Origin of the sequence: Streptomyces sp. NBC_01352 (assembly GCF_036237295.1) — a bacterium.
Lineage (GTDB): Bacteria > Actinomycetota > Actinomycetes > Streptomycetales > Streptomycetaceae > Streptomyces > Streptomyces plumbiresistens.
The window spans coordinates 3018421-3076091 of record NZ_CP108354.1 but is presented as its reverse complement, the minus strand read 5'-3'; the positions used below and the strand labels follow the sequence as shown (position 1 = coordinate 3076091).

46 protein-coding genes and 1 pseudogene (2 of these 47 only partly in view) are annotated in these 57671 nt (G+C 70.0%); 30 read left to right on the top strand and 17 right to left on the bottom strand.

Going from position 1 to position 57671, the window contains the following annotated elements:
* Window positions 1-58 carry the beginning of an acetylxylan esterase gene (locus OG252_RS14480; protein ID WP_329336459.1) on the bottom strand. The gene continues 941 nt to the left of window position 1, outside the view, so 58 of the gene's 999 nt are visible here — the first part of the coding sequence; it begins with the start codon at window positions 56-58; its stop codon lies off the left edge, out of view.
* A gap of 267 nt (window positions 59-325) precedes the next feature.
* On the opposite strand from OG252_RS14480, the gene OG252_RS14475 reads away from it, so the two are divergent.
* The 6 genes from OG252_RS14475 to OG252_RS14450 are packed head-to-tail and all read left to right on the top strand — an operon-like array spanning window position 326 to window position 7003.
* Window positions 326-1321, top strand: a complete 996-nt coding sequence (locus OG252_RS14475) for an ABC transporter permease (protein ID WP_329336457.1) — start codon at window positions 326-328, stop codon at window positions 1319-1321.
* On the top strand, window positions 1315-2196 hold the full coding sequence (locus tag OG252_RS14470) for a carbohydrate ABC transporter permease (RefSeq protein ID WP_329336455.1): 882 nt from the start codon (window positions 1315-1317) through the stop codon (window positions 2194-2196). The genes OG252_RS14475 and OG252_RS14470 overlap by 7 nt, the downstream gene beginning before the upstream one ends.
* Window positions 2197-2233: 37 nt before the next feature.
* Entirely contained in the window at window positions 2234-3889 is a 1656-nt protein-coding gene (locus OG252_RS14465; RefSeq protein WP_329336453.1) for an ABC transporter substrate-binding protein, read from the top strand.
* Complete coding sequence (locus OG252_RS14460) at window positions 3886-4308, top strand: hypothetical protein (RefSeq protein ID WP_329336451.1); 423 nt, start codon at window positions 3886-3888, stop codon at window positions 4306-4308. The genes OG252_RS14465 and OG252_RS14460 overlap by 4 nt, the downstream gene beginning before the upstream one ends.
* A complete protein-coding gene (locus OG252_RS14455) occupies window positions 4305-4988 on the top strand; it encodes a hypothetical protein (RefSeq protein WP_329336449.1) in 684 nt (227 codons plus the stop codon). The genes OG252_RS14460 and OG252_RS14455 overlap by 4 nt, the downstream gene beginning before the upstream one ends.
* Window positions 4985-7003: a beta-galactosidase gene (locus OG252_RS14450; protein ID WP_329336447.1), complete on the top strand. Its 2019-nt coding sequence runs from the start codon at window positions 4985-4987 to the stop codon at window positions 7001-7003. Before OG252_RS14455 ends, OG252_RS14450 begins: the two co-directional genes overlap by 4 nt.
* A 31-nt stretch (window positions 7004-7034) precedes the next feature.
* Here the strand turns inward: OG252_RS14450 and OG252_RS14445 are convergent, their stop codons facing one another.
* Both OG252_RS14445 and OG252_RS14440 read right to left on the bottom strand, forming a co-directional pair.
* Window positions 7035-9008 (bottom strand): alpha-glucuronidase, encoded by a 1974-nt coding sequence (locus OG252_RS14445; RefSeq protein WP_329336445.1) that lies wholly within the window; start codon window positions 9006-9008, stop codon window positions 7035-7037.
* A gap of 242 nt (window positions 9009-9250) precedes the next feature.
* Window positions 9251-9403: a toxin-antitoxin system HicB family antitoxin gene (locus OG252_RS14440; protein ID WP_266432574.1), complete on the bottom strand. Its 153-nt coding sequence runs from the start codon at window positions 9401-9403 to the stop codon at window positions 9251-9253.
* Between the two features lie 29 nt (window positions 9404-9432).
* Between OG252_RS14440 and OG252_RS14435 the strand changes: the two genes are divergently transcribed.
* Window positions 9433-10725 carry an RNA-guided endonuclease InsQ/TnpB family protein gene (locus OG252_RS14435; RefSeq protein WP_329336443.1) on the top strand — a complete coding sequence of 431 codons (1293 nt, stop codon included), beginning with the start codon at window positions 9433-9435 and terminating at the stop codon, window positions 10723-10725.
* 35 nt (window positions 10726-10760) lie between these two features.
* Here OG252_RS14435 and OG252_RS14430 read toward each other — a convergent pair.
* A pseudogene (locus tag OG252_RS14430) lies at window positions 10761-11391 on the bottom strand (discoidin domain-containing protein); the annotation flags it as partial.
* Between the two features lie 427 nt (window positions 11392-11818).
* On the opposite strand from OG252_RS14430, the gene ngcE reads away from it, so the two are divergent.
* The 9 genes from ngcE to OG252_RS14385 all read left to right on the top strand — a co-directional run bounded on the left by ngcE (window position 11819) and on the right by OG252_RS14385 (window position 23974).
* Window positions 11819-13273 (top strand): N-acetylglucosamine/diacetylchitobiose ABC transporter substrate-binding protein, encoded by a 1455-nt coding sequence (gene ngcE / locus OG252_RS14425; protein WP_329336441.1) that lies wholly within the window; start codon window positions 11819-11821, stop codon window positions 13271-13273.
* Window positions 13274-13289: 16 nt separating this feature from the next.
* Window positions 13290-14216 carry a carbohydrate ABC transporter permease gene (locus tag OG252_RS14420; protein WP_266432569.1) on the top strand — a complete coding sequence of 309 codons (927 nt, stop codon included), beginning with the start codon at window positions 13290-13292 and terminating at the stop codon, window positions 14214-14216.
* Between the two features lie 4 nt (window positions 14217-14220).
* Complete coding sequence (locus OG252_RS14415) at window positions 14221-15141, top strand: carbohydrate ABC transporter permease (protein WP_329336439.1); 921 nt, start codon at window positions 14221-14223, stop codon at window positions 15139-15141.
* Window positions 15142-15325: 184 nt separating this feature from the next.
* The gene (locus OG252_RS14410; protein ID WP_329336437.1) at window positions 15326-16525 is read left to right on the top strand and encodes an ROK family transcriptional regulator; all 1200 of its coding nucleotides are present in this window, start codon (window positions 15326-15328) and stop codon (window positions 16523-16525) included.
* 133 nt (window positions 16526-16658) lie between these two features.
* A complete protein-coding gene (locus tag OG252_RS14405; protein WP_266448010.1) occupies window positions 16659-17741 on the top strand; it encodes a sugar ABC transporter substrate-binding protein in 1083 nt (360 codons plus the stop codon).
* A 276-nt stretch (window positions 17742-18017) separates the two neighbouring features.
* The gene (locus tag OG252_RS14400; protein WP_266432564.1) at window positions 18018-18809 is read left to right on the top strand and encodes an ATP-binding cassette domain-containing protein; all 792 of its coding nucleotides are present in this window, start codon (window positions 18018-18020) and stop codon (window positions 18807-18809) included.
* On the top strand, window positions 18806-20125 hold the full coding sequence (locus OG252_RS14395) for a sugar ABC transporter permease (protein WP_266432562.1): 1320 nt from the start codon (window positions 18806-18808) through the stop codon (window positions 20123-20125). Before OG252_RS14400 ends, OG252_RS14395 begins: the two co-directional genes overlap by 4 nt.
* A gap of 258 nt (window positions 20126-20383) precedes the next feature.
* Entirely contained in the window at window positions 20384-22312 is a 1929-nt protein-coding gene (gene dxs, locus OG252_RS14390; RefSeq protein WP_266432560.1) for a 1-deoxy-D-xylulose-5-phosphate synthase, read from the top strand.
* Between the two features lie 138 nt (window positions 22313-22450).
* Window positions 22451-23974, top strand: a complete 1524-nt coding sequence (locus tag OG252_RS14385; RefSeq protein WP_329336433.1) for an amino acid permease — start codon at window positions 22451-22453, stop codon at window positions 23972-23974.
* 739 nt (window positions 23975-24713) lie between these two features.
* Here the strand turns inward: OG252_RS14385 and OG252_RS14380 are convergent.
* Together OG252_RS14380 and OG252_RS14375 are read right to left on the bottom strand one after the other, a co-directional pair.
* Window positions 24714-25088, bottom strand: coding sequence for an NTP pyrophosphohydrolase (locus OG252_RS14380; protein WP_329336431.1), 375 nt, complete (start codon window positions 25086-25088; stop codon window positions 24714-24716).
* Between the two features lie 62 nt (window positions 25089-25150).
* Window positions 25151-26041 carry an NAD(P)-dependent oxidoreductase gene (locus OG252_RS14375; RefSeq protein WP_329336430.1) on the bottom strand — a complete coding sequence of 297 codons (891 nt, stop codon included), beginning with the start codon at window positions 26039-26041 and terminating at the stop codon, window positions 25151-25153.
* A 136-nt stretch (window positions 26042-26177) separates the two neighbouring features.
* Here OG252_RS14375 and OG252_RS14370 point away from each other — a divergent pair, with 136 nt between their 5' ends.
* Together OG252_RS14370 and OG252_RS14365 are read left to right on the top strand one after the other, a co-directional pair.
* A complete protein-coding gene (locus tag OG252_RS14370; RefSeq protein ID WP_329336428.1) occupies window positions 26178-27194 on the top strand; it encodes a hypothetical protein in 1017 nt (338 codons plus the stop codon).
* Window positions 27195-27385: 191 nt separating this feature from the next.
* On the top strand, window positions 27386-28507 hold the full coding sequence (locus OG252_RS14365; protein ID WP_266432550.1) for a hypothetical protein: 1122 nt from the start codon (window positions 27386-27388) through the stop codon (window positions 28505-28507).
* Between the two features lie 24 nt (window positions 28508-28531).
* On the opposite strand, the gene OG252_RS14360 is transcribed toward OG252_RS14365, so the two are convergent.
* Window positions 28532-29617: an LCP family protein gene (locus OG252_RS14360; RefSeq protein ID WP_266432548.1), complete on the bottom strand. Its 1086-nt coding sequence runs from the start codon at window positions 29615-29617 to the stop codon at window positions 28532-28534.
* A gap of 446 nt (window positions 29618-30063) precedes the next feature.
* Here OG252_RS14360 and OG252_RS14355 point away from each other — a divergent pair, with 446 nt between their 5' ends.
* The 7 genes from OG252_RS14355 to OG252_RS14325 all read left to right on the top strand — a co-directional run bounded on the left by OG252_RS14355 (window position 30064) and on the right by OG252_RS14325 (window position 40169).
* On the top strand, window positions 30064-31692 hold the full coding sequence (locus OG252_RS14355) for a stealth family protein (protein ID WP_329336425.1): 1629 nt from the start codon (window positions 30064-30066) through the stop codon (window positions 31690-31692).
* Between the two features lie 15 nt (window positions 31693-31707).
* The gene (locus OG252_RS14350) at window positions 31708-33330 is read left to right on the top strand and encodes a sugar phosphotransferase (protein WP_329336423.1); all 1623 of its coding nucleotides are present in this window, start codon (window positions 31708-31710) and stop codon (window positions 33328-33330) included.
* Complete coding sequence (locus tag OG252_RS14345) at window positions 33327-35102, top strand: stealth family protein (RefSeq protein WP_406496076.1); 1776 nt, start codon at window positions 33327-33329, stop codon at window positions 35100-35102. Before OG252_RS14350 ends, OG252_RS14345 begins: the two co-directional genes overlap by 4 nt.
* Entirely contained in the window at window positions 35099-37195 is a 2097-nt protein-coding gene (locus tag OG252_RS14340) for a glycosyltransferase family 4 protein (protein ID WP_329336421.1), read from the top strand. Before OG252_RS14345 ends, OG252_RS14340 begins: the two co-directional genes overlap by 4 nt.
* Window positions 37196-37282: 87 nt before the next feature.
* Window positions 37283-39250, top strand: coding sequence for a PIG-L family deacetylase (locus tag OG252_RS14335; protein WP_266432539.1), 1968 nt, complete (start codon window positions 37283-37285; stop codon window positions 39248-39250).
* 41 nt (window positions 39251-39291) lie between these two features.
* Complete coding sequence (locus OG252_RS14330) at window positions 39292-40005, top strand: hyaluronoglucosaminidase (protein WP_266432537.1); 714 nt, start codon at window positions 39292-39294, stop codon at window positions 40003-40005.
* A gap of 11 nt (window positions 40006-40016) precedes the next feature.
* Window positions 40017-40169, top strand: coding sequence for a hypothetical protein (locus tag OG252_RS14325; protein WP_266432535.1), 153 nt, complete (start codon window positions 40017-40019; stop codon window positions 40167-40169).
* A gap of 52 nt (window positions 40170-40221) precedes the next feature.
* Here OG252_RS14325 and OG252_RS14320 read toward each other — a convergent pair whose 3' ends face one another.
* From OG252_RS14320 to OG252_RS14305, 4 genes are all read right to left on the bottom strand, one after another.
* Window positions 40222-42348 carry a 3-hydroxyacyl-CoA dehydrogenase NAD-binding domain-containing protein gene (locus OG252_RS14320; RefSeq protein WP_329336417.1) on the bottom strand — a complete coding sequence of 709 codons (2127 nt, stop codon included), beginning with the start codon at window positions 42346-42348 and terminating at the stop codon, window positions 40222-40224.
* Complete coding sequence (locus tag OG252_RS14315; RefSeq protein ID WP_266432531.1) at window positions 42345-43571, bottom strand: thiolase family protein; 1227 nt, start codon at window positions 43569-43571, stop codon at window positions 42345-42347. Before OG252_RS14315 ends, OG252_RS14320 begins: the two co-directional genes overlap by 4 nt.
* A gap of 121 nt (window positions 43572-43692) precedes the next feature.
* Window positions 43693-44730 carry a LacI family DNA-binding transcriptional regulator gene (locus tag OG252_RS14310; RefSeq protein WP_329336414.1) on the bottom strand — a complete coding sequence of 346 codons (1038 nt, stop codon included), beginning with the start codon at window positions 44728-44730 and terminating at the stop codon, window positions 43693-43695.
* Window positions 44727-47096, bottom strand: a complete 2370-nt coding sequence (locus OG252_RS14305; protein WP_329336412.1) for a glycoside hydrolase family 2 protein — start codon at window positions 47094-47096, stop codon at window positions 44727-44729. The genes OG252_RS14310 and OG252_RS14305 overlap by 4 nt, the downstream gene beginning before the upstream one ends.
* Window positions 47097-47259: 163 nt before the next feature.
* Between OG252_RS14305 and OG252_RS14300 the strand changes: the two genes are divergently transcribed.
* Genes OG252_RS14300 through OG252_RS14290 form a run of 3 tightly spaced genes read left to right on the top strand, consistent with a single transcriptional unit; the run spans window position 47260 to window position 50359 of the window.
* The gene (locus tag OG252_RS14300; protein ID WP_329336410.1) at window positions 47260-48579 is read left to right on the top strand and encodes an ABC transporter substrate-binding protein; all 1320 of its coding nucleotides are present in this window, start codon (window positions 47260-47262) and stop codon (window positions 48577-48579) included.
* The gene (locus OG252_RS14295) at window positions 48579-49532 is read left to right on the top strand and encodes a carbohydrate ABC transporter permease (protein WP_266432523.1); all 954 of its coding nucleotides are present in this window, start codon (window positions 48579-48581) and stop codon (window positions 49530-49532) included. The genes OG252_RS14300 and OG252_RS14295 overlap by 1 nt, the downstream gene beginning before the upstream one ends.
* Entirely contained in the window at window positions 49529-50359 is an 831-nt protein-coding gene (locus OG252_RS14290; protein ID WP_329336407.1) for a carbohydrate ABC transporter permease, read from the top strand. The genes OG252_RS14295 and OG252_RS14290 overlap by 4 nt, the downstream gene beginning before the upstream one ends.
* A 109-nt stretch (window positions 50360-50468) precedes the next feature.
* Here the strand turns inward: OG252_RS14290 and OG252_RS14285 are convergent, their stop codons facing one another.
* From OG252_RS14285 to OG252_RS14275, 3 genes are all read right to left on the bottom strand, one after another.
* Window positions 50469-51785 (bottom strand): ribonuclease D, encoded by a 1317-nt coding sequence (locus OG252_RS14285; RefSeq protein ID WP_266432521.1) that lies wholly within the window; start codon window positions 51783-51785, stop codon window positions 50469-50471.
* A 170-nt stretch (window positions 51786-51955) separates the two neighbouring features.
* Entirely contained in the window at window positions 51956-52618 is a 663-nt protein-coding gene (locus tag OG252_RS14280) for a response regulator transcription factor (protein WP_053751649.1), read from the bottom strand.
* Between the two features lie 239 nt (window positions 52619-52857).
* Window positions 52858-53526 carry a DUF3000 domain-containing protein gene (locus tag OG252_RS14275; RefSeq protein ID WP_266432516.1) on the bottom strand — a complete coding sequence of 223 codons (669 nt, stop codon included), beginning with the start codon at window positions 53524-53526 and terminating at the stop codon, window positions 52858-52860.
* A gap of 107 nt (window positions 53527-53633) precedes the next feature.
* Here OG252_RS14275 and hemE point away from each other — a divergent pair, with 107 nt between their 5' ends.
* Window positions 53634-54701 carry a uroporphyrinogen decarboxylase gene (hemE, locus tag OG252_RS14270; RefSeq protein WP_329336404.1) on the top strand — a complete coding sequence of 356 codons (1068 nt, stop codon included), beginning with the start codon at window positions 53634-53636 and terminating at the stop codon, window positions 54699-54701.
* A gap of 7 nt (window positions 54702-54708) precedes the next feature.
* Here the strand turns inward: hemE and OG252_RS14265 are convergent, their stop codons facing one another.
* The gene (locus OG252_RS14265; RefSeq protein ID WP_329336402.1) at window positions 54709-55533 is read right to left on the bottom strand and encodes a rhomboid family intramembrane serine protease; all 825 of its coding nucleotides are present in this window, start codon (window positions 55531-55533) and stop codon (window positions 54709-54711) included.
* A gap of 124 nt (window positions 55534-55657) precedes the next feature.
* Here OG252_RS14265 and OG252_RS14260 point away from each other — a divergent pair, with 124 nt between their 5' ends.
* A complete protein-coding gene (locus OG252_RS14260; protein ID WP_266432511.1) occupies window positions 55658-55981 on the top strand; it encodes a hypothetical protein in 324 nt (107 codons plus the stop codon).
* Window positions 55982-56003: 22 nt separating this feature from the next.
* On the opposite strand, the gene OG252_RS14255 is transcribed toward OG252_RS14260, so the two are convergent.
* Window positions 56004-57422: an FAD-dependent oxidoreductase gene (locus tag OG252_RS14255; protein WP_266432510.1), complete on the bottom strand. Its 1419-nt coding sequence runs from the start codon at window positions 57420-57422 to the stop codon at window positions 56004-56006.
* Window positions 57423-57476: 54 nt separating this feature from the next.
* Window positions 57477-57671: the 3' end of a DUF4349 domain-containing protein gene (locus OG252_RS14250; protein ID WP_329336399.1), read on the bottom strand. It continues 819 nt past the right edge of the window; 195 of the gene's 1014 nt are visible here — the last part of the coding sequence; its start codon lies off the right edge, out of view; its stop codon occupies window positions 57477-57479.

Genomic DNA, 57671 nt, shown 5'->3' with positions numbered 1-57671 from the left:
CTTCGGGATCCGGTCGGTACTGCTCGAGCTCTCTCTGGGGCAGGTCGAACGCGGGCACGGCGGCACCTCACAGGCGTCAACGGGGCGGCTCGGTCCGATCGTTGCGGCCGTAAGTCGGAAAGTTCCGTCGTGGACGCGCCGATCCCTTCATCTCTTCCACCCTCGTCCCGAGGTGAATCCAGGGCTGCGCAGTTGTCCCGCCGCTCAACTTTCCCCTCTGCAGCCCCCATTGACAGCGCTTTCTGCTGCCCCTAAGTTGCCGCGAAGTTACCGGTAAGAGCTCGAAAGTTTCGGTTCCGCGTCCCATGCCACGGGAGGCCCGAGCATGAGCACGTCCACCACGTCGGCCCCACCGCCGGGCACCCAGGACCCCCCTCCGGCCCGGGCCGCGCCCCGCCGCCGTACGCGAAAGGGCGCCCGCCCCGGATGGCGGCGGACCCTGCGCCGGGACTGGCAGCTGTACTCGCTGGCGGTGCTGCCGCTGCTGTTCTTCCTGGTCTTCCGCTATCTGCCGATGATCGGCAACGTCATCGCCTTCCGGCGCTTCGAGCCGGGCGGCTCGATCTTCGGCGAGCAGTGGGTGGGGCTGCGCTATGTGCGCATGTTCCTCACCGACCCCACCTTCTGGCAGGTGTTCCGCAACACCCTGTGGCTCGGCGGACTCACACTGGTCTTCTGCTTCCCGATCCCGATCGTGCTGGCGCTGCTGCTCAACGAGGTGCGTAGACGCTCGCTGAAGCGGTTCGTGCAGTCGGTGTCGTACCTTCCGCACTTCCTGTCGATCGTGATCGTCGCGGGCATCACGATGCAGATGCTCGCCACGGACGGCCCGGTCAACCACGCCCTCGGCTGGTTCGGGCACGAGCCGATCCGGTTCATCCAGGAACCGGAATGGTTCCGCACGATCTACGTCGGCTCCGAGATCTGGCAGACCGCCGGCTGGGGCACGATCCTCTATCTCGCCGCGCTCACCACGATCCACGAGGACCTGTACGAGGCCGCGCGCATCGACGGTGCCAACCGCTGGCAGCAGATCTGGCACGTCACCCTGCCCGGCATCCGGCCCACGATGATCACGCTGCTGATCCTCAACATCGGCACCTTCATGGCGGTCGGCTTCGAGAAGGTCCTGCTGCTCTACAACCCGCTGACGTATCCGAAGGCCGACGTGATCTCCACGTACGTCTACCGGACCGGTGTCGAGTCCAGCAGCTTCAGCTACGCCGCCGCCATCGGCCTGTTCGAGGCGGTCATCGGCCTGGTGCTGATCTTCTCCGCCAACCAGCTCTCGCGCCGCACAGTGGGGACGAGCCTGTGGTGAGCGTCAACCGGCCCACGCGTGGATACCGCGTCTTCCAGGGCGTCAACGGGGTGATCCTCACCCTCGTCGTGATCGTGACCCTGTACCCGTTCGTGAACATCGTCGCGCGGTCCTTCAGCGGAGAACGGCAGATCCGGGCCGGTGAGGTGGCGTTGTGGCCCAAGGGTTTCAACCTCACCACGTACAAGATCGTGTTCCAGGACTCGATGTTCTGGCGGAACTACGGCAACACCGTGCTCTACACGGTCGTGTCCACCGTCATCGCCATGGTCCTGACGACCTGTTACGCCTACGTCCTGTCGAAGAAGCAGCTGCGCGGGCGCGGACTGTTCGTCGGCATCGCCGTGTTCACCATGTTCTTCACCGGCGGTCTGATCCCCAACTACGTGCTGATCAGCAGCCTCGGCATGAAGAACACCATCTGGGCGCTGGCCATCCCCAACGCGATCAGCGTCTTCAACCTCCTGGTGATGAAGGCCTTCTTCGAGAGCCTGCCGACCGATCTGGAGGAGGCCGCGCAGATCGACGGCCTCAGTACGTACGGCATCCTCCTGCGGATCGTGCTGCCGCTGTCCAAGGCGGTCGTCGCGACGATGATCCTGTTCTACTCGGTGGCCTTCTGGAACTCCTGGTTCGCGGCGTTCCTGTACATGGACAGCACCGAGCTGATGCCCGTCACCGTCTATCTGCGCAACCTCATCTCGGGCGCCACCGGCGGCGGCAACGCCGGTGCCGCCACCGAGCAGCTCAGCCAGGTCGGGGCGAACATCCAGTCGGTCACGATCGTGCTCACCGCGCTCCCGATCCTCTGCGTGTACCCGTTCGTCCAGCGGTACTTCGTCTCGGGCGTGATGCTCGGCGCGGTCAAGGGCTGACGGCACCTCAATTCACTTACGGAACAAAGGAGTATCCGTGACGAACGCAGGAGAGCTGTCCCGGCGTCAGATCCTGGCCGCCGCGGGATTCATCGGCCTCGCCACCCTCACCGGCTGCGGCAGCGGGGACGACGGCGGGGACTCCAAGGACCTGTCGAAGAAGCAGAACGGGGCGATGAAGGAGTACCGCGCCGGGCAGCAGTTCAAGGCCGCCACGGCGCTGTCCTTCTCGGTCCTGCACAACAACAACCCGGTCTATCCGACGAAGGACAGCTGGCTGTTCTGGAAGGAGCTCACCAAGCGCACCGGAGTCACCCTGAAGCCGGTCGACGTTCCGCTCGTGGACTACGAGAAGAAGCGCAGCGTCCTGATCGGCGCGGGCGACGCCCCGTTCCTCATCCCCAAGACGTACCACCCGGCGGAGGTCGCCTTCGTGTCCTCCGGCGCGATCCTCCCGGTCAGCGACTACGTGCACCTGATGCCCAACTACCGGGCCAAGGTGAAGAAGTGGCGTCTTGAGCCCGAGCTCGACTCCATCCGGCAGTCCGACGGCAAGTACTACCTGCTGCCCGGTCTGCACGAGAAGGCCAAGTCCGGCTATTCGCTGTCCTTCCGCACGGACGTCCTCGACAGGCTCGGCCTGAGCCTGCCCACCACCTGGGACGAGGTGTACGAGGTCTTCAAGGCGATCAGGGCGGAGTACCCGGACCGCTACCCCTTCTCCGACCGCTGGAGCATCAACACCCCGTACCCGGTGGCCGCCCTCCTCAGCTACCTCGGGCAGGCGCACGGGGTCAGGGCGGGCTGGACGTACGACAACATCAGCTACGACTCCAAGGCGCAGAAGTTCGTCTTCACCGGCGCGCAGGACGGCTACCGCCGGATGGTCGAGTTCCTGAGAAAACTGGTCGCCGAGAAGCTGATGGACCCGGAGAGCTTCACCCAGACCGACGACGCCGCGGTGCAGAAGCTGCTCGGCGAGAAGTCCTTCGCGATCAGCGCCAACCCGCAGGAGCTGGTGCAGAACTACCGCTACAACCTGGAGAAGCAGGTCGAGGGCGCGAAGATCGAGATGATCCCGGTGCCGCTCGGACCGGCGGGGCCGGTCCTCATCGGCGGCAGTCGCCTCGAGAACGGCGTCATGATCTCCAGCAAGGCGCTCAAGAGCGACAGCTTCGTCGCGATGATGCAGTTCGTGGACTGGCTCTGGTACTCGGACGAGGGCCAGAAGTTCTGCAAGTGGGGTGTCCAGGGCGTCACGTACACCGAGTCCGGCGGCAGCCCCAAGCTGGAGTCGGGCATCAGCCTCATGGGTTCCGACCCGGACGCCCCGAAGGACCTGCAGAAGGACTACGGCTTCTTCAACGGCGTCTTCACCTACGGCGGCAGCTGGGCGCTGGTCTCCTCCTCCTTCAGCCCGGACGAGAAGAAGTTCCAGGCCGCCATGGCGGAGCGCAGAGAGCTGCCCATCGCCCCGGCGCACCCGCTCCAGTCCTTCGAGCAGGAGCAGGCGACGCTCTGGGACACCCCGCTCCGCGATCACGTCACCCAGAACACCCTCAAGTTCGCCCTCGGCAAGCGCCCGCTGTCCGAGTGGGACGCCTATGTCGCCGAGTTGAAGGCGAAGAACATGGACCGGCTGGTCGACCTGCACAACAAGGCGCAGGACCGCTTCAAGAAGGAGAACGGGTGAGCCGTGTGCCCGCCGGGTCGAGCGGCCGGCTCTCCGACGCCCGGCGGTTCCGCGTCGGCACCGGCCGCATCGGTCTCGCCCTGGTCACGTGGCACGGCGATGTCCGGGGGACCGTCCTCGCCGGGGCGCCGGTCGACGCGAGCGGCCAGACGCCGGGGCCCGAGCGGCACGCAAGGCGCCGGTCCGTCCCCGTCGTCGCCCTGGAGGCCTTCGTGCGACGCTCGCTCGTGGACGAGGAGCACGGCAACGCCCGTACGGCCTGGCAGCGCATGGCCGGCCCGCGTTCGCCCCGCCCGCACCAGATCGACGTACTGCCCGAAGCCGCCGAGCCCGCTCGCCGGCACCTGGGACTGCCCGTCGAGGACGAGGCACCGCCGTGGACGGACGAGCGGCGACTGCTCGGAAGGGAGCCGCGTTGAGCACCAGCACATCCGTCACCTTCGGGGAGGGCGTCCTCTCCCGCGCCGCCGCCCTGATCCACACCCTCGCCACCGTCGAAGCGCTGCTGTTAGCCGCCGCCGCGCCGGGCCTGGCCGGACTGCTGCTGGTGGGCCCCGACCCCGCCAACCTCCCCCTGGCCGCCCTGTGCCTCCTGCCCCTCGGCCCGGCCCTGTCCGCCGCCCTGTACGCCCTCCACCACCGCGACCGGGACCTCACCGACCTCCACCCGGCCCGCACCTACTGGCGGGGCTGGCGGCTCAACGCCCTCCCGGCCCTGAAGCTGTGGACGCCGCTGCTCGCCTGGCTGACCGTCCTCGCCTTCACCCTCACCCACTTCTCCGCCACCGGCCTCCCCGGCTGGTGGGCGGTGCTGCTCGCGGCCGTCGGCGCCGGCTCCCTCCTCTGGGGCGCCCACGCCCTGGTGCTCACCTCGCTCTTCGCCTTCCGTACCCGCGACACGGCCCGCCTCGCCGCGTACTTCCTGTTCCGGCACGGCCGCGCCACCCTCGGCGCCGCCTCGCTGCTCGTCCTGGCCGCCGGACTGACCGCCCTGCTGACCGAGGCCCTGCCCGCCCTGCTGGCCGCCCCGCTGCTGCTGTCCCTGCTGCACAGCGGCCGCCCGGTGATCGCCGAGACCCAGGAGGACTTCACCGCATGACCGTGCCCGGCACCCCCAGGATCCCGTACGGCGGTGACTACAACCCCGAGCAGTGGCCGGTGGAGGTCTGGGACGAGGACCACCGCCTCTTCGAGACGGCCCGCATCGACACCCTCACCGTCGGCGTCTTCTCCTGGTCGCTCACCCAACCGGCCGAGGACACCTACGACTTCACCCTCCTCGACCGCATCCTCGACCGTGCCGCCGCCGAGGGCCGCCGGGTCTGCCTCGCCACCGGCACCGCCGCCCTCCCGAGCTGGCTCGCGAAGAGGTACCCCGAGGTCAACCGCACCGACTTCGAGGGCCGCCGGCACCGCTACGGCCAGCGCCACAACTTCTGCCCCAGCTCACCGGCGTACCGTCGCCAGGCCACGGCGATGGCGGATCGCCTCGCCGAACGGTACGCCCGGCACCCGGCGTTGCTCGCCTGGCACGTCAACAACGAGTACGGAGGCGCCTGTTACTGCGACCTGTGCGCCGAGGCCTTCAGGGACTGGCTCCGCGAGAAGTACGCCACCCTCGACGCCCTCAACGACGCCTGGTGCACCACCTTCTGGTCCCACCGCTACACCGACTGGGCCGAGATCGAACCCCCGAACGCCCTCACCGAGCACTGGCGCGGCCCCGACCACACCGCCTTCCAGGGCACCACCCTCGACTACTTCCGCTTCACCACCGACGCCCTCCTCGGCTGCTTCCTCGCCGAGAAGGACGCGATCCGCGCCCACGACCCGGACACCCCCGTCACCACCAACTTCATGGGCATGTACCGCCCCCTCGACTACCACCGCTGGGCACCCCACCTCGACTTCGCCTCCTGGGACAGCTACCCGCCCCTCGACGCCCCGCCCACCTGGCCCGCCCTCGCCCACGACCTGATGCGCGGCCTCAAGGGCGGCGCCCCCTTCTGGCTGATGGAGCAGACCCCGTCCACCACGGCCTGCCGCGACGTCAACCCCCTCAGGCGCCCCGGCGAACTCCGCCTCGCCACCTTCCAGGCCGTCGCCCACGGCGCCGACGCGGCCCTGTACTTCCAGATGCGCGCCTCCCGCGGCGCCTGCGAGAAGTACCACGGGGCGGTCATCGGCCACGCGGGCCGCGACGACACCCGCGTCTTCCGTGAAGTGGCCGACCTGGGGCGGGAGTTGGAGCTGCTCGGAGACGCGAGCCTCGGCGCCCGCACCCCCGCCCGCACCGCCCTGGTCTTCGACTGGGACAGCTGGTGGGCCCTGGAGATCTCCGACGGCCCCTCCCGCCTCGTCCGCTACCAGGACACCGTCCACGCCTACTACCGTGCCGCCCGCGAGGCCGGCGCCGACGTGGACGTGATCCCCCAGACCGCCGACCTCACCCCGTACGACGTGGTCCTCGCCCCCGCCCTGCACATGATCAAGGGCGACCTGGCGGCTCGCCTGGAGGCGGTGGCCGCACGAGGTGGCACTGTCCTCTCCACCTTCCTCTCCGGCCGCGTCGACGAACACGACCGAGCGTTCCTCACCGACGTCCCAGGCCCGCTCGCCCCCCTCATGGGCATCCGGGTCGACGAATGGGACTCCCGAGCGCCGGAGTTCGTCCAGACCGTCCCCGAGCTGGGGGCAGAGGCCCGCCGCGTCTTCGAGATCGTGCAGCCACGCGGCGCCGAACCGATCGCCACCTACGGCACCGACTTCTACGCGGGTACCCCGGCCGTGACCCGGAACCGGTTCGGCGAAGGCAAGGGCGAGGGCTGGTACGTCGCCACGGCCCTCGACCAGCCGGGCGTGGACCACGTGGTACGCCGCGTCCTCGCCCGCCACGACCTGCTCGGCCCCTACGCCGACCAGCCGGGCCTGGAGACCGCGACCCGCGTCGCCCCGGACGGAACCGTCCTCCTCTTCCTCCTCAACCACACCACCGACCCCGCCCACCTGACCGCCCACGCCACGGCCACCGACCTCCTGACCGGCAAGCGGGTCGAACAAGGCGAGCCGCTCACCCTCGACCCACTCGGCACAGCGATCCTGCGCATTCAATAGGGCAGATCAATGAAGCAATCAATGGAGCAGATCAATAGATGCGGCGCCCCTGCGCGTCCGGCACACCCGACTTCCGGAAGAAGTAGCTGTTGATCTGATCGCGCCACTCGCGGGCACTGCGGAGCTGCTCCTCATAGCGCTCCACCCCCCGCGCGTGGCGCGCCGGATCGATCACGCCCGCCAGCGAAACCCACACCTCCCGGGCCTCCTCCACCTCCTCGACGCCCTCGAAGTGCGTGTCGTAGATGTGCTGGATCACCGTTTTCCCGCTGTGCAGTACGTGGTCGTACGACACGTGGTGGAAGAACAGCAGCAGTTCGTCGGGGCAGGTGTCGGACGACTCGTACACCTCGCACCAGGGCTTGGCGTACTGCGCCGCGAACCCCGTGCCCGTCGCCGCGCTCCGGTCGACCCCGACCCCGTCCCGGTCGGCGAAGTGGTAGGTCCCCCAGGGGCTGTACTCGTAGCCGTCGACGCTCGGCCCGTAGTGGTGCCCGGGCTGGACCATGAAGCCCACGCCGAGCGGCGCGGTGTACTTCTCGTACGTCCGCCACGAACCGTCCAGCACCGCGCGCAGCCCCGTCGCAGGACCCGTCCCGAAGGTGAGCCGGATCCACTCGTCGAGAACGCCGTCCGGATCCGCGTCCGGCCGCCAGGCCAGCCGCCCGAAGGTGTAGAGGTTGGCCTGGGCGAGCGGATGCCCGGTCCAGAAAGGGTCGTCGCCCGCGTTGGACACCGCCACCAGCCCACCCCGCGCCAGCGAGCCGACCTCCGTCTCGCCGTCCACCCGGAACCGCAGCACCTCGCTCCACATCGGCCCCAGCCAGCACACATGCCGCTGCTGCCCGGTGTACTCCTGACTGGCCTGCACCTCCACCGCGAGCCGGGTCCGCGGCATCGCGCCGATCAGCGGGGACACCGGCTCCCGTACCTGGAAGTCCATCGGCCCGTGCTTGACCTGGAGCACGGCGTTCGACGCGAACTCCCCGTCCAGCGGCACGAAATGGTCGTACGCGGCCCGCGCCCGGTCCGTCGTCCGGTCCCGCCAGTCCTGGCAGTGGTCGTAGACGAAGGCCCGCCAGTGCACGGTGCCGCCGTACGGTTCGAGCGCGGCGGCGAGCAGGTTCGCCCCGTCGGCGTGACTGCGGCCGTACGCGAACGGGCCGGGTTGACCCTCGGAGTCGGCCTTCACCACGTACCCGCCGAAGTCCTCGATCTCCTCGTACACCCGTGCCGTCGCCCCGGCCCACCACGCCCGTACCGAGGCGTCCAGCGGATCGGCCGTCGGCAGCCCGCCGAGCACCATCGGCGCGGCGAAGCTCACCGACAGATGCGTCCTGATGCCGTACGGCCTCAGCGCGTCCGCGATCTGGGCGACTTCACCGATCCGGTCCGTGAGCAGGTGTGCCTCGGTGTCGTGCACGTTGACGTTGTTCACCGCCACGGCGTTGATTCCACAGGCCGCCAGCAGCCGGCCGTACGCCCGCACCCGCTCCAGGTCGCCGCGCGCCCGCCCGTCCTGCCAGAACAGCGACCCGCCGGCGTACCCGCGCTCCACCTGCCCCATGACCGGGTGCACCGCCACGTTGTCCCAGTGGTCCAGCATCCGCAGCGCCAGTGCCGGACGGTGTTCCTCCTGTTTGCGCTCACCCGTGAAGGCGTCCTCGCCGAGCCGTACGACATGGAACAACCCGTACAGGAGCCCGGCCTGTCCCGACGCGGTGACGGTCGTACGGCCGCCCTCGCGCACGTACGTGAACGCTTCGGTGCCGTCGGTGCCCCTCAGCTCCAGCACCAGGTCGTACGGAGGAGCGCCCGGCCCGGCGTCGCGTACGACACGACCACCGAACCGGGCGCAGGCCTCCGCCACTTCCGCGTGCGCCGAGTCCACCAGCAGCCCCGATCCCCGGATCAGCGTCCGCCGGGTCCCGACCGCCCGGAAGGCGTCCGGCGGCAGCCAGGCCGGGTCGACACCCTCGGGCAGGGCGGGCACGGGAAGCGGCATGAGGACTCCCAACTCAGCTGCTCAGGCGAGCAGTTCGACCTCGGACACCACCGCCTCGCCGTCGACGACCAGACGGTACTTCTCGTAGTTACCCGGGGCTCTCACCGAGAACGCACGTGTCTGCCTGTCCCACGTGAAGGACTCCCCGGAGCGTTCGTCGAGGGTCTTCCACGTTGTTTCCTCGCAGAGTGCCCCGGTCTTCAGTCGGGGGCGAGCTCCTACGGAGAGGGCAGGGACAGCCGTTATCCCCCCTGTGCGAAGCGGCGTTCACCATCTTCGACCGCGCGTCGCACGAGTGAGACGAGCCAGGAGTTGAGAGAGCGGTCATCTGCGGCGGCGAGTGCCTTGGCCTTGGTGTACAGGTCGTCGGGGAGTCGGAGATTGAGCTTGGTCATGTCTCCAAGAATGGCCCTATAATGGGGCCATGTCCAGGTTTCGGATGCACCCGACGCGAGCGCAGGAAGAGCAGATGCTCGAACACTGCGCGCACGCCCGGTATGTATGGAACCTGGCCGTTGAGCAGCACTCGCACTGGTACAAGGGCCGCAAGGCCGCGCCGGGCTTTGCCGAGCAGTGCCGACAGCTCACCGCGGCTCGGCGCGCGAACGAATGGCTCGGCTCCGGGAACGTCGATGTGCAGCAGCAGGCCCTCAAGGACTTCGCCAAGGCCAAGAACGCCCGGTTCACGTCCGGGTTCGGTGAGCCGACCTGGCGCAAGAAGTTCCGGCACGAGGGCTTCCGCGTGATCGGCACGGACCGGGTTCCCCAATGCCGGCCCGACGGTACGCCCCTGGTGAACGCGAAGACCGGTAGGCAGGTCATGGGGCGGTCGGTCGTGGTGCAGCGGCTCAACCGCCGGTGGGCTCAGGTCAAGGTGCCCGGTTGCGGATGGGTCCGGTTCCGTCTCACCCGCTCCCGGCTGCCGAGCGCGAAGACGTTCCGGGTCACCTTCCGCAACGGCCAGTGGCACATCGCGTTCGCCATCATCCCCGAGCCGATCGACGCACCCGGCACGGGCGAGGTCATCGGTATCGACCGGGGCGTGAAGATCACCGCAGCGCTCTCGGACGGCCGGAAGCTGAAGTGCCCGCAGCTCACCACCAAGGAACGCGCGCAAATCCGCAAGCATGAGCGCCGAGCTGCCCGTGCCCCGAAGGGCAGCAAGTGCAAGAGCACCGAGTACGCCAAGGTCGCCAAGCTCAAAGCCCGTGAAGCCGACCGGCGCAAGGACTGGTGCGAGAAGGCCTCGACGATGCTCGCCCGCACCTATGACCTGGTGCGGTTCGAGAAACTCGACATCAAGAACATGACCGCCTCCGCAAAAGGGACGGTCGAACAGCCCGGCAAGAAGGTGCGTCAGAAAGCCGGACTGAACCGGGCGATTCTCGCCCAGGGCTGGGGCCTGCTCCGGCAGCGCACCGGACACAAGGCCCCCGGCCGGGTCGAGGACGTCCCGGCCCCGTACACGTCTTTGCGGTGCAGCGCCTGCGGATGGATCGAGAAGAACTCGCGTAAGAGCCAAGCCGAGTTCGTCTGCGTATCCTGCGGCTTCACCTGCAACGCCGACGAGAACGCAGCAAATAACGTCGCGGCAGGACAGGGCGGGATTCCCCGCCCCCGGCGCTCAGCCGGTGCCGGAGGGGTGACAGTGGCCACCGGCCGTTCGAGCGCCCGTGAACCTCAACCCACCTGGGTTGGAATCCCCCTATTTGAATGAGGGGGAGGATGTCAATGGTTGACGTAGAGGGCGGCGTCCTGCGGGACGGGGCCGTCGCTGCCGCCCGTGGAGAACTGCACGTCGGCCAGCTGGAGGATGTCGGCGCCGTTGTTCTTCGTGACGTCCAGCCGGAAGTGCCGGTACTCGGCGGCGGTCCCTCCGGCATGTCGTACGTCTTCGTCAGGGCCGCTCTTCGAACGACTCGCCGGAGCGGGTGTCGAGGGACTTCCACTCCTTGCCGTCCGTGGAGCCCTGGAGCGTCCAGTCCTTCGGGTCGCGCTCGGCGAAGTCGTTCGCGGAAGTGAGCGCGTACGTCACCACCTTCACCGGCTTGTCCAGGTCGAACTCGGCCCAGCCGGTCGGCTCGAAGGCCAGCCATTTGGTGCCCGGCTCGCCGTCCACGAGGTTCTCCTTCACCTCGCCGCCGCCGGTGTTCTCGGCGCTCGCCCGGACGTCCGTGACGTGGTCGGTGACGTTGCCGGGGATGCCGGTGCTGTAGCCGCCGTCGACGCCTGAGGCCCGTTTGCCGCCGTCGGGGGCGGTGTCGACGGTGTTGAGCCAGTCGGGTGCCGGGTCGCCCGTCTCGAAGGACGAGGCGAAGGACCGGTCGGCCGCGGCGGGTGCCTCAGGCAGGGCGACCGCCGCGCCCTGCGAGCCCACCGTCATGATCAGGGCGGCCAGCGACACCCGGACCGCCGCACCACGTCTGTGCCGAACCCTGTGCTGCTGCATACGCGAGCACTCTCCCCTGCGCGTGTGTGGACAACGTTGTCAACTGCTCTGCGCAAGGATCAGTAGTGGCTCAAGTGAACTGTGATGTCAAGGGTGTTGACTGTGGCATTCGGGCTTTATGTCGGGGATTTTTCCGGCAAGGTGCACACAGGTCGCTCATATTTCCGGGAGGTCTCAACTCGGGAAAGACCCGCGGCCAACCTTGCATTCGATCTTGCTCCATTGACCTGAAGTGGACTATACCTGTCGACGATTCACACGATCCGCACGTCATGATCCGCACGAACCTGCTTGACCTGACCGCGGTGCCCGGGAGGATCCGGTACACCGCCTGAGTCCTGGAGAAGGCGAGGACTTGAGCATGGGATCCACTTCCGCCGAGAACAACGGCACCGGTGGCGTCGGCCGCCGCGATCTGATCAAGCGGTCGGCCGCGCTGGGCCTGATCTCCGTACCCACGATGAGCTTCCTGTCGGCGTGCGCCAGCAGCGGCGGCGACGACAACGGGGACAAGGCCGAGACCGGAGAGAAGACCGCGAAGAACCCGCTGGGTGCGAACGACACCGCGGGGATGGAATTCGTCCTGTTCGACGGCGGATTCGGCAAGGAGTACGCCGAGGACGCCGTGAAGATCTACGAGAAGAACTTCCCCAAGGCCAAGGTGAAGTTCTCCGCCACCCAGAAGATCCAGTCCACCCTCCAGCCCCGGTTCAACCAGGGCACCCCGCCGGACCTCATCGACAACTCCGGCGCCGAGCAGATGGACATGGGCGTCCTGGCCGGCAAGAACCAGCTCACCGACCTCACCCCGCTCCTCGACGCCCCGTCCTACGACGACCCGAACAAGAAGGTCCGCGACACGCTGCGCCCCGGCATCGTGGAGATGGGCCAGCTCGACGGCGACCCGGTCTGGATCATGTACTACGCCTACACGGTGTACGGCGTCTGGTACTCGCAGAAGGCGCTGGACTCGCTCGACGCCACGTACCCCGAGACGTGGGACGAGATGCTCGCGGTCTGCGAGAAGGCCAAGAAGCAGGGCATCGCGGGCTGGACGTACGCGGGCAAATACCCGTATTACCTCCCCTTCTCGCTCTACCCGATGATCGGCAAGGTCGGGGGCGTCGAAGTCCTCGACGCCATCGACAACCTGGAGCCGAACGCCTGGAAGCACCCGGCGGTCAAGGCGTGTTTCGACGCCTATTACGAGCTCTACGCGAAGGGCTACATCCTCAAGGGCACGCCCGGTCTGGACCACATCCAGTCGCAGACCGCGTGGGCCAAGGGCAAGGCGCTGTTCATCCCGAACGGCTCCTGGGTGGAGAACGAGTCGGCGAACGTCATCCCGGCCGACTTCAACCTCGCCGTCTCCGCGCCGACCGGCATCGACTCCTCCGACAAGATGCCCTTCGGCACCATCTGGGCCTCCGGCGGCGAGCCCTTCATCGTCCCGGCCAAGGCGAAGAACGGCACCGGCGGCATGGAGCAGCTGCGCATCATGCTCAGCGAGGCGTCCTCGAAGAACTTCACCAGCAAGGTGAAGTCGCTGACCGCCTACAACGGCGGCACCGACGGCATCACCCTCACCCCCGGTCTGAAGTCCGGTGTCGCGGCGCTGGAGAAGGCCGGCGACAACGTGGTGAATCCGCGTCTGCAGGACTGGTACGTGCAGTTGCAGAAGGAGAAGATCGGGGTGTCCGGGCTCGGCGAGATGATGGCCGGCCGTCTTACTCCGGCCGAGGCGATCAAGAAGATCCAGGCCTACGCCGACGAGACCGCCAAGGACACGTCGATCAAGCACTACAAGCACCAGTAAACGGACCGGAGAAGCGATGCAGCACGGCAAGTACCGGTTCATCGTGGGGTTTTTGGCGCTGCCCCTCGGACTGTACGCGCTATTCGTGATCTGGCCGTTCATCCAGTCCATCTACTACTCGTTCACGGACTGGACCGGCCTGAGCCCCGAATTCAAGATGGTCGGCCTGGACAATTACCGGAGGATGCTGGACGACGAGATCTTCTGGAAGTCCTTGCAGCACAGCTTGATGTTCGCGCTCGTGCTGCCGCTGGTGACGATCAGTCTGGCGTTGTTCTTCGCCTTCATGATCAATGTCGGTGGCCGGAGAAGGAAGGGCGGACCGGTCATTTCCGGCGTCCGGGGCTCTTCCTTCTACAAGATCGTCTACTTCTTCCCGCAGGTGCTCTCGATCGCGATCGTCGCCCTGCTGTTCGCCTTCGCGTACAACCCGGACAGCGGCGCCATCAACTCAGCTCTGCGCGGGATCGGTCTCGACAGCGTCCAGCCCCTGTGGCTGGGCGACCCGAGCCTGGCCCTGTGGTGCGTGATGGCCGTGCTGGTGTGGTCCACGGTCGGCTTCTTCGTGGTCCTCTTCTCCGCCGGGATGGCCTCCATCCCGGCGGACCTGTACGAGGCCGCCCTGCTCGACGGGGCGGGCCGCGCCACCACGTTCTTCCGGATCACCCTGCCGCTGCTGTGGGACACCGTGCAGTCCGGCTGGGTCTACATGGGCATCCTCGCCCTGGGCGCCGAGTCGTTCGCGGTCGTACAGATCATGACGACCGGTCCCGGCGGTCCCGACTACTCGACCACCGTCATGGTCCTGTACGTGTACCAGAAGGCGTTCCGCGACGGGCAGGCCGCCTATGCCACCACCATCGGCGTCGCCCTTCTCGTCGTCACGCTGGCCTTCGCCGCCCTCGTGATGCGGCTGGGCCGGCGCGAGCGGCTGGAGTACTGATCAGATGAAGACCGAGACCCCCGCCCCCGTACCGGCAGAGCCCGGCATTCCTGTCGCCAAGGTCGATGTCCCGGGCGGCCCGCCCCGCAAGGACCGGAAGGAGGGCACCACCCTCAACGTCTTCTCGCACGGGATCCTGGTCATCTGGGCGATCCTGGTCGTGATGCCCTTGCTGTGGGCGGTGATGACGTCCTTCAAGGACGACAGCTCCATCTTCGGCTCGCCCTGGTCGCTGCCGGACAAACTGCACTTCGACAACTGGTCGCGGGCCTGGACCGAGGCCAACATGAGCGACTACTTCCTCAACACCATTCTGGTGGTGGGGGGTTCGCTCATCGGCACGCTGGTGCTCGGCTCGATGGCGGCCTATGTCCTGGCCCGCTTCGACTTCCCGGGCAACCGGTTCATCTACTACTTGTTCATCGGCGGCATGAGTTTCCCGGTCATGCTCGCACTGGTCCCGCTGTTCTACGTCGTGAACAACATGGGCCTGCTGAACACGATCCACGGCCTGATCCTGGTCTACATCGCCTACTCGCTCCCGTTCACGGTGTTCTTCCTGACCGCGTTCTTCCGCACTCTGCCGAGCTCGGTGGCGGAGGCGGCCTTCGTGGACGGGGCCTCGCACTCCCGGACGTTCTTCCAGATCATGCTGCCCATGGCCAAGCCCGGCCTGATCAGCGTGGGGATCTTCAACTTCCTCGGGCAGTGGAACCAGTACATGCTGCCCACGGTGCTGAACACCGATCCGGACAAGCGCGTCCTCACCCAGGGCCTGGTGCAGCTGGCGGTCAGCCAGGGGTACAAGGGCGACTGGTCGGGACTGTTCGCGGGCCTGGTGATGGCGATGCTGCCGGTGCTCGCGGCGTACATCATCTTCCAGCGTCAGGTGGTGCAGGGACTGACCGCGGGGGCGCTGAAGTAAGGGCGCCCTCACCCGTACGGCCACCGCTTCCGGATCTTCCGGAAGCGGTGGCCGTGTTTGTGTACATGAACGCGGATGCGGTTCAACCTCTTGACGGGAGGCGACCCGAACGGCTCAGCTTAGAGTTCACTAGTTGGACATAGACGGGGCCTCATTGAAGCGGTCCCGCGCGCAGGAGGTCGTCGTGGAGACTCCGGGGTCGCAGTCGTCACTGCACCGAGCCAACCTGGAGCGGGTCGTACGGGCCGTACGGTTGGCCGGGTCGCTCACGCAGGCGGAGATCGCGCGGGCGACGGGCCTGTCCGCGGCGACCGTCTCCAACATCGTGCGCGAACTCAAGGACGGCGGAACCGTCGAGGTCACGCCCACTTCGGCGGGCGGCCGCCGGGCCCGCAGCGTCTCGCTGAGCGGGGACGCCGGGATCGTCATCGGCGTCGACTTCGGGCACACGCATTTGCGCGTCGCGGTCGGAAACCTCGCCCACCAGGTGCTGGCCGAGGAGGCCGAGCCGCTCGATGTGGACGCCTCCTCGACGCAGGGCTTCGACCGGGCGGAACAGCTGGTCAGTCGCCTGATCGCAGCAACGGGCGTCGACCGGTCGAAGATCGCCGGTGTGGGCCTCGGCGTACCCGGCCCGATCGACCTGGAGTCCGGCACCCTCGGCTCCTCCGCCATCCTGCCGGGCTGGATCGGCACCAAGCCCGCCGAGGAGCTCAAAGGCCGCTTGGGCGTGCCCGTGCACGTGGACAACGACGCCAATCTCGGCGCCCTCGGCGAGCTGGTGTGGGGCAGCGGGCGGGGGGTGCGCGACCTGGCGTACATCAAGGTCGCCAGCGGTGTCGGCGCCGGCCTGGTGATCAACGGGAAGATCTACCGAGGGCCCGGTGGCACTGCGGGCGAAATCGGACATATTACACTTGACGAGTCCGGCCCCGTCTGCCGTTGCGGTAACCGGGGCTGCCTGGAGACCTTCGCGGCCGCGCGCTATGTGCTGCCGCTGCTCCAGTCCAGCCACGGGACCGACCTGACGATGGAAGGCGTCGTACGACTGGCACGGGACGGAGACCCGGGCTGTCGTCGGGTGATCGCCGACGTCGGCCGACACATCGGCAGTGGAGTCGCCAATCTCTGCAATCTGTTGAACCCGAGCCGGGTGGTCCTGGGTGGTGATCTCGCCGAGGCCGGTGAGCTGGTGCTCGGGCCGATCAGGGAGTCTGTCGGCCGCTATGCGATCCCCAGTGCGGCACGCCAACTGTCGGTGCTTCCAGGGGCCCTTGGAGGTCGTGCGGAGGTGCTCGGAGCACTTGCTCTCGCGCTCAGCGAGATGGGTGATTCGACCCTTTTGGATGGCACGCTGCACGCGGCCACTCCTGCCTTCACTTAGAGAACGCAGGACGCCGTTGCCATCTCGTTAAGTATTTACTTCTTGACGTCGCACGTGTGGCCGAGTTGACTTCCAGCCACCTCGGTCGCAATGTCGCGGCCTCGTCAGGGAGGTTTCTGAAGTGAATACGCGTATGCGTCGCGCCGCCGTTGCTGTTGTGGTCTCGGCCCTCGCCGTCTCGGCCGCCGCTTGTGGCAAGGCCGGCGACGACGACTCGGACAGCGGCAGCAGCTCGGACAGCAAGTCGATCGGCCTGCTTCTTCCCGACAACGTCACCGCTCGTTACGAGAAGTTCGACAAGCCGTACTTCGAGGACAAGGTCAAGGCGCTCTGCTCCGACTGCACGGTCGAGTACGCCAACGCCGCCGCCGACTCGGCCAAGCAGGCGCAGCAGGTCAGCAGCATGATCACCAAGGGCGTCAAGGTCATCGTGATCAGCGCCCAGGACTCCGCCGCGATCAAGTCCTCGATCCAGAGCGCGGTCGACAAGGGCGTCAAGGTCATCGCGTACGACCGTCTGGCCCAGGGCCCGGTCTCCGCGTACGTCTCCTTCGACAACGTCAAGGTCGGCGAGCTCCAGGGCCAGGCCCTGATCGACGCTCTCGGCTCCAAGGCGACCCCGAAGTCCAAGGTCGTCATGATCAACGGTGACGACGCCGACCCGAACGCCGCGCAGTTCAAGGAAGGCGCCCACAAGGCCCTCGACGGCAAGGTGGACATCGCCTACGAGCAGTCGGGTCTGTGGAAGGACACGGTCGCCGCGCAGAAGATGTCGGCCGCCATCACGCAGCTCGGCGCCAAGAACATCGCGGGCGTCTACGCCGCCAACGACGGCATGGCCGGTGGTATCGCGACCGCCCTCAAGGGCGCCGGCATCAGCGGCATCCCGCTGACCGGTCAGGACGCGGAGCTCGCCGGTATCCAGCGCATCGTCGCCGGCACCCAGTCCAGCACCGTCTACAAGGCCTTCAAGCCGGAGGCCGAGGCGGCCGCCCAGCTCGCGGTCAACCTGCTCGACGGCAAGAGCATCGACGACCTGGCCACCGAGACGCTGACCAGCGGTTCCGGCGACAAGGTGCCCTCGCAGCTGCTGACCCCGGTCTCGGTCACCGTCGACAACATCCAGGACACGGTGATCAAGGACAAGCTGTACACCGTCGCCGACATCTGCACCGCGACCTACGCCGCCAAGTGCAAGGCGGCCGGTCTGCAGTAGCAGCCGCGCAGCGGCATGCAGAGCCTGTCCGGCGCCCGCCCCACCTTCACACCCCGCTGCGGGGCGGGCGCCGGACGGAAGCATGACGCGAGCGGCCAGGGACGGTCGGGCACATCCCCGCGCCGTCCCGGTGCCGCTCAGCCGTTGCCAAGAGGCACCGGCCGCGCGCATGTTCATCTTGTTAACCAGTGCCTCGAGTTGTTGACAGTGCCTCGAGCACAACCCTCCGCGCCTTTTGACAAGCGCGGCATCCCCGCCGGTCAGGCGGCGAAGGAGATGGTTCACGTGTCCGCTACGCCCGTGTTGGCGTTGCGCGGAGTCTCCAAGCGATTCGGTGCGGTGCAGGCCCTCACCGACGTCGAACTGGAGGTCCACGCCGGAGAAGTGGTCGCCCTGGTGGGCGACAACGGCGCAGGAAAGTCCACCCTGGTCAAGACGATCGCCGGCGTGCACCCCATCGATGAGGGCATCATCGAGTGGGACGGCAAGCCGGTCAGCATCAACAAGCCGCACGACGCCCAGGGACTCGGCGTCGCGACCGTCTACCAGGACCTCGCGCTGTGCGACAACCTCGATGTCGTCGGCAACCTCTACCTCGGCCGTGAGCTGCTGCACCGCGGTGTCATCGACGAGGTCACGATGGAGAAGAACGCCCGCGAGCTGCTGAGCACCCTCTCCATCCGCATCCCGAGCGTGCGCATCCCGATCGCCAGCCTCTCCGGCGGTCAGCGCCAGGTCGTCGCGATCGCCCGCGCGCTGATCGGCGACCCGAAGATCGTCATCCTCGACGAGCCCACCGCCGCCCTGGGTGTCGAGCAGACCGCGCAGGTCCTCGACCTGGTCGAGCGGCTGCGTGAGCGCGACCTCGGCGTCATCCTCATCAGCCACAACATGGCCGACGTGAAGGCGGTCGCGGACACCGTCGCCGTCCTGCGCCTGGGCAAGAACAACGGGTCCTTCCCGGTGAAGGACACCACCCACGAAGAGATCATCGCCGCGATCACCGGGGCCACGGAGAACGCCGTGACCCGTCGTGCCGGGCGTCGCACCACGGAGGCGGCAAAGTGAGCGACACGTCCAAGACCGTGAAGCAGGATCCGGAGCCGGCCTCCCAGGCCACCGTCGCTCCGGCCGACGACCCCACGGCCGCCCCGGTCACCGTCCTCGACCCGCGGCTGCTGATCCGCGAAGAGGGCCTCAAGGGCTACGTCACCGAGTTCAAGCGGAAGATGAAGGGCGGCGAGCTCGGCTCCCTGCCCGTCGTCATCGGCCTGATCGTCATCTGGACGATCTTCCAGCTGCAGAACGACCGGTTCCTCAGCGCCGACAACCTGTCCAACATCAGCTACTACCTCTCGGCCACCGGCATGCTCGCCATCGGCCTGGTGTTCGTGCTGCTGCTGGGTGAGATCGACCTGTCCGTCGGCTCCGTCAGCGGCCTGGCGTCCACACTGTTCGCCGTCTTCGTGGTCGACCACGGGGTGAACTCGTGGCTGGCCCTGGTGCTGACCGTGGTCACCGGTGTCGGGATCGGCGCCCTGCACGGCTGGTTCTTCGCCAGGATCGGCGTTCCGGCCTTCGTGGTGACCCTGGCGGGCTTCCTGGGCTGGAACGGTCTGATGCTGTGGCTGCTCGGTGAGAGCGGCACCATCAACATCCCGGACGAGGGTCCGGTGCACCTGTTCGGCCAGAGCTCGTTCTTCATGGACCAGGCCGTCATCGGCGGCTACCTGCTCGCCGGCCTCGGTGTCGCCTCCATGCTCTACGGCTCGCTCATGGACCAGCGCCGCCGTCGTGCCGCCGGTGTGCCCTTCCGGCCCACCAGTGAGATCGCGCTGCGGGTCGGTGCCCTCGCGGTGGCCGCGTTCGTCTCCGCCTACGTCCTGAACCAGGCCGCCGGTGTGTCCAACGCGCTGGTGATCTTCCTCGCGTCGCTGGTGATCGTGGACTTCGTGCTGCGGCGTACGCCGTACGGCCGCAAGGTCTTCGCGGTCGGCGGCGGCATCGAGGCGGCCCGCCGTGCCGGTATCAACGTGTCCATGATCCGTATCACCGTGTTCGCCATCGCAGGTGGCTTCGCGGCGGTCGGCGGCATGTTCTTCGCCGGGCAGACGCAGAGCGCCACGCTGAACGCCGGTGGCGGCAACACGCTGATGCTGGCGATCGCCGCGGCGGTCATCGGTGGTACCAGCCTCTTCGGTGGGCGGGGCACGGTGTGGTCCGCGCTGCTGGGCATGCTGGTCATCCAGTCGATCCAGACCGGTCTGGACCTGCTGAACATGAACACGTCGATCCAGTACATGATCACGGGTGCGGTTCTGCTGGGTGCGGTTGTCATCGACTCCGTCTCGCGTCGGAGTCAGAAGGCTGCGGGGCGCGCGTAGCGCGGTCGCGCCGTAGGGGTGCGGCTCGGATTGCGGGTGCCGGTCCGTTGGGGCTGGTCGCGCAGTTCCCCGCGCCCCTGGAGGGCGCCTCAGTTGCCCGGCACTGAAAAAGTGCCGGGCAACAGCCATGTCGTAGGACCGGCACAACTTGGGTACAGCCGATCGCGTGACGTATCACGCACCGCCCGGGCGCGGGCCACGAAGGCGGAACATTAGACTCGACAAGCCCGGCAACAGCTCTACTGCAAGGAGGCACGGGTGCCGCTGCTGACCCGCATCAGGGGACCGCGCGATCTGGACCGGCTCAGCCTGGAGCAGCTGGACCAGCTGGCCGAGGAGATCCGGAACTTCCTCGTCGACGCCGTCTCCAAGACCGGCGGCCACCTCGGCCCCAACCTCGGTGTGGTCGAGCTCACCATCGCCCTGCACCGGGTGTTCGACTCGCCGAAGGACAAGGTGCTCTGGGACACCGGACACCAGTCCTACGTGCACAAGCTGCTCACCGGCCGTCAGGACTTCTCGAGGCTGAAGATGAAGGGCGGCCTCTCGGGCTACCCCTCGCAGGCCGAGTCCGAGCACGACGTCATCGAGAACAGCCACGCCTCGACGGTCCTCGGCTGGGCCGACGGCATCGCCAAGTCCCACCAGATCCTCAAACGCGACGACCACGTGGTCGCCGTGATCGGTGACGGGGCGCTGACCGGCGGCATGGCCTGGGAGGCGCTCAACAACATCGCGGCCGCCAAGGACCGCCCGCTGGTCATCGTCGTCAACGACAACGAGCGCTCGTACGCGCCGACCATCGGCGGCCTCGCCGACCACCTGGCGACGCTGCGGACGACGGACGGGTACGAGCGGTTCCTCGCCCGCACCAAGGAGGTCCTGGAGCGGACGCCCGTCGTCGGCAGGCCGCTGTACGAGACCCTGCACGGGGCCAAGAAGGGCCTCAAGGACTTCATCGCCCCCCAGGGCATGTTCGAGGACCTCGGCCTGAAGTACGTCGGCCCGATCGACGGCCACGACATCGAGGCCCTGGAGTCCGCGCTGGCCCGTGCCAAGCGCTTCGGCGGCCCGGTCATCGTGCACTGCCTCACCGAGAAGGGCCGCGGCTACCAGCCCGCCCTCCAGGACGAGGCGGACCGCTTCCACGCCGTCGGCAAGATCCACCCCGACACCGGCCTGCCGATCTCCAGCTCCGGCGCCGACTGGACCTCCGTGTTCGGCGAGGAGATGGTCGAGCTCGGCAAGGAGCGCGAGGACATCGTCGCGATCACGGCCGCCATGCTGCAGCCGGTCGGTCTCGACAAGTTCGCCAAGGCCTTCCCGGAGCGGGTCTACGACGTCGGCATCGCCGAGCAGCACGCCGCCGTCTCCGCGGCGGGCCTCGCCACGGGTGGTGTGCATCCGGTGTTCGCGGTGTACGCCACCTTCCTCAACCGTGCCTTCGACCAGGTCCTCATGGACGTCGCCCTGCACAAGTGCGGGGTGACGTTCGTCCTGGACCGGGCCGGCGTCACCGGCACCGACGGCGCCTCCCACAACGGCATGTGGGACATGTCGATCCTCCAGGTCGTACCGGGGCTGCGGCTGGCCGCCCCGCGCGACGCCGACCAGGTCCGCGCCCAGCTGCGCGAGGCCGTCGCCGTCGACGACGCGCCGACCGTGGTCCGCTTCTCCAAGGGCGCCGTCGGCCCCGCGGTCCCCGCCGTGGGCCGCGTCGGCGGCATGGACGTGCTGCGCGAGCCCGGCACCGACACCCCGGACGTGCTCCTCGTCTCCGTGGGCGCGCTGGCGCCCATGTGCCTGGAGATCGCGAACCTCCTCGACAAGCAGGGCATCTCCACCACCGTCGTCGACCCGCGCTGGGTCAAGCCCGTCGACGAGGCCATGGCCCCGCTCGCCGAGCGCCACCGCGTGGTCGTCACCGTCGAGGACAACTCCCGCGTCGGCGGTGTCGGTTCCACGATCGCGCAGGCCCTGCGCGACGCGGGCGTCGACATCCCGCTGCGCGACTTCGGCATCCCGCCGCGTTTCCTCGACCACGCCTCCCGCGCCGAGGTGATGGCGGAGATCGGCCTCACGGCCCCCGACATCGCCCGCCAGGTCACCGGCCTGGTCTCCAGGCTGGACGGCAAGTACGGCAGCACGGCGGCCGAGGTCGACTCGGTGGAGCCCGCGCGCGACTGACACCCCCGAATGGGCCGTTCGTACCACCCTTCACAGTGGTACGAGCGGCCCATTCGCGTGAATCCGCCCGCGTCGGGGCATACGCACTACGCCCCCTCTCGATCATGTCGAGGACGACAAAGCGTGGGAGGTACGCCCGTGAGCAGCACCCTCTTCCGGACGAAGAAGGTCGAGCAGTCCATCCTCGATACCGAGGAGCCAGAGCACGCGCTCAAGAAATCCTTGTCCGCGCTGGATCTGACCGTCTTCGGCGTCGGTGTCATCATCGGCACCGGCATCTTCGTACTGACCGGCACGGTGGCCAGGAACAATGCCGGTCCCGCCGTAGCCCTGGCCTTCGTGGCGGCCGGGGTGGTCTGCGCGCTCGCCGCGCTCTGCTACGCCGAGTTCGCCTCCACCGTCCCGGTGGCCGGCTCGGCGTACACCTTCTCGTACGCCTCACTCGGTGAACTGCCCGCCTGGATCATCGGCTGGGACCTGGTCCTGGAGTTCGCGCTCGGCACGGCGGTGGTCGCCGTCGGCTGGTCCGGCTACGTCGCCTCGCTGATGGACAACGCCGGGTGGCAGCTGCCGGAGGCGCTCAGCGGCAGAGACGGGGCCGACGGCTTCGGCTTCGACATCCTCGCCGCCGCGCTCGTCCTGGTGCTCACCGCCATCCTGGTGCTCGGCACCAAGCTCTCCGCGCGTGTCACCTCGCTGGTCGTCGCCATCAAGGTGACGGTCGTCCTGACGGTGATCATCGCCGGGGCCTTCTTCATCAAGGGCGACAACTACGACCCGTTCATCCCGAAGGCGCAGGAGGTGCCGGCCGGCGACAGTCTCCAGTCCCCGCTCATCCAGCTGATGTTCGGCTGGGCGCCCTCCAACTTCGGCGTGATGGGCATCTTCACGGCCGCCTCGGTCGTCTTCTTCGCCTTCATCGGGTTCGACGTCGTCGCCACGGCCGCCGAGGAGACCAAGAACCCGCAGCGGGACATGCCCCGCGGCATCATCGGCTCGCTCATCATCTGCACCACGCTGTACGTCCTGGTGTCGATCGTCGTGACCGGTATGCAGCACTACAGCGAGCTGTCCATCACCGCCCCGCTCGCCGACGCCTTCAAGGCCACCGGACACCCCTGGTACGCGGGCTTCATCAGCTTCGGCGCCGCCGTCGGCCTCACGACCGTCTGCATGATCCTGCTGCTGGGCCAGACCCGCGTCTTCTTCGCGATGAGCCGCGACGGACTGCTGCCCCGCTTCTTCTCGCAGGTCCACCCGCGGTTCAAGACCCCGCACCGGCCGACCATCCTGCTGGGCGTGCTCATCGCGGTCCTCGCCGGTTTCACCCCGCTGAGCGAACTCGCCGAGCTGGTGAACATCGGCACGCTGTTCGCCTTCGTGGTCGTCGCGATCGGCGTGATCATCCTTCGCAAGTCCCGCCCCGACCTGCACCGGGCCTTCCGCACCCCGTGGGTGCCGTTCATCCCGATCCTGTCGGTGTGCGCCTCGCTGTGGCTGATGCTCAACCTGCCCGCCGAGACCTGGCTGCGGTTCGCCATCTGGATGGCGGCCGGTTTCGTCGTGTACTTCCTCTACGGCCGCTCCCACAGCCGTCTCGGCCGGCAGCAGGAGACCGAGGTCGGCCAGATCGCGAAGCCACCGAACGGCAACGAGGGCTGATCCACCGGCACTGCCGGACCACGAACGCCCGGGCCCCCGGAAACGGAGGCCCGGGCGCGTCGTTCGTCAGACCGGCCTCACGGTCCGTGAACCTGCTACCTCGGCCCCCCAACTCGCCGACCCGGCGCCGCAGTTCGCGGTCCGTTGTTCCGTCCGGCACTGGGCGGTCACTCGTCGGTGCTGCGGGCTGCGAATGTCCGGGCCCTAGGAAGCGGAGGCTCGGGCGCGTTGTTGGTCAGGTCGGCCTGACGGTCCGTGGACCTGCCACGTCGGCTCTCAACTGGCTGACCTGACACCGTAGTTCGTGGTCCGTTGTTCCGTCCGGCACTGGGCGGTGACCAGTCGGTGCTGCGGGCTGCGAATGTCCGGGCCCTAGGAAGCGGAGGCTCGGGCGCGTTGTTGGTCAGGTCGGCCTGACGGTCCGTGGACCTGCCACGTCGGCTCTCAACTGGCTGACCTGACACCGTAGTTCGTGGTCCGTTGTTCCGTCCGGCACTGGGCGGTCACTCGTCGGTGCTGCGGGCTGCGAATGTCCGGGCCCTAGGAAGCGGAGGCTCGGGCGCGTTGTTGGTCAGGTCGGCCTGACGGTCCGTGGACCTGCCACGTCGGCTCTCAACTGGCTGACCTGACACCGTAGTTCGTGGTCCGTTGTTCCGTCCGGCACTGGGCGGTGACCAGTCGGTGCTGCGGGCTGCGAATGTCCGGGCCCTAGGAAGCGGAGGCTCGGGCGCGTTGTTGGTCAGGTCGGCCTGACGGTCCGTGGACCTGCTACCTCGGCCCCCAACTCGCCGACCCGGCGCCGCAGTTCGCGGTCCGCCGTCACGACCAGCACCGGACGGTCGCCCGCCTGGCCCGCCAGGGCCACGATGTGGTCGTCCCCGCTCCCCGGCGCGGCTTCCACTCGAACCCCCGGTACCGGCTCCACGCCACGGGCCGCGCCCTCGACGACGAGGACGATCTCCACCGCCCCGGAACGCCCCGGCACCCCGTCCGCCGCCAGCCGGTCCCGCAACCGCTCCGCGGCCCCCCGCCGGTCCCGCCACCACCCGTCGGGCACCGACCCGACGACGTTCGCGGCGTCCACGATCACGAGCAGGGGGGCGTTGTCGTCCATACCGGCCAGGGTCCCACGGCCGATGGAAGACTCGGTTGCCTGTTCAGTCCTCCCGCTTCTGTTCAGTCCTCGCGCTTCTCGTCGAAGCTCGCGAAGTACGCCGCCACCATGTCCTCGTCGGCGTGCCCCTGCGCGGCGGCCCGCTCCAGCCGCTCCGCGCTCGCGACCGCCACGTCCAGCCGTACGCCGTTCCGCTCGCCCGCCTGGACGATGAGACGGGCGTCCTTGGCGGCGGTGGCCACCCCGAACTGGGCGGGCGAGAGCCGGTCCTCCAGGACGAGCGCGGCCTTGGCGTGCAGATAGCCCATGTCGAGCGGGCCGCCCGCGATGAGGTCGAAGAAGTCCTGCGGGTCGACGTCGAGGGCCTGGGCGAGGGCCAGCACCTCGCCGGTCGCCGCGGTGGCGGCGATGACCCAGCTGTTGGCCACCAGCTTCAGCCGCGTGGCGGAGCCGGCCGCGCCGTCCTCGCCGGTCCACACCGTCCGGGCGCCGACCGCGTCGAAGACCGGCGTCACCGCGGCCCGGCCCTCGTCCGGTCCGGCGGCCAGCACGGTCAGTCGGCCCGCCTCCGCGGGCTGCCGGGTGCCCAGCACCGGCGCGTCGAAGAAGACCAGGTGGTGCTCGCGGGCGAAGTCGGCCAGTTCGCCGATCGCCTCGATGCCCGCGGTCGTCGACTGCGCCCAGGCGACGCCGGGACGCAGGCCGGGCACCGCCGCGCGCATCACGTCCAGGGCGGCGGGACCGTCGTACAGCATGGTCAAGACGACGTCGGCACCCCGCACCGCCTCGGCGGGGGTGTCGGCGACGTACGCGCCGTCGGCGGCGAGGGGCTCGGCCTTGTCACGGGTGCGGTTCCAGGCCCGGACGGTGTGTCCGGCGCGGACGAGGTTGCGGGCCATCGCGGCCCCCATGATCCCGGTGCCGAGAACGCTCACGGTGCGGGTGTCGGTCATGACGTCAACTTCCTGTCCTCGTACGGTGCCGACTGCTGCCGACCAGCCTGCCCGATCGGGGCGGAAGCCGTCGGGGCGCCTCCCCGCACCCGGGGCCAGGCGGTGTCGAAAAACCCCCTCCGCTTAGAGTGAACCGGTGAACGGCGACTGGCTCCTACGCGGCCGAGACGGCCGCCTCAGTGTGTATCTGCCCGCGGGCGACGCCGTCCTGTGCCGCGCGGAGCGCGGGCCCGGCGGGTCGTGGGAACCCGCCCGCCGGGTGGGCGGCGACCAGAAGCTGCAGCCCGTGCTCGCGGTCGGCCAGGGCGCCGACGGCTACTCCCATCTGGTCTCCTGGCGGCCCACCGCCTCCGGCGAGTGTGCCCTGGTGCACTCCACGCACTTCCGGCCCCGGCTCGCCGCCCTCGACTGGCTGTCGATCGGGCACCCCAACAAGAAGGGCGCCCGCACCGGCACGCCCGCCGTCGCGGTCGACGCGCAGGGCCGCGCCCATGTCTTCGTACGGAACAAGGGCGGCGGCGTGAGCTTGGTCGCCCAGAAGGAGAAGGGCGGCTGGGACCCCTGGCGCGACCTCAAGGGGAGCGGCGTACAAGAGGACTTGGCGGCCGTGACGGGGGAGTCCGGACGCGTCGAGCTGTACGCCGCCGTCCCCGGCGGCATCCTGCACTGGCGGCAGGAGAAGCCGGGCGCCCAGCCCGTCCTGGAGGGGACGATCGAGGCCCCTGTGCGCCCCGGCACCCTGCGCGCCCTCGCCACCTCTCCGGAGAGCACGACCCTCTTCTTCGCCGACACCTCCGGGGACCTGTGCGCCTGGCGGCCCGGCGCCAAGCCGGTCACGCTCCTCGCCTCCGCGGGCCCCGGCCCGGTCTCCGCCGTCCGCTGCGAACTCGACGGCCACGACTGCACGTTGATCGCCCAGCGCTCCGCGAGCGGCCGGGTGGCGTTCGCCGCGTACCCCACCGAGCAGGAGTCGGCGGGCGCCTGGTGGACCGAGTCGGGGCCCCAGCTCCCCGCGGACGCCGAGGTGTGCCTGGCCGTCGACGAGGACGACCGGGTCGTCGCGGCGACGCTGTCCCCGTCGAACGGGCAGCTGCTCCTCACCCGCCGCAAGGCGGAGCCGGGCCTGGCGCTGGAGGCCTGGCGGCAGGTGTGAGAGCGACCCTCGGCAGGCGCCCGCCATCGGCGAACGGCCGACGGCCGGGCTCCAGGGGCGCGCGTCCTGCACAGGGTCGCCATGCGTTGTTCACCGAACGCTCATTCTATGATGGGCCAGCTCGGCCCCGTACACAGGTTCGGGACTGGCAGGTCAGCCGGCCGAGCGTCACGGAAGGGGCAGGTCACGTCATGCGGACCAGATCCGGGCGCGCCGCGCCCCGCGGGAGAACGGCCGAGGCCGTCGAGCGCACGGCGGCCGAGGACCACGCGGCGCAGGGCACCGTGGACGGCCGCTGGCTGACCCTCGGCAAGGACGGCCGTCTGACCGCCTACGCCCGCACCCGGGCGGGCCTGCTGCGGTGGACCGAGGTCCGGCCGGGCGGCCCGGCCTGGACGGGCCCCGACTTCTTCCCGGTCGCGAATCTGACCCACCTGTACCTCGCCCAGGGCAGCGACACCTACGTCCACTTCCTCGGCCGGCGCGAGGTCGCCAAGGGCGACGGCCCGCCCGCCGTCGACGTGGTGCACGCCGTCCAGTACCAGACCGGCCGCCCCGTCACCGAGTGGCGCTCGCTCGGCAATCCCCACCAGGACCGCGAGAAGGCGGCCCGCTTCGGCGTTCCGGTGGCCGCGGTCGGCACGTCGGGCCGTGTGCACGTCTTCGCGCGCAACGCAGGTCGAGGGGTGATGCTGCGCCGGGAGGCCCCCAGTGGGAAGTGGGAGCCGTGGAAGGACCTCACGGGCAGCGGCGTACGGGACGGACTCGCCGCGGTCGCCCACGACACCGGGCGCATCGAGCTGCTGGCCGGCGGTGAGCAGGCCGCCATGTGGTGGCGCCAGGCCGAGCCCGACGGCGACTTCGGGCCGGAGCCGAACATCCCGGTCCGGGTGGCGCCGGGCACGGCGAGTGTCCTGTCGACCGGGCCCGACCGGGCGACGTACTACTGGGCCGATCCCGACACGGGCGGGCTGGTCGCACACCGTCCCGGCGGCTGGGTGATCCCGCTCGGCGGCGCCCCGTCGGGGGATCCGGTCGCGGTGCTGCGCGCGACCCTCGACGGCTACGACTGCACGCTGCTGGCCCACCGCGATCTCGACGGGCAGGTCATGTTCGCCGCGTTCGGCACCGAGAACGAGCAGGGGGGCGTGTGGTGGTCGCCCACCGGTGAACGCTCCCTGGGCGCCCCGGCGTTGGCGCTCGACGGCCACGGCCGTGTCGTGCTCGCCGTGCTCGGCCAGGACGGCGCGCTGCACATCTCCCGGCAGACCCCTGAGCCGGGGTTCTCGCTGGCCCCGTCGATCCGCGTCTGACGGCCGACAGGGCCCGCGGGACCCTCAGCCCCCGGCCGGTGACTTCTTGGCCGACTCCGGTACGTCCTCGTCCTTGCGCAGCGCCTCCCACAGCTGTTCGGCCTGCGGCTGGGCGGCGACCACCCGGTTGGGGTCCTGCTCGTCGTACTTCACCGGCAGCATGATCGTCTCCATGGTGGCCGGGTCGACCCCGTTCATGCTGCGGCCGAACTCGGCGAGCTGGGTGAGGGAGGCGAGCTCGGAGTCGGTGGTGAGGGACTCGGTGAGCTCGTTGGCGATCTTGAACGTCTTGGTGGGGCTGCCCAGCAGGTCCTGCTGCTTGATCTCGGAGAGCAGGGCGATCATGAACTTCTGCTGGAGGCCGATGCGGCCGAGGTCGCTGCCGTCGCCGTGGCCGTACCGGGTGCGCACGAACTGCAGGGACTCGGTGCCGTTCAGCCGGTGGGTGCCGGAGCCGAGGTCCAGGCCGCTGTTGCCGTCCTTGATCGGTTCCTCGAGGGTGACGGTCACGCCGCCGATGGCGTCCACGAGGCCCTTGAAGCCGGCGAAGTCGATCTCCATGTAGTGGTCCATGCGGACCCCGGACATCTGCTCCACGGTCTTGACCACGCAGGCCGGACCGACCTGCGAGTAGATCGAGTTGAACATCACCCGCTGCGCCGAGGCGACCTCGCTGCCGTCGGACTTCGCGCACGTGGGACGGGTGACCAGGGTGTCGCGCGGGATACTGACGGCGACGGCCTTCGTGCGGCCCTCGGGTATGTGCATCACCAGCGCGGTGTCGGAGCGCGCCCCGGAGACCTTGCCGCCGTCCAGGGCGGCGTTGGCGCCGGCGCGCGAGTCGGAGCCCAGGACCAGGATGTTCTGGCCGGAGGTGGGCAGTTTCTCGGGCCGTTTGCCGCCGATCGCGTCGTTGATGTCGACGCCCTTGATGTTGCCGTCGAGGTCCCGGTAGAGCCAGTAGCCGGTGCCGCCCGCGGCCAGTACGACGGTGACCAGGCCCAGCGCCACCCAGCGGCCCACGCGGCGTCGGCGCGGTGCGGCGGCCCTGCGGCCCGACGGCGCTCGCCTGGATCTGCGGGGGCTGGTGTCCGTCGGGGCATGTGTCATGCCTCGGTCCTCTCTCGCTCAAATGGCTCGTTGCCTGGTCCGTACGTGGGGGGCACGAGTGCGGGGAGAGGGGCCGGGCCGCGCGGCGGTGAACGCCGTGATGTGCCCGAACTATAGACGGATTTCCGGGTGGGGCGGTGGCGGGTGTCCGTTAACCCGTCTGATTCCGGATGTTCAATGGTTGCACGCATGACCGTGTGTTTTGGGTTACTTGTGATTGCCGTTGACAGCTGTGTGAACGCACGGTGATGATGTGCCGGACCTGTGAAGGTTAAATCTTAGGTGTGAATGAAACGCCGACGACACAGTCGGCGGAGTGTGGTCGCGGATTCGAGCCGGGGGGCACGAGGGCGGGTGACCACTGTGCTCACCCGGCCTCGTGCCGGGTGGGGAACGAGGGGGAGTGGCTGAGGTGCTGCGAGCGTCGGGCCGTGAAGGGTGGCGGCGTGACGGCCGTATCTGATCACGTCGTCCAGCAGGTGCCGGGCACAGACGTCGGCACCGGGCGGGGCGAGGGGGGACACCCGCGGCCGGCCGCGGCCGGGCCCACGACCTTCACCCCCGAGCACGGCGACGTCTACGTCGAGCCGGGACTCACTCCGCTGGCGGCCCGCGAGGCCAACCGCTCCGCGCTCACCGCCCTGCTCGACACGGCCGGTGTGGCCCACTTCGCCGTCCGCGGCACCTCCGACCACGGCACGGTGATCGCCGTCGCCGAGGAGGACCGGGACCGGGTGCTGGCCGTGGTGTTCCGCGGGCTGAGCCAGTTCCCGGGGCACCTGAGCGTGATCGACCCGGACGCGCCGCGGCCCGCCAAGCCCGTCTCCTCGCGGGACGCCAAGGCCTGGCGCACGGTCAACGGCGCCCGGATCCTGCAGATCAGCTGGTACCGCACCGACCCGGGCCGGCACCTGCTGCTCGGTCACGAGTACGGCTGCGCGATCGAGTTCTGGCAACGGCACGGCACCCACCTGGTCGCGCCCCGCGCCAACCGCGCCACCTGGGCCGTCGCCGCCGACGGGGGGAACGTGCTGGGCGCCGCCCGGCTGTTCAGCCGCTTCGTGTCGGACTGGACCCCGGCCCCGCTCGCGCCCGCCCTGGCCACCCGCCCCGAGTTCCTGGTGCACTGCGCCGACGACATCGCCTTCCCCGTCGACGCCGTCTACACCTGGGTCGACGGCGACGACCCGGCCTGGAAGCAGCGCAAGGCACAGGCCAAGGGCGAGGTCTACCACGCCGAGTCGGCGAGCGACGCCCGCTTCATCAGCCGCGACGAACTGCGCTACTCGGTGCGCTCGATCCACCTGTTCGCGCCGTGGATCCGCAACATCTACATCGTCACCGACGACCAGGTGCCGCCCTGGCTGCGCGAGGACGTGCCCGGGCTGCGCATCGCCACGCACCGGGAGATCTTCCGCAACCCGGCGGACCTGCCGACCTTCAACTCGCACTCGATCGAGAGCCAGTTGCACCACATCGAGGGCCTGGCCGAGCACTTCCTGTACTTCAACGACGACATGTTCATGGGCCGCCCGGTGGCCCCGCACGCCTTCTTCACCCCCACCGGCACGGCGCGCTACTTCCCCTCGCGCAACCGCATCCCGCAGGGACCGGTCGCGGAGACCGACACCCCGGTCGACGCCGCGTGCAAGAACAACCGCGCCCTGCTGCTCGAACGCTTCGGCAGAGTGATCACCCAGCCCATGGAGCACATCCCGTACGCGCTGCGCCGCTCCGCGATGGAGGAGGCCGAACGCGACTTCCCCGAGGCCTGGGCGCGCACCTCGGCCAGCAGGTTCCGGGCGATGACCGACCTGTCGCCGACCTCGTCCTTCGCGCTCTACTACGCGGCGCTGACCGGACGGGCCCAGCCCGGCTCGATGCCCTTCACCTACCTCCAGCTCGCCGTGCCCGACCTCGCCGACCGGCTGCAACGCCTGCTCGACGGACGTGACCAGGACACCTTCTGTCTCAACGACGCCTTCTCCACGCCCGAGGACATCGAGGCCCAGCAGGAGCTGCTGGACGGCTTCCTCGATTCCTACTTCCCCACCCCCAGCCCCCACGAGCGATGAAACGGAGTTCATGACGTGTCGGACCCGACGTCCATGAGCTCCGCAGCCCAGGTCTACAAACGGTTCGTCCCCCAGCCGGTGCGCGCCGCCGCGACCACCACGGTGCCGGTCGGCGTACGACGCAAGGTCAAGCGGCAGCTGGCCCGGACCCTCGGCCGGCGCGAGGCACGGCTGCACCGCCGTGCCCTGCGCCGGGTGCGCAAGGCGGAGTTCGGCCGCTCCGAGCGCCGTACCAAGGCACCCGACGGCAGGCTCGGCCACGTCCACACCGGACTCACCGTCGACCTGGCCCGCCGGCTCGACCACGACCTGGTCACCCAGGCCCTCGACACCGCCGACATCCCCTGGTTCGCCGTACCCGCGCTCGACGACCGCCGCATCTGCCTGGCCGTCGACCAGCACGACAAGGGCGCCGTCCGCCGGGTGCTACGCGCGTTGCTGGAGGAACATACGGGCTACGTGGTCTCCGTGTCTCCGGCGCAGAACGACACCTCGGACATCCCGGGCAGCCATGTGAAGGCGTGGAAGCACTACGCCAAGGCCAAGGTCATCCGTCTGACCTGGCTGCGCACCGACCCCACGGAGCACCTGTGGACCGGTGAGGACCAGGGCGTCGAGATCGAGTTCTGGACCACCGACACGAAACTGCCCCAGGAACGTCTCGTCGGCCCCCGCCCCAACCGGGTCCAGCGATCCGTGCCCAGCGACGCGCCCGGCGTCGAGATCGGCATCGACCGGCTGTGCGGCTACGCCGACATCGACGGCGACCTGGAGCCGACGATCACCCTGGAGACCTTCGACGTCCTGCGCCTCGAAGAGATCACCTTCCCCGTCGACGCGGTCCTGCTGTGGCAGCACCCGACCCCCTGGGGCGAGGAACTGCTGCGCGCCGCGCTGCGCTCCCTGCACCAGTACGCGCCCTGGGTGGACGTCGTCCACGTGGTCGCCGAGGCCGAGCCGCCCGCCTGGCTGAAGGCCGGCGACCGGCTCAGCGTGGTCCGCACCCGGCCGGGCACCGAGTGGTACCTGCACCAACTGCCCGACCTCGCCGAGCACTTCCTGCTGCTGCGCCCCGGCGCCCTGTTCGGCCGGCCGGTCCGCCCCTTCGACTACTTCACGCCGAACGGCTCGACCCGGCCCCGGCGCGGCCCCTGGAACGCCCAGGAGTCCTTCGCACCGTGGACCCGCGCCGCGTACTCCGCCACCGGCCGGGTCGCCTCCCACGGCTACGCGCACGGCCCGCAGCCGCACCGCGTCGAGACCCTCGCCCGGCTCGCCGGCAGCGGGGCCGCCCCGCTGCCCCTCGACGACGGGCAGCGGCTGCCCGTCGTCCCCGGCACCCACCCCGTGGACGGCGTCGTCCACCACGTCGGGCACACCGCCGGACTCGCCGAACCCTCCGGGGAGGCGTCCGTGACGCTGCACGGCGCGCTGCCCGGCATCGCCTCCCACCTCACCCGGCTCCTCGTCCGCCGCGACACCCAGCAGATCCAGTTCCTCGGGCTCGGCACGGAAGAGGCGCGCACCCGGGGCGGCACCAAGGCGGTCGTGCGGTTCCTGCGCCGCTACCTCCCCGTCCCGAGCGTCTTCGAGCAGGACGCCTCCCACTCCTCCGACAAGGCGGACCACCGGCCGTGAGCATGGGCAACCCCGAGGCAACCGCCGCGGTCGGGGCGTACCGCACCCTGATCCCCGCCGGGCTGAGACGCCGTATCGCGCGCCGGGTCCCGCTCCGGCTGCGCATGGCGCTCAAACACCTGCTGCGCCGGCTGCACGCCTTCGGCCTGGTGACCCGCGTGATCCGCGGCATCCGGGCCCGCCGCCGCTGGCCGCACCTGTTCGGACCCGGCGAGCGGCTCGCCGCGCTCGCCGGACACAGCGCCCGGATCGCCCTGGTCCGGCCGACCGTCTCGCCGCTCGGGCTGCGCGAGGCCAACCTCGAACTCGTCGTCACCGCCCTGGAAAAGGCCGGCGTCGACTACTTCGCGATCCGCGGCACCTCCGACTTCCGCTCCTGCCTCGCCGTCGCCGAGGGCGACCGGGACCGGGTCGCCGAGGCGCTGCGGCGCTGCGCCGAGCACAGCCCCGTCTACCTGCGCGCCTGCCGGGGCGAGGCCGCCCAGGGGCGGACGGCGCTGGCCGGCTCCCGGCCCGGCCGCCACCTCGCCGACACGGCCGCCGTACTGCGCGTCGGCATGATGTGGAGCGACCCGGCCGGCTCCCTGTTGCTGGGCCTGGAACACGGCTGCGACATCGAGTTCTGGCGGCCCGAGGAGGGACGCCTGCGGGCCCCGCGGCCCAACCGTGTCACCGAGGACGTCGCCCTCGACGAACCCCGGGTCACCGTCCCGGTCAGCCGCCTCACGGGTTTCGCCGCCCTGCACACCCGCCGCACCCGCTCGGTGCGCACCATCCGGCCGTGCGCCGACCCGCTGCCCGAGGACGTGCGGTTCCCCATCGACGTCGTCTACACCTGGGTCGACGGCAGCGACCCCGCCTGGCAGCACCGACGTGGCGGCTACGGCGAGGGCGGCTACCACACCGAGTCCGCCAACGCGGCCCGCTACATCAGCCGCGACGAACTGCGCTACTCGCTGCGCGCGCTGGAGCAGAACGCCCCCTGGGTGCGCCACGTCTTCCTGGTGACGGACCGACAGCGCCCGGTCTGGCTCAACGACAGCCACCCGCGCGTCACGGTCGTCGACCACACGGAGATCTTCGAGGACCCGGCGGCGCTGCCCACCTTCAACTCGCACGCCATCGAGAGCCGGCTGCACCACATCAAGGGCCTGGCCGAGCACTTCCTGTACTTCAACGACGACATGTTCCTCGGCAGCCCGGTCACTCCCGGCGACTTCTTCCTGTCCAACGGCATGACCCGCACCTTCTTCTCGCCGTCCCAGGTGCCCCGCTGGGACCCGAGCCCCGTCGACCGCCCGGTCGACGCGGCCGGCAAGAACAACCGGCGGCTCCTCCAGGAGCACTTCGGCACCGCCATCGTGCAGAAGCTGCGGCACGCCCCCTACGCGCTGCGCCGCAGCGTCCTGCAGGAGATCGAGCACACCTTCGCCGACGAACACCTGCGTACCTCGCACAGCCGGTTCCGCAGCGCCACCGACATCTCCATCCCCTCCTCGCTGTACCACTACTACGCCTACTTCACCGGCCGGGCCGTGCCCTCGAACATCAGCTTCGCCTACCTCGACCTCGCCAGACCGGAGATCCAGCGCCGGCTCGGCATCCTGCTCGCCCGCCGCAACCGGCAGGCGTTCTGCATCAACGACACCCTCTCCGACGGCCACGACACCGACCGTCAGACGGCGATGCTCCGCCGCTTTCTGGAGTCCTACTACCCCGTGCCGAGCCCCTTCGAATGGAAGGACGGACACAAGGAGCGTGAGGTCCGGTGAAGATCTCCTTCCTGATCAACAACATCTACGGCATCGGCGGCACCAACCGCACCGTCATCAACCTCGCCGAGGCGCTCGCCGTCCGTCACGAGGTGGAGATCGTCTCGGTGTTCCGGCGCGCCACCGCCACCAAGTTCGAGATCTCCCCGCGCATCACCGTCCGCGCCCTGGTCGACCTGCGCCCCGGCTCCGCCGACCGCGACGCCGCCGGCAGCGACGAACCGAGCGAGGTGGTGCCGCGCCAGGAGGAGTTCTACGCCCAGTACAGCCGGTTCACCGACGGCCGCATCATCCGTGACCTGGAGAAGACGACCGCCGACGTCGTCGTCGGCACCCGGCCCAGCCTCAACCTCTTCGTCGCCGCCCACACCCGCGACGGCGCCCTGCGCGTCGCCCAGGAGCACATGACCCACCTGGCCATCCCGCCGGCGGTGCGCGCGGAGATGGCCCGGGTCTACCCGCGCCTGGACGCCATCACGACCGTCACCGAGGCCGACGCCCGCTCCTTCATGGAGAACACCCCGATCCCCGGCATCCCCGTCGTCGGCATCCCCAACAGCGTGCCCGAGCCGGCCGTCGCCCCCTCCGACGGCACCCGCAGGGTCGTGGTCAGCGCCGGCCGCATGCACCAGATCAAGCGGTACGACCTCCTCATCCGCGCCTTCTCCACCCTGGCCGAGGAGTTCCCCGACTGGCAGCTGCGCATCTACGGCGACGGCGGCGAGGCCGGCAAGCTGCGCTCCCTCGTCACCGACCTCGGCCTGACCGGGCGGGCGTTGCTCATGGGCGGCTTCTCCCCGATCGAGTCGGAGTGGGCCAAGGGCTCCATCGCGGCCGTCACCTCCAGCGCCGAGTCCTTCGGCATGACCCTGGTCGAGGCGATGCGCTGCGGCCTGCCCGTGGTCTCCACCGACTGTCCCGTCGGCCCCCGCGAGATCCTGCGCGACGGCGAGGACGGCTTCCTGGTGCCCAACGGCGAGGTCGAGGGCATCGCCTGGGGCCTGCGCCGCCTCATGGCCGACGAGCCGCTGCGCCGCACCATGGGCGCCGCCGCCCTGCGCAACGCCGCCCGCTACGACCCGGCCGCCGTGGCCGACCGCTACCTGGAGCTCTTCGAGGACGCCGCCCGCCGCCGCGCCGCCGCCGAGCGCGGCTACCGCGCACCCGCCGCGGGCCGCAGGACCGGCGCCGACCAGCTCACCGTGGAGCCGGCCGCCCTCGGCGCGGCCGTCGTCGACGTCACCGCCGACGACGCCGGCTGGCTGCGGTTCAGCGCCGACGGGCCCGCCGAGGGCCGCCGCCGCTGGCAGTTCGTCCTGCGGCACAAGCCCGTCGACGGCGTACGCCGCCCCGACCTGCCCCTGCGCACCTCGCGCAAGGACCTCGACAACGGCGGCACCCACTACAGCGCCGTCCTCACCCCGTCGGCCCTCGACGAACTCGGCGACGGACGCTGGCAGGTGACCATGGGCGCCCCCAAGACCTCCAACGTCCACATGAAGGCCGGCGTCCGCGACACCCGCGCCCTCATCGACGCCCGCGCCCGTCTGATCGCCCGCCCGCCGTCCGGCCCCATCGGCTGGAACCTTCCCTACGCCCAGCCGAACGGCCGGCTGATGCTGCGCACGGTCCTGCGCGAGGAACACGCCGAGTGCACCGGCGTCGACGTCGGCGACGGCGCCGTCACCCTGCGCGGTGTGCTGTGCGGCGGACGCCGGATCGAGGCCGGCGCGCTGTTCATCGTCAGCCGCCGCGGCCGGCACCGACAGAGCTTCTCCGTGCCCGTGCAGGTCACCGGCCGCCAGGCGTTCCGGGCCGAGGCACCCCTGCGCAGAGTCGTCGACCACCGGCTGGAACGCTGGGAGGACTGGGACTGGTGGCTGCAACCCGACCCCTTCGACCGGCGCAAGGTGCGCGTGTGCCATGTGCTGGAGGACTTCCCCGACGTCAAGGGCGCGTACGTCTACCCGTCCGTCCCGCTGGTCGGCGACGAGCCCTCGGCGTACGCGGTGGTCCACCCGGCCCGGCCCGTGTGGGTACGGCCGTACTGCTCGGCCTCGGGGGCGATGGCCATGAACGTGGTCGACCGATGAACACCACCCGCACCGACGAGACGGCCGGAAGGGCCCGATGAACACGACGACCCAGATGACCGCGACGCACCCGGCCGAGGAGGCCCGATGACCGCCGTGACCCGAACCGTCCTCCATGTCGTCGCGCACCAGGACGACGACCTGTACTTCATGAATCCCGACCTGGTCCGCTCCCTCCAGGACGGTGACCGGACCGCCACGGTGGTCCTCACCGCGGGCGAGGGCGACGGCATCAACGTCGACACCAACGAGCCCCAACGGCGCGCGGTGCCACCGGACTTCACCCGCTACAGCACCGAGCGGGGCTGCGGACTGCGCTCCGCGTACGCCCGCATGGCCACCGGCAACCGCGACCACCCCTGGCAGCGCGAGCCCGTGGACCTGGTGCCCGGGTTCGCCGCGGAGCGGTTCACGCTCGTCGGCCACGACCATGTCAGCCTGTACTTCCTCCAGCTGCACATGGGCGCGCCCACCGAGCGCGGCACCCGCACCCGGCTCCACGAACTCTGGGAGGGCGCCCTGCGCACCCAGGCCACGCTCCCGGTGCACGGCTGCACCGTGGGCGAGGTGCAGCACGTCAGCCGCGAGCAGGTGATCGGCGGACTGGCCGCCCTGCTCGGACACCTCCGGCCGACCACGGTGCGCACGATGGACCCCGACCCCGAACACGACGGCGGGCGACCGGAGTTCGTGTGTTCCGACCACGTCGACCACACCACCACCGCCCAGTTCGCGCTCGCCGCCCTGGCCCGGCACCGCGAGGCCGGCCACAACCCGGTCGTCGAGCACTACCGCGCCTACGCCAACCGCTTCTGGGGCTACAACCTGGACTCGGCCGCGGCCACCGAGAAGGCCGAGTACCTGGCGACGTACGCCGGTCTCGACGCCCCCACCGTCTGCCCGCACGGCACCTGCCAGACCTGCGGCGACCGGCAGCTGGGGCCCGACCCGTTCCGCAGCACGCACATGATGAGCGCCGCCTACCGCTACTCGCCGACCACGAACTGGCTGCGCGTGGGCCCGGGCGGACGGCTCAACGCCTTCGGGGTGCTGGCCGGCCGCCTCGCCTTCTGGACGGAGACCGGCCCTGGCAGCGGCGATTGGAAGGGGCCCTACGTCCTGGGCGACGGCTGGATCGCGCCCACGCTCGCCGTGACCGGGCTGCCCGGCGGTCCGGCCGAGCTGGTCGGCCTGCGCCGGCAGCACGTGGTGGGCGGCGGAGTGACCGTCGACGTCGTGCACACGGCCCAGGACCCCGGCGGCGACGGCTTCAACGGCTGGCAGTCCCTGGAGAACCCCGACTGGGCGAACGGCGACGGCCGCCGCCAGCGCGAGGCGGGTGTGCCCTCGGCCGCCGTCGACGCGGCCGGCCGGCTGCATGTCTTCGTCCGCAACTTCGACCAGGGCATCAGCCTCCGCCGCCGGGACACCGACGGCGGCTGGGCCCCGTGGGAGAACCTCGGCGGCAGCTTCGTCCAGGACGCGGGCACCGCCCTGACCACCGAGCGCGGGACCGTCGAGCTGTACGTGCCGGGGAAGAACTCGGTGTGGCGCTGGCACCAGACCGAGCCCGGCGGTGCCTTCCTGCTCGACGACACCCTCAAGACCGGCCGGCCGGCGACCGGCGGGATCACCGCCGTCGACTCGGGCGGCGGCCGCACCTGCCTCTACTTCCGGGAGGCCGGCACCCAGCAGGTCATGGCCTACCGCCAGCACGCCGACGGCCGCTGGCCCGGTTCCGGCGCCGGAGTCGGCGGCCACGGCGGCACCGGCGCCGTCGCCGCGCTGTGGGCGCCCGAACGCGGCGCCCGGGAGGCCTTCCTGGCCCACCGCGGCAGCCGCGGCCGGCTCGTCGTCTCGCTGCCCGACCGGGACAAGGACGTCTCCGGCACGCACTGGCACGAGTCCGGCGAGATGTTCGCCCACGCTCCGGCGATGGCGTACGACGCGACGGGCGCGCTGGTCGTCGCCGTCATCGGGACGGACGGGAAACTGCACACCCGCCGCCAGCTCGCTCCGACGGCGGGCAGTCCGCTGGGACCTTGGCGTCCCTGACGCAATCGCTCCATCAACCGACACCGAAAGCGAGCAGATCCATGCCAGTTGGACGAAGAGTTTTCCTGGGCGGTTTCACCGCGGGCGCGGTGACCGTCGCCGCCGGCGGCGCACAGACGGCGTCGGCCGCGGCGGGGTACACGGACTACGCCTCGCCGGCCAACTTCTGGAGCACGTCGACGACCGACTACACGGTGACCATCAATTGCGGTGCAACATCCGGAACTTCCGCGGCCGCCCTGAACGTGACCTCGGTGAACCCGGACAACTCGGCGATGCACCTCTCCGGCAAGGAGACACGGCACGGCACCCTGAAGATCTCCCACAACGGCTACCTCGACGGCTCGGACGCCGACGCCGCCGCGCTGTCGATCGACCTGAAGACCACCGGAGCCGTCGACGAGGGCGGTACCGCGGCCAAGGGCATCTACGTGTACAACAGCACCGGCCCGACCACGGGTGCCCTGATCGCCCTGCGGAACAACCCCGGCCTGGACGACTTCATCGTCAGGGGCAGCGGCCGGACCGGTATCGGCATCGGCCGCGGCGCCACCCCGCAGTCCCAGCTGCACGTGGTCGCCGGCACCGGCGCCCCGTCCGCCATCCTCGCCGAGGGCGCGGTGCGGCTCGCGAACGTCGCCGCGGTCCCGAACAACGCGCCCGCCTACGCCGGTGGCGGCTCCCTCTACGCCCAGGACGGCAAGCTGTTCTGGAAGGGCGGCGACGGCACGAAAACCGAACTGGCACCGGCGTAGGGCGCGGCACGATGGAACTGACCCCCGAACAGCTTGTCGCCGAGTTCCAGGACGCGGTCATCGAGCTGTACTTCGCACGCAAGCGGATCGTCGCCCTGGAAGCACAGAACGCCGAGTTGCAGGCGCGGCTCGCCGCCTCCGAAGGGGACGTCGAGACCGTATGAGAAGAGGGCCCCCGCCCGAAAGCGGAGGCCCTCCTCACAGCCGTACCAAAAGCTACGCCGGAACCGACGCCACGCCCGGAGCCAGGAACCGCTTCCCGGTCACGCGCTCGGAGACACCCTCGCGGTCCAGGTACGGCGTGATGCCGCCCAGGTGGAAGGGCCAGCCGGCGCCCGTGATCAGGCAGAGGTCGATGTCCTGGGCCTCGGCGACGACGCCCTCGTCGAGCATGAGCCCGATCTCCTGCGCCACCGCGTCCAGGACGCGGTCACGGACCTGCTCCTCCGTCAGGACCACATCGCCCTGCTTGAGCAGCGCGGCGACCTCGGGGTCGAGCTCCGGCTTCCCGGAGTCGTACACGTAGAAGCCGCGCTTGCCCGCCTTGACGACGGCCGCGAGGTTCGGGGAGACCGTGAAGCGGTCCGGGAAGGCCCGGTTGAGGGTCTCCGACACGTGCAGACCGATCGCGGGACCGACCAGCTCCAGGAGCACCAGCGGGGACATCGGCAGACCGAGCGGCTCGACGGCCTTCTCGGCGACCTCGACCGACGTGCCCTCGTCGATGACGTTCTGGATCTCGCCCATGAAGCGGGTGAGGATGCGGTTCACGACGAACGCCGGGGCGTCCTTCACCAGGACCGCGGTCTTCTTCAGCTTCTTGGCGACACCGAACGCGGTGGCGAGGGAGGCGTCGTCGGTCTGCTCGCCGCGGACGATCTCGAGCAGCGGCAGGATCGCGACCGGGTTGAAGAAGTGGAAGCCCACGACCCGCTCGGGGTTCTTCAGCTTCGAGGCCATCTCGGTGACCGACAGCGAGGAGGTGTTGGTGGCGAGGATCGCGTGCGCCGGGGCGACCGCCTCGACCTCCGCGAACACCTGCTGCTTGACCCCGATCTCCTCGAACACGGCCTCGATGATGAAGTCCGCGTCGGAGAAGCCCTCGGCCTTGTCCAGCACACCGGTCACCAGCGCCTTGAGGCGGTTGGCCTTGTCCTGGTTGATACGGCCCTTGCCGAGCAGCTTGTCGATCTCGGCGTGGACGTAGCCCACACCCTTGTCGACGCGCTCCTGGTCGATGTCGGTCAGCACGACCGGCACCTCCAGGCGGCGCAGGAACAGCAGCGCGAGCTGCGAGGCCATGAGGCCCGCGCCCACGACGCCCACCTTCGTCACCGGACGCGCCAGGTTCTTGTCCGGCGCACCCGCCGGGCGCTTGGCGCGCTTCTGGACGAGGTTGAACGCGTAGATGCCGGCGCGCAGTTCGCCGCCCATGATCAGGTCGGCGAGCGCCTGGTCCTCGGCGTCGTAGCCCTGCTGGAGGTCGCCGTTCTTGGCGGCGGCGATGATGTCGAGGGCGCGGTAGGCGGCCGGAGCCGCCCCGTGCACCTTGCTGTCCGCGATGAACCGGCCCTTGGCGACGGCCTGGTCCCAGGCCTCGCCGCGGTCGATCACCGGACGCTCGACGTCGACGTCGCCCTTGAGGACGTTGGCCGTCCAGAGCAGCGACTGCTCCAGGAAGTCCGCGCCTTCGAAGAGGGCGTCGGCGATGCCGAGGTCGAAGACCTGCTGGCCCTTGAGCTGCTTGTTCTGGTTGAGCGAGTTCTCGATGATCACCGAGACGGCCTTGTCGGCACCGATCAGGTTCGGCAGCAGCGTGCAGCCGCCCCAGCCCGGGACCAGGCCGAGGAAGACCTCGGGGAGCGAGAAGGCGGCGATCGCCTTCGACACCGTGCGGTACGTGCAGTGCAGGCCGACCTCGACGCCACCGCCCATGGCCGCGCCGTTGTAGTACGCGAAGGTCGGCACGGCGAGGGCGGAGAGCCGCTTGAAGACCTCGTGACCGCCCTTGCCGATGGCGAGCGCGTCGTCGTGGTTCTTCAGGAGCTCGACGCCCTTGAGGTCCGCGCCGACCGCGAAGATGAACGGCTTGCCGGTGACGCCGACACCGACGATCTCGCCGGCTGCGGCCTCCTTCTCGACCTGGTCGACGGCGGTGTTGAGGTTCGCCAGCGAGGCCGGGCCGAAGGTGGTCGGCTTGGTGTGGTCCAGGCCGTTGTCCAGGGTGACGAGCGCGAAACGGCCCGCACCGAACGGCAGGTCGAGGTGGCGTACGTGCGCGGACGTCACGACCTCGTCGGGGAACAGCTCGGCCGCGCCCTTCAGGAGTTCAGCGGTGCTCACTTGTCGCCTCCGGCGTCCTTGTGGTGCGGGTTCTCCCAGATGACCGTGGCGCCCATGCCGAAGCCGACGCACATGGTGGTGAGGCCGTAACGGACCTCCGGCTGCTCCTCGAACTGGCGGGCCAGCTGCGTCATCAGCCGGACGCCGGAGGAGGCCAGCGGGTGGCCGTAGGCGATCGCGCCGCCGTACTGGTTGACGCGCGCGTCGTCGTCCGCGATGCCGTAGTGGTCGAGGAAGGCCAGGACCTGGACGGCGAAGGCCTCGTTGATCTCGAAGAGGTTGATGTCCTCGATGGCCAGGCCCGCCTTGGCGAGGGCCTTCTCGGTGGCCGGGATCGGGCCGTAGCCCATGACCTCCGGCTCGACGCCCGCGAAGGCGTACGAGACCAGGCGCATCTTGACCGGCAGGTTGTTCTCGCGGGCGAAGTCCTCGCTCGCGATGAGGGAGGCGGTCGCACCGTCGTTCAGACCGGCCGCGTTGCCGGCGGTGACCCGGCCGTGCACACGGAACGGCGTCTTCAGACCGGCCAGGTTCTCCAGCGTGGTGCCCGGGCGCATCGGCTCGTCGGCGGTGACCAGGCCCCAGCCCGTCTCACCGGCCTCCGGGTTCGTCCGGCGTACGGAGATCGGGACCAGGTCGGCCTGGATCTTGCCGTTGGCGTACGCCTTGGCGGCCTTCTCCTGCGAGCGCACCGCGTACTCGTCGGCGCGCAGCTTGGTGATCTGGGGGTAGCGGTCGTGCAGGTTCTCGGCGGTCATGCCCATGAACAGGGCGGACTCGTCGACCAGCTTCTCGCTGACGAACCGCGGGTTCGGGTCCACGCCCTCGCCCATGGGGTGGCGGCCCATGTGCTCGACACCACCGGCGACGGCGACGTCGTACGCGCCGAAGGCGACACTGCCCGCGACCGAGGTCACGGCGGTCAGCGCACCGGCGCACATGCGGTCGATGGAGTAGCCGGGGACCGACTGGGGGAGACCGGCGAGGATGCCCGCGGTGCGGCCGAGGGTCAGGCCCTGGTCGCCGATCTGCGTGGTCGCGGCGATGGCGACCTCGTCGATCTTCTTCGGGTCGAGACCGGGGTTGCGGCGCAGCAGCTCCCGGATCGCCTTCACGACGAGGTCGTCGGCACGGGTCTCGTGGTAGATGCCCTTCGGGCCCGCCTTGCCGAACGGGGTACGGACGCCGTCTACGAAGACGACGTCCCTGACGGTACGAGGCACGATGGCTCTCCTCCAGAATGCGGGACGGCTCTACTGCTGCGATGCGCTGAGCGCGCGCTCAGAACCCATGCTACTTGTGGGTAACCAGGCTGCCCAGTCCCCCCGCCCCAAGCGGTGAAGGTCACACCTTCGGAGGAGCCGTGGATCCCCGCGGAGTCAGCACCGGAGTGGGCACCGGATGCGACCCCGGCCCGTCTCCCGTGATCACCCCGAACAGCGTCCGCGCCGCCTCCGCGCCGAATCCGTGCACGTCGTGGCTCATCGCGGAGAGGGGCGGATGCGTGATCCGGCACAGCTGGGAGTCGTCCCAGGCGAGCAGGGACACGTCGTCCGGCACGCTCAGCCCCATCTCCGCCGCCACCGCCAGCCCGGCCACCGCCATGATGTCGTTGTCGTACACGATGGCCGTCGGCCGGTCGGGGGCCGCCGCCGTCAGCAGCGACCGGGTCGCCCGCGCCCCCGCCTCCCCGGAGTAGTCCGTGGCCACCTGCCAGGCCCCGGCCAGCTCCAGGGCGCGGGCCGCCTCGTCGAAGGCGGCGGTCCGCATGGAGGTGTGCCCGAGGGCCGCCGCACCCCCCACCCGGGCGATCCGCCGGTGCCCGAGCGCGGCGAGATAGCGCACCGCCTCCGTCACCGCGGTGGCGTCCTCGGTCCACACGGAGGTGAGGCTGCCCGTCAGCGACGGATGCCCGACCGCGACCACCGGCATCCCGAGCCGCTCGACCGTCGCCACCCTGGGGTCGTCCGCGCGGAAGTCCACGAGGATCGACCCGCCGATCTGCCGTCCCCGCCACCACGACTCCTGCAGCCCGACCTCCTCCTCCAGGCTGCGTACGAGCCTCAGCAGCAGTGAGCAGGAGTGCTCGGTCAGGACACTCTCCACGCCCGAGACGAACTCCATGTAGAAGGGTTCGAGCCCGAGCAGCCGGGCCGGCCGGCAGATCGCCAGCCCCACCACGTCCACCCGCGATCCGGCCAGCGTCCGCGCGGTCGGGCTCGGCGCCCACCCCAGCTCCCGCGCGGCCCGGAAGATCCGGTCACGGGTCGCCTCCGACAGCCCCGGCTTCTGGTTGAAGGCGAGCGACACGGCACCCTTGGACACGCCGGCACGCGCGGCGACCTCCTTGATGGTGACGCGAGGGGTCGGCGTTGCCGTCATCGGCCGGTCTCCATGCAGTACAGGGCTGAACGTGCCTTCTCGGCATCCGGAGTCTGCCAGCCGCGCACCCCGATGGTGACCCGTTCGCCGGGCAGCAACGTGACCAGTCCCCGCTCGGCCCGCGCCGCCGGATCCAGCCGGTCGGCCTGCAGCAGCAGATCCCGTACGAGGGTGTGGGCCCGCACCTCGATCCCGCCCGGCACGATCTCCACCTCGAACTCCGGGCGTGGATACGGCACTTCGAGGTCCGGCACCGGGAAGTACAGCTCACGCAGCCCGTCCGCGTCCGCGACGAGGAACTCCTTGGGCCCGACGGGCTCCAGCTCGCGCGGGACGCCGACGTCCACGACGGACCGCCTCCCGGCGGTGAAGGAAACGCGGGACGACCCGATCACGCCACCTTCGACGGACATCCGACGCAGCGTCAGCGCACCGGACCACTCCTCCGCCGACTGGTTGACGGCGGCCAACACCAGTGAGGATCCGCGCACTTGAAGCGTGAGCAGCCGGTCCGCGTACACCCGCCGCAGCTCGTGGTACAGCGGCTTCTCCCGCCCGTCCCCGTCGATGGCGGCCCAGGAGGTCACCGGCCAGCAGTCGTTGAGCTGCCACACGACCGTCCCCGCGCACACCGGCCAGTGCGAGCGCCAGTGCTCGATGCCGGCGGCGACCGCCCGCGCCTGGTTGACCTGCGTCAGATAGTGCCAGCGGTCGAAGTCGCCCTCGGGTACGGCGAAATGGCGGGCCAGGCCCCGCTCCAGCTTGCCGTTTCCGTCGTCGGCCTTCTGGTGGTGCAGCATGCCCGGGGAGTCGGACGCGAGCTCCTCGCCCGGCAGCGCCCGCCGCAGCGTGGCGTACGCGGGCGGCCCCTGCCAGCCGAACTCGGCGACGAACCGGGGCACGTTCGCGCGGTACTCCGCGTAGTCCTCCCGGTTCCACACCTCCCACGAGTGATGCGTCCCGTACGCCGGATCGTTCGGATGCCGGTCCCACGATCCCGACCACGGACTGCCCGCCGCATACGGCCGGGTCGGATCCAACTCGGCCACCACACGCGGCAGTACGCCCAGGTAGTAGCCCTCGCCCCAGGAGTCCCCGGCCAGCCGCTCCTCCCAGCCCCAGTCCCGGAACCCCCACAGGTTCTCGTTGTTGCCGTTCCACAGCACCAGCGAGGGATGCGGCATCAGCCGTACGACGTTCTCGCGCGCCTCCGCCTCCACCTCGCCCCGCAGCGGCTGCTCCTCCGGGTAGGCCGCGCACGCGAAAGGGAAGTCCTGCCAGACCAGCAGCCCGAACTCGTCGCAGGCGTCGTAGAAGTCCTCGCTCTCGTAGATCCCCCCGCCCCACACCCGCACGAGGTCCACACCGGCGTCGGCCGCCTGCCGCAGCCGCTCCCGGTACCGGTCCCGGCCGATCCGGGACGGGAACACGTCGTCCGGAATCCAGTTCACGCCGCGCGCGAAGAGCCGCTCGCCGTTGACGACGAAGGTGAATCCGGAGCCGTGCGCGTCGGGCCGCCGGTCCAGCTCGACGGTCCTGAAGCCGATCCGGCGCCGCCACCCGTCCAGCGCGCGGTCCTCGTGCAGAAGCGTCAACTCGACGTCGTACAAAGGCTGTTCGCCATACCCCCGCGGCCACCACAACCGCACGTCCGGCACGTCAAGCCGTACCACCCCCCGCGTCCCGTCGATCCGGGCACGCGCCCGCACCCCGCCGACCGTCGCCTCCACGGACAGCTCGGCCTCGACCCGGGAGCGCTCGACGTCCACGTGCAGCTCGACCCGCCCCACGCCGTCCTCGACGGTCACCAGCGGCCGCACCCGCGCCACCCTGGCCGTCGACCACCGCTCCAGCCGGACCGGCCGCCAGATCCCGGCCGTGACCAGGGTCGGCCCCCAGTCCCAGCCGAAGGAGCAGGCCATCTTGCGGATGTACTGATAGGGCTCGGCGTACGCGGCGGGCCGCTCGCCCAGCCGCCCCCGCACCGCCTCCGCCTCGGCGTACGCGGAGCCGAACCGCACCGAAAGACGCCCGCCCAGCCCGGTCACGTCGAAGCGGTACGAGCGGTGCATGTTCCTCGTGCGGCCCAGGAGCCGACCGTCGAGGCGGATCTCGGCCGCGGTGTCGAGACCGTCGAAGACGAGGTCGGTCTGCTCGTGCCCGTTCGTCGCCGCGAGCTGCGTCTCGTACGTCCACTCCCGCCGCCCCACCCACGCCACCTCGGTCTCGCCCAGCCCGAGAAAGGGGTCCGGGATCACCCCCGCCGCCAGCAGGTCGGTGTGCACACAGCCTGGCACCGAGGCCGGCAGCGCCTCCCCCTCGTGGTGCAGGATCCAGCCCTCGGTGAGCGGTGTGGCCTCCAGCATGCGCGCTCCTAAACCGTTTCAGCCGTGTACGCGGTCCCATGTTTGCAGCCTTGGCGAAATAGGGACTTTACCGGTTCAGAAAGCGCTGTCAGAGTGCCGAATCAGCCAACCCAGCAATCCGCACGTGCTCGTCCGTCCCTGGAACGTCCCTAGAACGGAGCTGATGCACATGAACCGCCGTCACATCCTCGCCATCGCGGTGGCAGCCGCCCTGCTGGTCCCCGGCTGCACCGGCACCGGAGGCACCTCGAAGGGCGCCGACGCCAAGGCACCCGACGATCCGTCGAAGGTCAGCGGAACCATCAAGGTCCTCACCCAGCGCACCGATCTCGTCACCGACGGCACGATGAAGAAGTACGCCGCCGAGTTCAACAAGACGTACCCGAAGGTCAAGGTCGAGTTCGAGGCCCTCACGAACTACGAGACCGAAGTCAAGATCCGTATGAACACGGAGAACTACGGCGATGTGCTGATGATCCCCGCGGTCATCAAGAAGGACGACTACCCGAGGTTCTTCGCCTCGCTGGGCACCGAGGCGGAGCGCAGCAAGAAGTACCTGTTCACCGACTACACCACCGTCGACGGCAAGGTCTACGGCCAGAGCCCGATCGGCGTGATCCCCGGCTTCCTCTACAACAAGAGGGTCTGGCAGGAGGCCGGCGTCACCGACTGGCCCGCCACCCCGGCCGAGTTCCTCACCGACCTCAAGGCGATCAAGTCCAGGACGGACGCGGTGCCGTACTACACCAACTTCGCCGCCCAGTGGCCGCTGTCCCAGTGGACCCAGGTCAACGGCTCGGTCAGCTGCGACCCCCAGGCGTCGACGAAGCTCGCCGAGGGCGACCCGTGGGCCGAGGGCGCCGATCTGCGCGTCGGCGACCGGCTCCTGTACGACACCGTGCACGAGGGCCTGATCGAGAAGGACCCGACGACCACCAACTGGGAGGAGTCCAAGCCCCGGTTGGCGAAGGGCGAGCTCGCCACCCAGTGGCTCGGCACCTGGGCGATCGTCCAGTTCCAGGACGCCGCCCGGCAGGCCGGGGCGAGCCCCGACGACATCGGGTTCATGCCCTTCCCGTCCAAGGTGGACGGGAAGTTCTGCGCCGTGATGGCGCCCGACTACAACCAGGCCGTCAACGTCCACTCCAAGAACAAGCCGGCCGCCCGCGCCTGGATCGACTGGTTCACCGACAAGTCCGGCTACGACAAGGACAACCTGGCCATCTCGCCCCTCAAGGACGCGCCGCTGCCCGAGGTGCTGAAGCCGTACGAGGACGAGGGCGTGAAGCTCATCGAGCTGGACGACAGCGCGGGAGCCGAGGTCAAGCAGATCGACAACCAGTCCGAGGTCGGCATCTACGCTCCCGAGTACCGCCAGAACCTCGTCGACCTCGGCCGCGGTGCGAAGAAGGGCAGCCTGGACGACTTCTTCGCCGACCTCAGCAAGCGCTGGACCCAGACGCAGCAGACGCTGGGGTCCTGATGACGGACACCACCCAGAAGGCGACCGTGAAGGCCGCCACGGGGGCGGCGCCCGCCGCCCCCGTCCCGGCCCCCGCACCACGCAGGGCGCGCGTATGGCGCGGAGTGACGCCCTGGCTGTTCCTGATCGCCCCGCTGGCCCTGCTGATCGTCTTCACCTACGCGCCGATCGCCAACATGCTGGCGTACAGCTTCACCGACTGGGACGGCGTGAGCCCCGAGCTGCACTACACGGGCGTCGAGAACTACACGGAGATCTTCACCAGGGAGGACCTCTTCCGGGTCTTCTTCGTCAGCGGCTACTACCTCGCCGCGTCCGCCGTCCAGATCGTCGCCGCGCTCTACTTCGCGACGGTCCTCAGCTTCAACATCCGCTTCCGGAACTTCTTCAAGGGCGTGCTCTTCTTCCCGTACCTGATCAACGGGGTCGCGATCGGCTTCGTCTTCCTCTACTTCTTCCAGGACGGCGGCACCCTCGACTCGGTCCTGTCCCTCTTCGGCGTCCACACGGACCACGCCTGGCTGGGCACACCGGTCTCCGCCAACACATCCCTCGCCGGCGTCTCGATCTGGCGCTACCTGGGCCTGAACTTCGTGCTGTTCCTCGGCGCGATCCAGTCCATTCCCGGGGAGCTGTACGAGGCGGCCGAACTGGACGGCGCGAACCGCTGGCACCAGTTCCGCTACATCATCGCGCCCGGCATCAAGCCCGTCCTCACCCTGACGGTGATCCTGTCCATCTCCGGCTCGCTGTCGGTCTTCGAGGTCCCGTACATCATGACCGGCGGGGCGACCGGCACCGAGACCTTCGTGATCCAGACGCTGAACCTGGCCTTCCGCTTCAACAAGACGGGGCTCGCCTCGGCGGCCGCGGTCGTGCTGCTGCTGATCATCCTGCTGGTGACCTGGGTGCAGCGCCGCCTCGTCCCGGACGACAAGGTGGACCTCGCATGACACGCCGCACCGTGGCCCGCACGCTCGTGTACCTCTCGCTGATCGCCGCGACGATCCTCGTCCTGCTCCCGCTCGGCGTGGTCCTGCTGACCTCCCTCAAGTCCTCGAAGGAGTTGGCGGGCGGCAGCGGCGCGCTGTCGCTCCCCGACAGCCTGTTCAACGTCGACAACTACGTGACGGCGTTCCAGGACGGCCGCATGCTCACGGCGTTCACCAACACGGCGATCATCCTGGTCGTCGCCATCGGGGGCACCGTCCTCATCGGCTCGATGACCGCCTACGCCATCGACCGCTTCACCTTCCGCTTCAAGAAGCTGGTGGTCGCGCTCTTCCTGATCGCCGCGCTCGTCCCCGGGGTGACCACCCAGGTGGCGACCTTCCAGATCGTCAACAGCTTCGGCATGTTCGACTCCCTGTGGGCGCCGATCGCGCTCTACATGGGCACGGACATCGTCTCGATCTACATCTTCCTGCAGTTCGTACGGTCCATCCCGATCTCCCTCGACGAGTCGGCCCGCCTCGAGGGCGCCAACGCCTTCACGATCTACCGGAAGATCATCTTCCCGCTGCTCAGGCCCGCGATCGCGACGGTCGTCATCGTGAAGGGCATCACCGTCTACAACGACTTCTACATCCCCTTCCTCTACATGCCCTCCGAAGATCTTGGCGTGATCTCGACGTCCCTCTTCCGCTTCCGCGGCCCCTACGGCGCCCATTGGGAGGTGATATCGGCGGGAGCGGTCCTGGTGATCCTGCCCACCCTGATCGTCTTCCTGAGCCTGCAGAGGTTCATCTACAACGGCTTCATGCGAGGCGCGACCAGGTGAGATGGCTGCTTCAGGGGCGCGGGGCTGTGTCAATGTGCGGCTCCGCCGCGTGGGCGCGAGCAACCACGACGAACCCGCAGCCGCCGTACGTCAGAGACAACCACGGCGGCTAGGCGGACAGCGCAGCCACCAGCACCGGAGTCACCTGCTCAACCTGCCAAGGCCGCGCCCCGAACCCGGCGAGCGCGGCCCTCACGGACTCGGCGCTCACCTCCCCCGGCGGCTCCCAGCACACCCGCCGAACCGTGTCCGGGGCGATCAGATTCTCCTGCGGCATGTTGAGCGCCTCGGCCAGCGCGGACACCGCCGCACGCGCCGCGGACAACCGAGCCGCGGCGGCCGGATCCTTGTCGGCCCAGGCCCGCGGCGGCGGCGGCCCGGTCACGGCCTGCCCCGGCTGCGGCAGCTGGGCGTCCGTGAGCGCCTTCGCCCGGTCCACCGCCGCCTGCCACTGCTCCAGCTGCCGCCGCCCCATCCGGTGCCCGAACCCGTTCAACGCGGCGAGCCCCTGCGCGTCGACCGGAAGGGAGAGCGCGGCCTCCACGATGGCCGCGTCGGACAGCACCTTGCCCGGCGACACGTCCCGCCGCTGCGCGATCCGGTCCCGGGTCTGCCACAGCTCCCGTACGACGGCCAGCTGCCGCCGCCGGCGCACCTTGTGCATGCCGGACGTGCGTCGCCACGGATCCTTGCGGGGCTCCGGCGGCGGCGCCGAGGCGATCGCGTCGAACTCCTCGCGGGCCCACTCCAGCTTGCCCTGCCGGTCGAGCTCCTTCTCCAGCGCGTCCCGCAGATCGACGAGGAGCTCCACGTCCAGGGCGGCGTAGCGCAGCCACGGCTCCGGCAGCGGGCGGGTGGACCAGTCGACGGCCGAGTGGCCCTTCTCCAGGACGAAGCCGAGGACGCCCTCGACCATGGCGCCGAGGCCCACCCGGGGGAACCCGGCGATCCGGCCGGCCAGCTCGGTGTCGAAGAGCTGCGTGGGGACCATGCCTATTTCGCGCAGACACGGCAGGTCCTGGGTGGCCGCGTGCAGCACCCACTCGACGCCGGCCAGGGCCTCGCCCAGGCCGGAGAGGTCGGGGCAGGCCACGGGGTCGATCAGGGCCGTCCCCGCGCCCTCGCGGCGCAGCTGCACGAGATAGGCGCGCTGGCCGTAGCGGTAGCCGGACGCCCGTTCGGCGTCCACGGCCACCGGGCCGGAGCCGGCGGCGAAGGCGGCGATCACCTCGGCGAGCGCGTCCGCGTCGGCGATGACCGGCGGGATCCCTTCGCGCGGCTCGAGCAAAGGGATCGGTTCTGGGCCCGTGTCGGGGCCCGTATCAGGGTTCGGCGCCTCCGTAGCAGAAGATCCGCCGTCGTCCGGAGGGGCGCCTCCGGTGGTTCGCAGTGTGCTGTCTGCTGCGGTGTCTTGGGCGTCGGTCACATGTCAAGGGTATCTGTGTATGGACAGCGCCCGCCGACGGAACGTTCCGTCGACGGGCGCCTGAGGGTCGTAAACCAGTCAGCTCGGTGAAAGATCCGGTTCACGACGGGGGAGGGGGTACGTGATCGGGGATCAGCGGCCGATCCCCTTCACGCCTGTGAAGGGCGGGGTCAGTGGATGATGCCGGTCCGCAGGGCCACGGCGACCATGCCGGCGCGGTCTCCGGTGCCGAGCTTGCGGGCGATGCGGGCGAGGTGGCTCTTGACGGTCAGGGCCGACAGGCCCATCGAGACGCCGATCGCCTTGTTGGACTGGCCCTCCGCGACCAGTCGCAGCACCTCGACCTCACGGCCGGACAGTTCGCGGTAGCCACCCGGGTGACTCGGGGCACCCGGGGGGCGGCGGTGCATACGGGCGGCGGCGGCCCCGATGGGGGCGGCACCCGGCCGGGTGGGGAGCCCGACGTTGGTGCGGGTGCCGGTGACGACGTAGCCCTTCACGCCGCCGGCCAGGGCGTTGCGTACGGCGCCGATGTCGTCGGCGGCGGAGAGAGCGAGGCCGTTGGGCCAGCCCGCGGCGCGCGTCTCCGACAGCAGGGTGAGGCCGGAGCCGTCGGGCAGATGGACGTCGGCGACACAGATGTCGCGGGGGTTGCCGATGCGGGGACGAGCCTCCGCGACGGACGAGGCCTCGATGACGTCGCGCACACCGAGCGCCCACAGGTGGCGGGTGACGGTGGAGCGGACGCGGGGGTCGGCCACGACCACCATGGCGGTCGGCTTGTTCGGGCGGTAGGCGACCAGGCTTGCGGGCTGCTCGAGGAGAACGGACACCAGGCCTCCTGGGTGGGGGACGGGGCCGGCTTGTGGGGAAGAAGCCGGGACGAACCGTGCTTTCAAGGTCACAGACGTCTTCGGCACCAAACCCGTCCGCCTTTAGAGAATGATCACGATCTGGTGAGTAACAATCCGTGCAATTCGGACACGCGATCGATCATTCGAAGACCGAACGGTTTCGGTCTGCGTCAATACACGGCCGAAAGTGGCCGTATCGACAAAGTGACGGCGGTCGTTCAGCGCGACTGCGGGCCGCGTCGCTGCGGCAGCGTGACCACCGACGCGTCGCCCGGCCCGGCCGGCGGCAGACCGGCGATCTGGGCGAGCAGGTCGCACCAGGAGGCCAGGTGGGCCGCGGTGTCCGGAACGCCCCCCAGGCCCTCGCGGGGCGTCCAGGAGGCGCGGATCTCGATCTGGGAGGCGGCCGGCCGTTCGGACAGGCCGCCGAAGTAGTGGGAGCTCGCGCGGGTGACCGTGCCGCTCGGCTCGCCGAACGCCAGGCCGCGCGCCGTGAGCGCGCCGGTGAGCCACGACCAGCACACCTCGGGCAGCAGCGGATCGGCCGCCATCTCCGGCTCCAACTCCGCCCGTACCAGCGTCACCAGCCGGAAGGTGCCCCGCCAGGCGTCGTGCCCGGCCGGGTCGTGCAGCAGCACCAGCCGGCCGTCGGCCAGGTCCTGGTCGCCGTCGACGACCGCCGCCTCCAGCGCGTACGCGTACGGCGCGAGCCGCTGCGGCGCGCGCGTCGGCTCGATCTCGACCTGCGGCCGCAGCCGCGCGGCCCTGAGCGCGTCGACAGCCGCCCGGAAGGGCAGCGGATCCGTGCCGCTCGTATGCAGGTCCTCCTCCTTCGCGTCGTCCATTCCGTCAGCGCCGTCCGACAGTCGTCCCTGAGCCGCAGCCATGCGGGGAAGATTAAAGGGAACGGGGGCTTCGTGCAGGGAGGACACCCTGTTGCCCGGTGTCGGGGTTGCCGTCCGGGCCGGGCCGGGCCCCGTGCGAGACTTGCCCCGTGAGTGCCAACGAGAGCCCCGCGACGCCGCAGCAGACAGCCACGTACGAGTCCGCCTTCATGAAGGCGTGCAGGCGCGAGCCCGTGCCGCACACCCCGGTGTGGTTCATGCGGCAGGCCGGGCGCTCACTGCCGGAGTACCGCAAGGTGCGCGAGGGCATCCCGATGCTCGAGTCCTGCATGCGCCCCGAGCTGGTCACCGAGATCACCCTCCAGCCGGTGCGCCGGCACGACGTGGACGCGGCGATCTACTTCAGCGACATCGTCGTCCCGCTCAAGGCCATCGGCATCGACCTGGACATCAAGCCCGGCGTCGGCCCGGTCGTCGAAAACCCCATTCGCACTCGGGCGGACCTCGACCAGCTGCGTGACCTGACCCCCGAGGACGTCTCGTACGTCACCGAGGCGATCGGCCTGCTGACCCGCGAGCTCGGCGCCACCCCGCTCATCGGCTTCGCCGGCGCGCCCTTCACCCTCGCGAGCTACCTCGTCGAGGGCGGCCCGTCGCGTACGTACGAGAACGCCAAGGCGATGATGTACGGCGACCCCGAGCTGTGGGCCGACCTGCTCGACCGCCTCGCGGACATCACGGCCGCGTTCCTCAAGGTGCAGATCGAGGCGGGCGCGAGCGCCGTCCAGCTCTTCGACTCCTGGGCCGGCGCGCTGGCCCCCGCGGACTACCGCCACTCGGTGCTGCCCGCCTCCGCGAAGGTGTTCCGGGCGGTCGAGGGGTACGGCGTCCCGCGCATCCACTTCGGTGTCGGCACCGGCGAGCTGCTCAGGCTGATGGGCGAGGCCGGCGCGGACGTCGTCGGCGTCGACTGGCGGGTCCCGCTCGACGAGGCCGTCCGCCGGGTCGGCCCCGGCAAGGCGCTCCAGGGCAACCTCGACCCGACCGTCCTGTTCGCCGGCCCGGAGGCCGTCGAGACCAAGACCCGAGAGGTCCTGGACGCTGCGGCGGGGCTGGAGGGCCATGTCTTCAACCTCGGGCACGGCGTCATGCCGTCCACCGACCCGGACGCGCTGACCCGGCTCGTGGAGTACGTCCACACGCAGACCGCTCGCTGAGCCGGTCTCACCAGGTGTGCCGGGGCCGGGCCCGCCGGCCGAAGAGCAGGCCGCGCGGTTCCGGCGGCGGGGGCGTGCCCGGCTTGAGCGGCCAGGCGAGCAGCATGCCCGCGAGGAAGCCGACGATGTGCGCCGCGTACGCCACCGTCCCGGCGTCGGACACGCCCTCGCCGGACGAGTACACCGCCTGCAGCACGAACCAGAAGCCCAGCACCAGCCACGCCGGCAGCCGCAGCGGCAGGAAGACCAGGAACGGGACGAGCACCCAGACCCTGGCCTTCGGGTACAGCACGAGATAGGCGCCCAGCACCCCGGCGATCGCCCCCGACGCACCGATCAGGGGGTCGGCCGAGTCGGCGTTCAGCAGCGCGAAGCCGTACGACGCCGCGTAGCCGCAGACGACGTAGAAGAGCGCGAACCGCACGTGCCCCATGCGGTCCTCGATGTTGTTGCCGAAGATCAGCAGGAAGAGCATGTTGCCCAGCAGGTGCAGCCAGCCGCCGTGCAGGAACATCGCCGTGAGGACCGACAGTTCGGGGGACTTGTCGTAACCCGGCGGGCCCACCACGCAGCCCGCGCCCTGCGGGCCCACGGCGACATCGCCCGTCGGCACCACGCGCGGCAGCTGATGGTGGATCAACTCCTGTGGCACCGCCGCGTAATGATCCAGGAACGCCTGGAGGTGGCACAGCTGGGCCAGGCTGCTGTCCCCGGCCACGGAACCGGCGAGGCCGGGCATGGACAGGAACACGAGGACGTTCGCGGCGATCAGCGCGTACGTCACCACGGGGGTGCGCCGCGCCGGGTTCACGTCATGGACGGGGATGACCACAAGGAAGTAGTGCCCCCGATGCGGTCGGTGAATCGGTGAACGCCGTCCGCCGCGCGTGCGTATGTCTCCTCAACCGCCCGCGGCACGGGGAAGGCGCTCGCGGGGACGACGTGAGGAACAGGCGATGAACGACCGAGTTACTCCTCCGATGCACGCCCTGCCGGACGGCGAGGCCGAGATCTCCTTGGTGCTGCGCCTGCCGTGGGAGGACGTGGCCAGGCTCGGCCAGGAGGCCGGACGGCTGGCCTCCCAGATGCAGCGACCGGTGACCCTGGACGAGGCGGTGAGCAACCGGCTGCGGTCCGCGCGGCCGGCGGCCTCCCACGCGAAGCCCGCGGGCGAGCAGCCGGTGCCCATGACCACGAGCGCGTCCGTCTCGTCGCTGCCGCCGCGGCCCCCGGCCGATCAGGCGCGGCAGGCCATCGAGCGGATCAACGGGTCGGCGTAGCGGCCCGGCGAGCAGAAGTCCCTCAAGAGGCCCGCACCTTCACCGCTGCCTTGCGGGCGGCCACCAGCACGGGGTCCCACACCGGTGAGAACGGCGGCGCGTAGCCCAGGTCCAGGGCCGTCATCTGTTCCACCGTCATGCCGGCCGTCAGCGCCACCGCGGCGATGTCGACGCGCTTGCCCGCGCCCTCCCGGCCCACGATCTGCACGCCGAGCAGCCGCCCCGTGCGGCGCTCGGCGAGCATCTTCACCGTCATGGGGGAGGCGTCCGGGTAGTAGCCCGCGCGGCTGGTCGATTCAATGGTGACCGACTCAAATTGCAGGCCCACCCTGAGCGCGTCCTTCTCGCGCAGGCCGGTGCGGGCGATCTCCAGGTCGCAGACCTTGCTGACCGCCGTGCCGACGACGCCCGGGAACGTGGCGTAGCCGCCTCCGGCATTCGTGCCGATGACCTGGCCGTGCTTGTTGGCGTGGGTGCCGAGCGCGATGTGCCGCTCCTGGCCGGACACCAGGTCCAGGACCTCGACGCAGTCGCCGCCGGCCCACACGTTCCGCTGCCCGCGCACCCGCATCGCGAGGTCGGTCAGCAGCCCGCCGTGGTTGCCGAGGGGCAGCCCCGCGGCCTTCGCGAGCCCCGTCTCGGGCCGTACGCCGATACCGAGCACCACCACGTCCGCCGGGTACTCGGCGTCGTCCGTGACCACCGCCCGCACCCGGCCGTCGTCACCCGTGAGCAGCTTGGTCACCTCGGCGTCGTTGACCATGGTGATGCCCAGGCCCTCCATGGCCTCGTGCACCAGGCGGCCCATGTCCGGGTCGAGCGTGGACATGGGCTCCTTGCCGCGGTTGACGACCGTCACCTCATACCCGCGGTTGATGAGCGCCTCGGCCATCTCGACGCCGATGTAGCCGGCGCCGACGACGACCGCGCGCCGGCCACGCGTGCGTGCCAGCGTGTCCAGCAGTGCCTGCCCGTCGTCGAGGGTCTGCACGCCGTGCACCCCGGGGGCGTCGGCCCCCGGCATGTCCGGGCGGATCGGGCGGGCACCGGTCGCGATCACGAGCTTGTCGTACGACGTCCAGGACTCGGCCCCGGAATCGACGTCACGCGCGCGTACCCGCCCCCGCCCGACGTCGATCTCCGTGACCTCGGTGCGCATCCGCAGGTCGATGTCGCGGGCCCGGTGCTCCTCGGGCGTCCGCGCGATCAACTGGTCCCGTTCGGTGACGTCGCCGCCCACCCAGTACGGGATGCCGCACGCCGAGTAGGACGTGAAGTGGCCCCGCTCGAACGCCACGATCTCCAACTCGTCGGGGCCCTTCATGCGACGGGCCTGCGACGCCGCGGACATGCCCGCGGCGTCGCCGCCGATCACCACCAGACGCTCGGCCCCAGGGCCCGTCCTACGGCCCGTCCCACGGCTCGCTCCGCTCATGCTCATGCGAACACGCTACGGGGACAGGGCATTTCGCTCTGCCCGGTTCTCCGGGCCGGATCAGCTCTCCTCGCCGCCCTCCCGAGGACGGGTGGGCTCCGGCGCGGTCCTGGCCGTCGGCAGCGGGCCCAGCGCGGTCGTCGCGGACGCCGTGGCGGGACGGCGGGGCATCCGGGGCCGGACGAGACGCAGCCACACGAGGAGGAGCAGCACGATGACCGCCGCGAACGGAAGCACCGCGGCGATCGCCACCAC

Bases quoted from the DNA above. Each gene is read 5' to 3' on its own strand.
- OG252_RS14475 (WP_329336457.1), top strand. From the start codon at position 326: ATGAGCACGTCCACCACGTCGGCCCCACCGCCGGGCACCCAGGACCCC.
- OG252_RS14450 (WP_329336447.1), top strand. From the start codon at position 4,985: ATGACCGTGCCCGGCACCCCCAGGATCCCGTACGGCGGTGACTACAAC.
- OG252_RS14445 (WP_329336445.1), bottom strand. From the start codon at position 9,008: ATGCCGCTTCCCGTGCCCGCCCTGCCCGAGGGTGTCGACCCGGCCTGG.
- OG252_RS14440 (WP_266432574.1), bottom strand. From the start codon at position 9,403: ATGACCAAGCTCAATCTCCGACTCCCCGACGACCTGTACACCAAGGCC.
- OG252_RS14435 (WP_329336443.1), top strand. From the start codon at position 9,433: ATGTCCAGGTTTCGGATGCACCCGACGCGAGCGCAGGAAGAGCAGATG.
- ngcE (WP_329336441.1), top strand. From the start codon at position 11,819: ATGGGATCCACTTCCGCCGAGAACAACGGCACCGGTGGCGTCGGCCGC.
- OG252_RS14420 (WP_266432569.1), top strand. From the start codon at position 13,290: ATGCAGCACGGCAAGTACCGGTTCATCGTGGGGTTTTTGGCGCTGCCC.
- OG252_RS14415 (WP_329336439.1), top strand. From the start codon at position 14,221: ATGAAGACCGAGACCCCCGCCCCCGTACCGGCAGAGCCCGGCATTCCT.
- OG252_RS14405 (WP_266448010.1), top strand. From the start codon at position 16,659: ATGCGTCGCGCCGCCGTTGCTGTTGTGGTCTCGGCCCTCGCCGTCTCG.
- OG252_RS14400 (WP_266432564.1), top strand. From the start codon at position 18,018: ATGGTTCACGTGTCCGCTACGCCCGTGTTGGCGTTGCGCGGAGTCTCC.
- OG252_RS14380 (WP_329336431.1), bottom strand. From the start codon at position 25,088: ATGGACGACAACGCCCCCCTGCTCGTGATCGTGGACGCCGCGAACGTC.
- OG252_RS14375 (WP_329336430.1), bottom strand. From the start codon at position 26,041: ATGACCGACACCCGCACCGTGAGCGTTCTCGGCACCGGGATCATGGGG.
- OG252_RS14365 (WP_266432550.1), top strand. From the start codon at position 27,386: ATGCGGACCAGATCCGGGCGCGCCGCGCCCCGCGGGAGAACGGCCGAG.
- OG252_RS14360 (WP_266432548.1), bottom strand. From the start codon at position 29,617: ATGACACATGCCCCGACGGACACCAGCCCCCGCAGATCCAGGCGAGCG.
- OG252_RS14335 (WP_266432539.1), top strand. From the start codon at position 37,283: ATGACCGCCGTGACCCGAACCGTCCTCCATGTCGTCGCGCACCAGGAC.
- OG252_RS14330 (WP_266432537.1), top strand. From the start codon at position 39,292: ATGCCAGTTGGACGAAGAGTTTTCCTGGGCGGTTTCACCGCGGGCGCG.
- OG252_RS14325 (WP_266432535.1), top strand. From the start codon at position 40,017: ATGGAACTGACCCCCGAACAGCTTGTCGCCGAGTTCCAGGACGCGGTC.
- OG252_RS14310 (WP_329336414.1), bottom strand. From the start codon at position 44,730: ATGACGGCAACGCCGACCCCTCGCGTCACCATCAAGGAGGTCGCCGCG.
- OG252_RS14305 (WP_329336412.1), bottom strand. From the start codon at position 47,096: ATGCTGGAGGCCACACCGCTCACCGAGGGCTGGATCCTGCACCACGAG.
- OG252_RS14300 (WP_329336410.1), top strand. From the start codon at position 47,260: ATGCACATGAACCGCCGTCACATCCTCGCCATCGCGGTGGCAGCCGCC.
- OG252_RS14295 (WP_266432523.1), top strand. From the start codon at position 48,579: ATGACGGACACCACCCAGAAGGCGACCGTGAAGGCCGCCACGGGGGCG.
- OG252_RS14290 (WP_329336407.1), top strand. From the start codon at position 49,529: ATGACACGCCGCACCGTGGCCCGCACGCTCGTGTACCTCTCGCTGATC.
- OG252_RS14275 (WP_266432516.1), bottom strand. From the start codon at position 53,526: ATGGCTGCGGCTCAGGGACGACTGTCGGACGGCGCTGACGGAATGGAC.
- OG252_RS14260 (WP_266432511.1), top strand. From the start codon at position 55,658: ATGAACGACCGAGTTACTCCTCCGATGCACGCCCTGCCGGACGGCGAG.
- OG252_RS14255 (WP_266432510.1), bottom strand. From the start codon at position 57,422: ATGAGCATGAGCGGAGCGAGCCGTGGGACGGGCCGTAGGACGGGCCCT.